Consider the following 55,067-nt stretch of genomic DNA (forward strand, 5'->3'; position numbering starts at 1 on the left):
GGATATGGTCTCCTCTCGTTCGGTTGTTGTCCGCAACTTCAACTATAACCGATGAGGCCCTGTCCTTCATCCTTTTTTATTCAGATGTCCAATATGTATTGTAGTCCTACACCTTTTGTTGTACGTCCTGGGGTCTCCACTTGCAATTTTTTTCCGATTGTGATATAATTTTTTGCCATCATCGGTACCAATTATGACGCTGGGAGGGTCTATCCCATGTAAAAAAGACAAAAACGCCGGACCCGGAGGGACGGGCCGGACTCCCCATCATGGATCTTTTGGAGGGAATACCTTTGTCTAAATACGAAAGTGAGATCGCCCGGCGCCGCACCTTTGCCATCATTTCACACCCTGACGCCGGCAAGACGACGCTGACCGAAAAATTCCTGCTCTACGGCGGAGCCATCGCCCAGGCCGGCGTGGTCAAGGGCAAGAAGAACAGCCGTGCCGCCACCTCCGACTGGATGGAGATCGAGAAGCAGCGCGGCATTTCCGTCACCTCCTCGGTTATGCAGTTCCAGTACGAGGGCTACTGCATCAACATCCTGGACACCCCGGGCCACCAGGACTTCTCCGAGGACACCTACCGCACCCTGATGGCGGCGGACAGCGCCGTCATGGTCATCGACGCGGCCAAGGGCGTGGAGGCCCAGACCCGGAAGCTCTTCAAGGTCTGCGCCATGCGGGACATCCCCATCTTCACCTTCATCAACAAGATGGACCGGGAGGCCCGGGACTCCTTTGAGCTCCTGGAGGAGCTGGAGAAGGAGCTGGGCATCGAGACCTACCCGGTGAACTGGCCCATCGGCTGCGGCAAGGACTTTAAAGGCGTCTACGACCGGGGCAGCAAGAAGATCATCCACTTCACCAGCAACGGCGGGTCCAAGGCGGCCACCGCCACCGAGGTGGAGCTGGGCGACCCCAACCTGGACGACCTCATCGGCGCCGCGCTCCACCGGCAGCTCAGCGATGAGATCGAGCTCCTGGACGGCGCCGCCGCCGAGTTCGACCTGGACCGGGTCCGCCACGGCAAGCTCTCCCCGGTGTTCTTCGGCTCCGCCCTCACCAACTTCGGCGTGGAGCCCTTCCTGGAGCACTTCCTCCGTATGACCACGCCCCCCCTGCCCCGGAAGGCCGGGGAGGAGATCATCGACTCCATGGACGACGACTTCTCCGGCTTCGTCTTTAAGATCCAGGCCAACATGAATAAGGCCCACCGGGACCGCATCGCCTTCCTGCGGGTGGTCTCCGGCCGGTTTGACGCCGACAAGGAGGTCTACCACGTCCAGGGCGGCAAAAAAATTAAACTCTCCCGGCCCCAGCAGCTCATGGCCGCCGAGCGGGAGATTATCGAGGAGGCCTACGCCGGCGACATCATCGGTGTCTTCGACCCGGGCATCTTCTCCATCGGTGACACCCTGTGCGCCCCGGGGAAGAAGTTCAAGTTCGACCCCATCCCCACCTTCGCCCCCGAGCACTTCCGCCGGGTGCGGCCCCTGGACACCATGAAGCGCAAGCAGTTTTTAAAGGGCATGGAGCAGATCGCCCAGGAGGGCGCCATCCAGATCTTCAAGACCCCCTATACCGGCATGGAGGAGGTCATCGTGGGCGTGGTGGGCACCCTCCAGTTCGACGTGCTGGAGTACCGCCTCAAAAACGAGTACAACGTGGACCTCTACATGGAGGGCCTGCCCTACGAGTACCTGCGGTGGATCGAAAACGACACCGGCGAGCCCTTCAAGGAGGACGACCTCATCCTGGGCACCGACGTGAAGCTGGTGGAGGACTACAAGGGCCATCAGCTCCTGCTGTTCGCCTCCCAGTGGTCCATCAACTGGGTCCAGGAGAAGAACAAGAACCTCATCATGAGCGAGTTTGGCGGAGCCAGAGACTGATTTCAGAGTGCAAAAAACGGCGCGGACCATATGGTCCGCGCCGTTTTTTCTGTTTTCAGCCGTTGTCAGGAGACGGCATCCTCACCCTTGTATTTCCGCCGGGTGGCAATGCCGCCCCGGATGTGCCGCTGGGCCTTGTTTTCGTCCAGCACCGCCTTTACCTGGAGGTAGAGGGGGCGGTTGAAGGCGCTTAGACGGTCCTGGATGTCCTTGTGGACGGTGGATTTGCTGATGCCGAAGCGCTGGGCGGCAGCCCGTACCGTCGCCTTGTTCTCGATGATGTAAAGGGCCAGCCGGCAGGCCCGCTCCTCGATGTTCCCTTTCACACATACAACACTCCCCATCGTGGTTTCCACTGTGGGATGTATATGCGCAGAGAAAGGGGAACAGAACGGCCCTAGGCTCCCAGCAGGGGGGCCAGGCGCCGGGCCATAGCGGGGGCGTCGATGGAGGTGCCGGTGAAGTGCTCCAGGGCGAAGATGGCCTGGTAGAGAAGCATGCTCAGGCCGTTGAGGGTGGGGTGGCCCAGCTCCCGGGCCCGGGCCAGGAGGGCGGTCTCCAGGGGGGCATAGATGAGGTCGCACACCGGCACGCCGGCGGGCAGGGCCTCCAGGAAGGAGAGGTCCTCAAACTGACCCTTTGCCCCCGTCATACCCAGGGAGGTGCAGTTCACCAGCAGGTCGGCGTTGGCAGCCTGGGCCCGGAGGGTCTTTGGGTCAAAGCCGGCGGGGGAGAGGATCTTTGGCGCTTTGTCACAGAGGGCCTGTGCCTTCTCTACGGTCCGGTTACAGATGGTCACCGAGGACGCCCCCTGCTGGGCCAGCTTGAGCGACACCGCCTTGGCGGCGCCGCCTGCTCCCAGCAGCACCACCCGGCGGCCCCGGGGATCGAACCCGGCGTCCAGCAGGGCCTGGAAAAAGCCCCGCCCATCCGTGTTGAATCCGTATATTTTGTCCTCTTTGATACAGACCGTATTCACGGAGCCGTAGAGCTTGGCATCCTCGTCCAGCTCATCCATGAGGGGGAGGAGGTCCTCCTTGTGAGGCATGGTGGCGTTGAAGCCGGCGTAGCCGGCAAATCTGGCGCACTCCAGCCACCGAGCGGCCTCCCCGGCTCTGACGGGCTGGCAGAGGTAGATATAGTCCAGCCCCAGGGTCTGAATCATGGTGTTCTGGATCAGGGGGGACTTGGAGTGGAGCACCGGGTCCCCGATGACGCACAGCTTTTTGGTGGTGTTGTTCAGCTCGACCTGCATGGCGGCTCTCCTTTGGTTTTACACAGTTTGGGCGGCTGGTGTGGAAAATTCAGCGGCACGAAAGCAGTTTCCACGGCTGAAAGGATGCTGATCCCGTCCATTTTTCCACCGCCTGCACATGTCTATGGGGATGCACGACTTTTCAGTTCTTTTAAACGTATCCCCGCAGGGTAGTTTAAAGCTCTCTTTGGTTACTTTCTCTCTCCGAGAGAAAGTAACCAAGGGCGGCCTCGTAGCCGTAGAGGCCCAGGCCGCAGATCTGGCCCACGCAGGCGGGGGCGGTGACGCTCTTGTGGCGGAACTCCTCCCGCTGGTGGATGTTGGAGATGTGGACCTCCACGCAGGGCACGGAGATGGCCTTGAGGGCGTCCAGAATGGCCACGGAGTAGTGGGTGTAGGCCCCGGGATTCATGACGATGGCGTCGTAGACCCCGTTGGCGGCCTGGATAGTGTCCACAATGGCCCCCTCATGGTTGGACTGGAAGCAGTCCACCGTGGAGTCGTGGGTGGCGGCAAACTCTTTCAAATGGGCGCACAGGCTCTCGTAGTTCTCCGAGCCGTAGATGCCCGGCTCCCGCTGGCCCAGCAGATTGAGATTGGGCCCGTTGATGACCAGAAATTTCATGCTCTGAGCACCTCCAGAATGGCGTTGAGACCGGCCTCCGGGGAGGCCAGGTCGGTGATGATGTGGTCGGCCCATTCGCGGTAGACGGGCTCCCGCTGGGCAAAGCGGTCCAGGAAGGCCGCCCGGCCGTCCTGGGCCAGGGGCCGGTCCCCCAGGACCCCGGAATCGTAGGTTTCCCCCGGGTCCCGGCAGAGCCAGAAGACCAGCCCCGTCTCCTTCAGGGGGGCCATGGCGTCGGGCCGCAGGGGGAGGCCGCCGCCGCAGGCGATGACCAGACCGGTTTTGTGGGAGAGGTCCTCCGCCGTCTCCCGCTCCCGGTCCCGGAAGTAGCCCTCCCCGTCGGAGGCAAAGATGGCGGGGATGGTCCGGCCCTCCTTTTCCTCAATGAGGGCGTCGGTGTCCACCAGAGGACGGCACAGGGCGGCGGCCAGGAGGCCGCCCACCGTGGTCTTGCCCGAGGCCATCATGCCGATGAGGACGATGTTGCGCTCATCCATGGCTCAGCCCTCCTTGGCGGCGGGGTAGTTCCCCAGCACCCGGAAGCCCTCGGCGGTCTGGGTGAGCTCCAGGAGCACCCCGTCCATGCCGGGGGCGGCGAGGTCGGCGATGAAGTCGGCGAAGAAGAGGTACTCCCAGCTCCGGCCCACAATGGGGCGGGACTCCAGCTTCATGAGGTTGAGGCCGTTGACGGCGAAGATGGTCATGAGCTGATGGAGGGAGCCGGTGCGGTGGGGGAGGGTGAAGAGGGCGCTCACCTTATTGCTGCCCGGCCGGTGCTCCGGCACCGGGGAGACGATGACGAAGCGGGTGTAGTTGTGGTCGTTGGCGTTGATGTGCTCGGCCAGGATTTCCAAACCGTAGAGCCGGGCGGCGTGGGGGGAGCAGATGGCCGCCTGGTCGGGCTGGCCGCTTCTGGACACATACTGGGCGCTCTCGGCGGTGTTGAGCCGGGGCACCCGGGCCCAGTTCCGGCCCTTGAGGAAGTCGGCGCACTGGAGGAGGCCCTGCTCGTGGGAGTAGACGGCGGTGATGGTGTCCAGGGTGGCCCCGGCGGGGGCGGCAAGACAGTGGTCCACCTTCACGGTTTGCTCCCCCACGATGTAGGCGCCGTACTGGGCCAGCAGGTCGTAGACCTGGCTGATGGAGCCGGTGGAGCTGTTCTCGATGGGCAGCACGCCGTAGTCGGCCCGGCCCTCCTTCAGGGCCAGAAAGACCTCCTCCCAGGTGGCCACGTGGGAACGAGCGACGATCTCCCCAAAGAAACGCCCGGCGGCCTCGTCGGAGTAGGCCCCCGGCTCCCCCTGGTAGAGGACCCTGGGGTCGGCGAGGGGGTCCCGGACGGCCCGGAGGGCGGACTGGATGCGGACATAGTCCTCGTTGCCCGCCTCAGTGAGAAGCTTGCGCTGCTGCCGGCGGGAGATGCCCATGATGGCCTCATAGAGGGCGGTGACGTCGTCCTTCCGGGCGGGGTCGTTGGTGAGGGCGGCCTTCTTGGCCAGCACCTCGTGCTCCCGGGCGGTGTCCAGCACGGGGATGCCGTTGGCCTGCTTCCAGCGGCCCACCTGCTCCGTCACCTCCATGCGCCGGAGGAAGAGGGAGGTGAGCTGGGCATCGATATCGTCGATCTGCCCCCGAAGCTCATCCAGTTGACTCATAGGAATACACCTCTTTGTGTAGACTCAGATGCCCAGCAGCTGGCAGGCGGCCAGGGCGGCGGCGGACTCGATGACGGGCACCGCCCGGGGCACGATGCAGGGGTCGTGGCGGCCGGTGATGGCCAGCTTGGCGTCAGTACGGCTGGAGAGGTCCACCGTGTCCTGCTCCTGAGCGATGGAGGGGGTGGGCCGGATGGTGACCTCGAAGGTCACCGGCATGCCGTTGGTGATGCCGCCGTTGACGCCGCCGGTGTGGTTGGTGCGGGTTTTGACGGTGTCGCCGTCCATGTAGAAGGGGTCGTTGGCCTGGCTGCCCCGGAGGTCGGCGAAGCCGGTCCCCAGGCCGAAGCCCACCGCCTTCACGGCGGGGACGGCGAAGAGGTACTGGGAGAAAATGCCCTCTACGTTGCAGCCAAAGTCAGGGGCCCCCAGCCCGGCGGGGAGGCCGGTGACGGCGCAGGCGATGCGCCCGCCCACCGAGTCCAGGTCGGCCTTGGCGGCCAGGATAGCCGCCTCCATCTCCTCGGGGGTGGGGTCGGCGATGCTGGCCACATTGGTGATGCGGGCGGAGACGGTGACGCCCTTCTCCTTCAGGACGAGCTTGGCCACCGCCCCGGCAAAGACCAGGGGGGCGGTGAGGCGGCCGGAGAAGTGGCCGCCGCCCCGGTAGTCGTTGCAGCCGTGGTAGCGAACGAAGCCGGCGTAGTCGGCATGGCCGGGCCGGGGCAGGTTTTTGAGCTTGGCGTAGTCCTTGGAGCGGGTGTCGGTGTTGAAGATGACGGCGCACAAGGGGGTGCCGGTGGTCTTGCCCTCAAAGACGCCGGAGAGAATTTCAGGCTCGTCCTTCTCCTTGCGGGCGGTGGTCATGGCGTTCTGTCCGGGGGCCCGGCGGGCCATCTCGCTGCGGATGAAGTCCATGTCCAGCTCCAGACCGGCGGGGACCCCCTCCAGGGTCACCCCGATGGCGGGTCCATGGGACTCACCGAAAATGATGTATTTCATGGGGACGCCTCCTTAAACCTGGGCCCGAGCGATGACGCCGCCCAGGGCCTCGTAGTCCTCCCAGAAGTTGGGGTAGGACTTTTTGACGCACTCCGCCCCGGTGATGGTGACGGGGGCGTCACAGTTGGTGGCGGCAATGGCGGCCATCATGGCAATGCGGTGGTCGTTGTGGCCGGAGACGGTGACGCCGCCGGGAAGGGTGTCCTTCCCGTGGATGACCAGGTAGTCGTCGTGCTCCTCCACCTCCGCCCCTAGGGCGTTGAGAACCTCGGTCACCGTGGAGAGCCGGTCGCTTTCCTTTATCCGCAGCCGGGCGGCGTTGACCAGCCGGGTGGTGAGCTCCTCTCCCCGGAGGGCGGCCATGGCGGCCAGGGGGGGCACCAGGTCGGGACAGCCGGACACGTCGATCTCGGCGTCGGCGGGCCGGGCCAGGGTCCAGTAGTGGCTGGCGATGGCGGCGTCCCCCTGGGTGGAGTGGGTATCCAGGCCCCGGATGTCCACGTTGCTCTCCAGCAGCGCAGCGGCGTACCAGAAGGCGGCGTTGGACCAGTCGGCCTCCACGGTGAGGTCACGGGCCCGGAAGGCCTGATTGCCGGGGATCCGGAAGGAGGTGTAGTCCCGGTTCTCCACCCGGACGCCGAACTTGTCCAGCACGTCCAGTGTCATGTCCACATAACCCCGGCTCTCCAGGGAGGTGGTGAGGAGGATCTTGCTGTCCCCGGACAGCAGGGGGAGGGCGTAGAGGAGGCCGGTGATGAACTGGCTGGACACGTTGCCGGGGAGGGAGAATGTTCCCGGCTCCAGCCGGCCGTGGACGGTGAGCACGCCGTCCTTCTGCTCATAAAAGATGCCCTTTTCACGGAAAAGGTCGAAGTAGGGCCCCTGAGGCCGCTCCATGAGCCGGCCGTGGCCGGTGAAGCGGCCGCCGCCGAGGACGGCCAGGGCGATGGGGATGAGGAAGCGCAGGGTGGAGCCTGACTCGCCGCAGTCCAGCAGGGGGAGTTCCCCCTGGGGTGCCGGCTTTCCGGCCAGACCGGTGACTGCCAGGGTATCGCCCTCCCACCGGAAGGAGGCGCCCAGGGCCTCCAGACAGCGGATGGTGGCCTGGATGTCCTGGGAGAGAGCCACATTTTTGAGCATGCTCACGCCCTCCGCCAGGGCGGCGGCGATGAGGGCCCGGTGGGCCTGGCTTTTGGAGGGGGGTGGCGTAATGGAGCCGCTGAGCAGACCCGGAGTGATGGTGACATTCATAAAGTGTGTCTCCTTTCGGCCTCCAAAAGCCAGAGGATGGCGGTTCGGCTCCCGCCTGCGGCGGAACCGCCGAACATGCCGTCCGTGGGCCGAAGGCCCCCGATGGAGGGGGGCGGCGTAATGGACCCGCTGAGCAGGCCCGGGGTGATGGTGATGTCCATGGTCAAATCCTCCCGTAGAGGGCGGAGAGCTGGGAGAGCACTTCGGTCTTTTTCAGCTTCACGGCCTTGGCCTTACCCATCTCCTCCAGGAGAATAAGGCTGATGCTGTCCCCGGCGCCCTTCTTGTCCAGACCGATGGTCTCTGCCATAACGGGCCAGTCGGTGTCAGAGCAGGGGATGTGGACGGGCAGGTCAAAGGCCTGGAGCAGCTTGGTGAGGGCCTGAAGGTCATCCTCCGTGCCGCCGGTGCCCAAGGCCAGACCCAGCTGGGCGGCGACGCACATGCCGGCGGCCACCGCCTGGCCGTGGGTCCAGGTCTCGTAGTTTCCCATCTTCTCAAAGGCGTGGCCCACGGTGTGGCCGAAGTTGAGGAGCATCCGGCGGCCGGTGTCCCGCTCGTCCTCCTCCACTACCATCCGTTTTAAATCGCAGCAGGTATACAAGACGTGTTCAATCTCCTCCATGATCTCGTCCCGGCTGGGCCGGAGGGCGAGGAAGTCAAAGAAGGCCTTGTCCAGGATGCAGCCGTACTTGATGACCTCGGCCATGCCGTCGGCAAAGATGAGGTCATCCAGGGTGTCCAGGGTGTCGGGGTCCATGAGGACCACCTTGGGCTGCCAGAAGGCCCCGGCCAGGTTCTTGCCGTGCTGGAGGTCGATGGCCACCTTGCCGCCCACGGAGGAGTCCACCTGGGAGAGGAGGGTGGTGGGGATCTGGATAAAATCCACCCCCCGGAGGATGGTGGCGGCGGCGAAGCCGGCCAGGTCCCCCACCACGCCGCCGCCCAGGGCCACCACGGCGTCGGTGCGGGTGAGGCCGAAGTCCATCATGTCCTCCCAGAGGGCGCTGAGCATGGCGGCGGATTTGGAGCCCTCCCCGGCGGGGATCTCCCGGCAGGCGGTCTCAAAGCCGGCACGCTCCAGCCCGGGGATGAGGGCGGAGAGGTAGATGGGGGCCACGTTGGAGTCGGTGACCACAAAGAGCTTTTTGGCCCGGGGGAGCACCCGGTGCAGGTGCTCAGCCGCCTGGGAGAGGAGGCCGGAGCCGATGAGAATCTCGTAGCTGCGGCCGGGGAGGGATACGGTAAGGGTCCTCATGGGTTCACTTCCTTCCGTGTCAGGGCATCAGGGTTTTGCCCATCATGGGAGCCAGGACCTTCACCTTCTTCATAAGCTCGTCGAACTTCTTGGGGGTGAGGGACTGCTGGCCGTCGCACTTGGCGTGGGGGGGATCGTTGTGGACCTCGATAATGAGGCCGTCGGCGCCGGCGGCAATGGCCGCCATGGCCAGGGGCTCCACCATCCAGTACATGCCGGCGGCGTGGGAGGGGTCCACGATGACGGGCAGGTGGCTCATCTGCTTGATGGCGGGGATGGCGGACACGTCCAGAGTGTTGCGGGTATAGGTCTCAAAGGTACGGATGCCCCGCTCGCAGAGAATGACGTTCTCATTGCCGGCGGCCATGATGTACTCGGCCGACATGATCCACTCCTCGTAGGTGTTGGAGAGGCCCCGCTTGAGGAGGATGGGCTTGCTCATCTTGCCCACCTCCTTCAGAAGCTCGAAGTTCTGCATGTTCCGAGCGCCCACCTGGACCACATCCACATGTTCCTCAAAGAGCTCGGCCATCCGGGGGTCCATGATCTCGGTGACGATGGGCAGACCGGTCTGGGCACGGGCCTCCACCAGCAGGTCAAGGCCGGGAGTACCCATGCCCTGGAAGGAGTAGGGGGAGGTACGGGGCTTGAAGGCGCCGCCCCGGAGCATGGCCGCCCCGGAGAGCTTCACATCCTGGGCCACGGCGCAGATCTGCTCCTCGCTCTCCACCGAGCAGGGGCCGGCGATGACGGAGAAGTTGCCGCCGCCGATTCGGGCCTTGCCCACGGTGACCACGGTGTCCTCGGGGTGGAACTTCCGGTTGGCCTTCTTGTAGGGCTCCTGGACCCGCATGACTCGCTCCACGTTGTCCTCCATGGAGATCTTGTCCATGTCCAGCTCGGTGGTGTCGCCCACCAGACCCAGAATGGTGCAGCCGATGCCGTGGGTGATGCCCACGTCCAGGCCCTGGGCTCGGAAGGTGTCGGCCAGGGCTTCGATATCCTCATTTTTCGTGCCGGGTTTCATAATGATTACCATAGTGATCTTCTCCTTCTTCCGCCAAGGGCGCGGCAATAAAAAAGGCGCCCATTGACGATAAAATCAATGAGCGCACGGTTCAACGATACAACGACCCTATCAAAAGGGCCGGCCCATTCACTTTATCCCGCTATTTTACCCATGCCAAAAAAGCCGGTGCCCGTAAATCGAGCCCAGCCAAAATAGGTAAAGGAGCGGGATTCAGTTGTGAGGCGGCGATGGTCCATGAAAAGATACCTCACTTGCAATGGTTGGAGGTATTTTACACCCGCCGGCGAAAAAATGCAAGAGTAATTTGGCACGGTAAAGTAAAAAATACAACAAGGAATGCCAAAATTTTTTGGAAGAATGTGCCCTGTGTCCCGGTGAAAGCCGGACAACAGGGCACATTCTTTCACGTATGCCGTCCCTCGGCCCTGGTGTAGAGGAGGACGCCAGCCAGGACGGCGATGGCGCCGATGCCTTGGAGGGGGCTGATGCCCTCGCCGAAGAGGAGGAGCCCAAGGACGGAGGCAAAGACGGGTTCGCACAGTTTGGCGGCGGAGACATAGGCGGGAGTGAGCCACTTCAGGCTCCAGGAGAAGAGAGAGTGGCCCAGCAGGGTGCAGAAGACGGCCAGCAGCAGGCCCACGCCCGCCTCCCGGAGGCCCCAGCCCAACACCGGGGTGCCGGTGGCGGCGTCCAGCACCAGCAGGACGATGAGGCAGGAGGCGTAGGTGAGGAAGGTGTAGACGGTGGTGGACTGCCGGGCCCGCTGGACCTGTCCGATGAGGGTATAGGCGGCCACGGCCACGGCGGCCAGCACCGCCAGCAGGTCACCGGTCAGGGCGCCGCGGGAGCCCCCGGCATCAGAGAGGGCCAGCACCACGCTGCCGGCGAAGGCCACGGCGATGGCGGTGGCGCCCAGCTTGGGGATGCGGCCGTGGAGAAAGAGGGCGAAGCCCAGGGCGGAGAAGATGACCTCGGTGGATACCAGCACGGTGGAGGAGGCAATGGAGGTCCACTTGAGGGACTCAAACCAGGTGGAAAAGTGGAGGGCCAGACAGGCGCCGCTGAGGGCGCACATCAGAAGGTCCCGCTTTGTGGCGGCCAGGAGCTCGGCCCGGTGGGACCGGAGCACAACCGGTAGCAGCAGGAGGACGGTCTAGCCCAGCCGGCCGGTGGCTGTCACCAGAGAGGGGGCCGCCGACCAGCGCACGAAGATGGAGGAGAAGGAGGCCCCTAGCACCCCCAGGAAGAGGACCAGCCGGGGGTCCGCCGTGAGGCGGCTCAACGGGGGAGACCCCGCCGCCGGGCGGCGTCGTCCAGGCGCTCCAGGGCCTTTTCCAGGTGGTGGCGGGGGCAGGCCAGGACGAAGCGCTCAAAGCCGGTCCCCTCGGGCCCGAACATGGTGCCCTCGTCCAGCCACAGCCCGGCCTCGTCCCGCATGAAACGCATTTGGGCCTCGGGGTCCAGGCCCAGGGAGGAGAAGTCGGCCCACAGCAGGTAGGTGCCCTCCCAGGGGGCCGTCCACACCGAGGGGAAGCGGTCAGCCAGGAAAGCCTTACACAGCTCGAAATTGCCCTTCAGGTGCTCCATGAGGGCGCTCAGCCAGGGCTCGCCCTGCTCATAGGCCACCCGGGTGGCGGTGAGGCCGAAGTAGCCGTTGAAGCCGCCGGTGTAGCCGTCGGTCTTGGTCCGGAACTGCCGGCGCAGGTCCTGGTCGGGGATGATGGTGGTGGAGGTGGCCAGCCCGGCCAGGTTGAAGGTCTTGCTGGCCGAGGTACCCATGATGCAGCGGTGGGCGGTCTCCTCGTCCAGGGTGGCCAGGACGGTGTGGGTGTGGCCGGGGGCGATGAAGTCGCAGTGGATCTCGTCGGAGAAGATGAGCACGTCGTGGCGGCGGCAGATGTCGGCGATGGACTTCAGCTCCTCCCGGGTCCATACCCGGCCGGTGGGGTTGTGGGGGGAGCAGAGGAGCAGGAGCTTGGTCTCGGGGCGGCGACACAGGTCCTCCAGGTGATTGAGGTCCAGCTCGTAGCCGTGGTCGGTGCGGCGGAGGGGATCTGCATAGAAGAGACGGCCGGTGGCCTCGGCGATGCGCTTGAAGGGGGGATAGGCGGGGGTCTGGGTGACGATGGCCTCGCCGGGCTTGGTAAAGGCCTGGACGGCCTGGCCGGCGGCGTGGACCACGCCGAAGTTGCTCACCAGCCAGCCGGGGTCTACGGTCCAGCCGTGGCGGCGCTCCATCCAGCCGATGAGGGCGGCGCGGAAGGCCTCGTCCATGCCGGTGTAGCCGTAGACGCCGAAGGCGGCGGCCTCCTGGAGGGCGGAGACGATCTCAGGGGCCACCAGCAGGTCCATGTCGGCCACGGAGAAGGGGATCACGTCGGGATCGGTGACGCCGGCCTTCTCCATGGGGATCCATTTGGAAGCCCCCATATGGAGCCGGGAGCGAAGGGTGGTAAAGTCATAGGTGGACATGGGAAACAAACCTCCTGTTCTCTCTTTCTGAAAGGGAAAAGGGCGGCCGTTCCGGCCGCCCTTGACACGTTATTATGGAGCGGGGATCATTCCGCGGAGATGAGGTAGTAGTAGACGGGCTGCCCGCCGGAGAGAAGGGTGATCTCGGCGCTGGGGCAGGCGGCGGTGAAGATCTCCAGAGCGCCCTGGGCCTGCTCTTCGGTGACGTCCTCGCCGTAGTAGATGGTGATGAACTCGGCGTTCTGCTGGGGCTCGGCCTCGGCCAGACGCTTGAGCAGGGCGAAGAGGTCCCGGTCGGTACCGAAGAGCTGGTTCTCGGCCAGGGCCAGGTAGTCACCCTCCTTGATGTCGAAGCCGTCAAAATCGGAGTTCCGGGCGGCGTAGGTGATCTGGGCGGTGTGGACGTTCTGGATGGCCTGGGTCATGGCGTCGGTGTTGTCCTCCTGAATGGCGTCGGGGTCAAAGGAGAGCATGGCGGAGACGCCCTGGGGGATGGTCTTGGTGGGCAGGACCACCACCGTCTTGCCCTGGGCCAGGGGGATGCACTGCTCGGCGGCCATGATGATGTTCTTGTTGTTGGGGAGGACGTAGACCACCTCGGCGGGGGTGGCCTCGATCTCCTTGAGGATGTCCTGGGTGGAGGGGTTCATGGTCTGGCCTCCGGAGACCACCCGGTCCACGCCCAGGTCCCGGAAGACGTCGGCGATGCCGTCGCCGGCGCAGACGGAGACAAAGCCGTACTTCTTCTCCGGGGCGGCGGAGGCGGGGGCGGCACAGTGGCCGTGGTCGTCCTCCTCCAGGTCGTCGGTGCTCTGGATGTGGCGGCCGGCGGCCAGGTCGTCGGCCTGGGTGCGCATGTTCTCGATCTTGGCCAGCTCCAGGGTGCCGTACTTCTGGGCCTCGCTGAGGACGGCGCCTGGGATGTCGGTGTGGACGTGGACCTTGAAGGCGTCGTCGCTCTCACCGATGACCAGGCTGTCGCCCACACTGTTGAGGTAGGCCTGGAAGGCCTCCAGACCGTTGTAATGCTCGTCCTTACGGACGATAAAGACGGTGTCGAAGGTGAAGGTGATCTCCTCGGCGGCGATGGCGGCGTAGTCGGTTTTCTGCTCGCCGGCAGAGCCCTCCTCGGTGTCCTCGGGCATGGGCTCGCCCCGGAGCTCGTCCAGCATGCCCTGGAGGATGACCAAAAAGCCCTTGCCGCCGGCGTCCACCACACCGGCCTTCTTGAGGACGGGGTTCTGATTCACCGTGTCGTCCAGGGCAATGAGGCCCTCCTTGATGGCCTCGTCCAGCACGAACTCCAGGGAGCGGTCCTCACGGGCGGCCTCGGCGGCCCGGCGGGCGGCCAGACGGGAGACGGTGAGGATGGTGCCCTCGGCGGGCTTCATGACCGCCTTGTAGGCGGTGGCCACGCCGTAGTCCAGGGCGATGGCGAAATCGGCGCCGTCGGCGGTATCCTTGTCCTTCAGGGCCTTGGCAAAGCCCCGAAAGAGAAGGGAGAGAATGACGCCGGAGTTGCCACGGGCGCCCCGAAGGAGGGCGTTGGCGTTGACCTGGGCCACGGCGCCCACGTTGCCGGGAGCCTTCTTCTTCAGTTCGGCGGCGGCGGTGGCGATGGTCATACCCATGTTGGTGCCGGTGTCGCCGTCAGGCACGGGGAAGACGTTGAGCTCATTGATCTGCTGCTTCTGGGAATTGATGGAGGCCGCTGCGTGGATGACCATCCGCGCCAGCAGCGCCCCGTCAATGGTTCCTCTCATGTCAAATGTTCCTTTCTATGACGGAATGGGCCGCCGGACTTCAGCCGATGACCATGGAATCCACGCACACGTCCACGTTTTTGACCTTGACGCCGGTGACCTTCTCTACGATATAGCGCACCTCGCTCATGATAGAGTGGCTGACGGCGTTAAGATTGACGCCGTTGTCCACAATGATGTGGAGCTCGATGGAGACGGTATCATCGTCATTGAACCGGACCTTGACTCCCTTGGCCATGGACTCCCGGCGCAGGAGATGGACCAGCCCGTCGGTCTTGGAGCGCACCGCCATGCCCTTGACGCCGTAGCAGTTGGTGGCGGCGGCGCCGGTGATGTTGGTAAAGACATCGGGGCTGATGGTGATGGCGCCCCTCTCTGTTTCCAGTCTCATATGGTACCTCCTTTGGAGCACTAGGACAGAATACACCAATTATGGTCTATTTATTGTATTCTATTTTTCCCATAAATACAAGGGAAAAAGTTGCGGTGAATGATTGTAATTTCCACGAAAATCGTGTAGACTAAGGATAACACTCAGATGTGGAGGTGTGATGGGATGAAAGTCGCCCGTTTTGTACTGAAGATCGTAGGCTGGTCCCTGGCGCTGGCCGCTGCCATTTGCTGCGTCGTGGCCTACTGGGATAAGATTACCAGCGCTGTGTGCGGCCTGAAGGACATGGTCGCGGAGAAGGGAGCCTGCTGCTGCCACCCCTCCGAGTTTGACGACTACGCCGACTGGGACGAGTAAGGCGTACACAGAAATGACGATGCGCTCTCTGTGCAGAGTGCGGCATACGCAGGAAAATGGCCGCCCATACGGGCGGCCATTTTTGCGTTTTGGTCAGGACTCCGCCGGCTGGGAGGACTTGTCCTTCATAGGGTGGTCCAAGAGATAGAAGGTGAAGTTGCCGTTGGCCACCTCTACGCCGTTGTCATCGGTGATGGTCTGGCGGTAGACGCACAGACGGTGTCCCAGCTTCTCAGGTACGGCTCGGCAGTAGAGCTTCTTGTTGGTGCCCAGAGCGGGGCGGAGAAAGCTGAAGGCGTAGTTCACCGTGACGCAGGGCTTGCCGGTGGCGGCAAAGACGCCAGAGCCGCCCACCGTATCGGCCAGGGTAGCCAGACAGCCCCCGTGGACGATGCCGTAGGGGTTGAGACTGTCCGGATGGATGGTAAGTTCCCCCTCGGAGATGCTATCCTCAAAGAGACCGGTAATCTTGATGTGGTTGTAAATGGAAAAGGCGTCCTGGAACAGGAAATAGTCCTCCGGAATAGGGACAGGTTTACTGCAGGAATCCATTGAGAATCCGCTCCTCTGCTTCTTCCTCGGTGAGCCCCAGGGTCATGAGCTTCAGGATTTGATCGCCGGCGATGCGCCCGATGGCGGCCTCATGGATGAGCTGGGCGTCGGGGTGCTCGGCGGCGATGGCGGGGATGGACTTGATCTTGGCCTGGCCCATGATGATGGAGTCGCACTGGACGTGGCCGAAGCACTTGGCCTCGCCGGTCATGCGGGGGTAGAAGACCTGCTGGGACTGGTCCTGGGCCACGGAGCGGGAGATGACCCGGCCGGTGGCGTCCTCGCCGGCCAGGACGATGTCCATCTCGGACTCAGCGGTCTGCTTGCCGTGGGTGAGGAGCTTTTCGGTGATGACGGCCTCGCCGCCGGCACCCACTACGATCTTGGTGTAGCGCTTGGTGGAGTCCACACCCCGGATCTGGGTGGTCTCCATGTTAATAGAGGCGCCCTCCTCCAGGTAGACGATGGTCTGAGGGTTGAAGATGCGCTCGCCGGTGCCCTCGCCCTCGCCATAGTGCTTCTCATAGTAGCGGACCTTGGAGTTCTTGCCTACGTAGAAGGTGTGGATGCCGTCGTGCTGTGTGGTGTCGCAGCCGGAGTTGTGGATGCCGCAGCCGGCGATGATGTCCACGTCGCAGTCCTCACCGATGAAGAAGTCGTTGTAGACGGTCTCGGTGAGGCCGGTCTCGGTGAGGACCACGGGAATGTGGACCGACTCCTTCTTAGTGCCGGGGGCGATGTGGATGTCGATGCCCGACTTGTCGGTCTTGGTATCGATGACAATGTGAGCGGTGTTGACGCGGCCGTCAGACTGTCCGTTCTTGCGGATATTGTAGGCTCCTACCGGGAGACCGTCCAGATCGGCGATCTCTTTGAGGAGCTTGGCTTCCAGTTTGTCCATGGCTCAAATGCTTCCTTTCTCGGCCGCGGGGATGTGGTGTGGAGCGGCCGTCTGTGAAAACGGGGCGAACATTCAGGCCCCGTGCATATAGCTGCAGCCCGACACGGTGTTGGCCAGGATCTTGGGAAAGATCTCATCCTTGGCGCCGTGCTGAGTGATGACGCCGTGGTCCACCATGACGATCTCGTCGGCCAGGTCGATGATGCGCTCCTGGTGGGAGATGACGATCAGGGTGGCCTTCTGCTCGTCGTGGAGCTGGCGGAAGGTGTCGGTGAGCCGGGCGAAGGACCACAGGTCGATGCCGGCCTCGGGCTCGTCAAAGATCATAAGGCCGGAGTTGCGGGCCAGGATGGTGGCGATCTCGATGCGCTTGACCTCGCCGCCGGAGAGGGAGGTGTCCACCTCGCGGTCGATATAGTCGGCGGCGCACAGGCCAACGCGAGTGAGGTACTGGCACTCCTCGTCGTGGGTGAGACCCTCCCGGCCGGAGGAGAGCTCCAGCAGGTCCCGGACCCTCAGGCCCTTGAAGCGGGGGGGCTGCTGAAAGCCGTAGCTGATGCCCTTCTGGGCCCGCTGGGTGATGTTGAGGGAAGTGATGTCCTCACCGTTCCACAGGATCTGCCCGCCGGTGGGGGTGACCAGGCCCATGATGGCCTTGGCCAGGGTGGTCTTGCCGCCGCCGTTGGGGCCGGTGATGACCACGAACTTGTGCTCGCCGATGGTGAGGGAGACATCGTTGAGGATGCCCAGCTCCTCGCCGGACTCGTCGGACACCTGATAAGATAAATGCCTGATCTCCAGCATGTGAAGGACTCCTTTGTGTTTCTCTGTAAACCGCCGGCGGCGGTTTTGGGGCACTTGCCGCCGATACGGCAGTATTTTACCATAATTCCGATTGATTTACAAGTATTTCTTTTATTGACCTAAACTTCGAGGAAACGCCGTAGGGGCACAGGCATAGTATGGACCGAAAGACCGGAATTTAGGAGGCGTGATCCATGGAAGAGATGCAGAAGCCCCAGGGCGGTGCGGCGCCGGAGGAGCGGGAGCTCTTTCGGCAGGTATGGCAGCGGGTGACCGAGAGCGGCGGGGGGGAGAGCCCCATCGAGGTGCTGCCGGCACAGGCACCGGAGCGGGCGCTGGCGGCGCCGGACGCGGGTGAGCGGATGGAGCGCCGGTGCGGGGAACTGCGGGCGGCGCTGGGGGAGGCTCTGGCGGGGGCGGCGGCCTACGAGGCCCTGGCCCGGCGGCTGGGGAACCGGCCGGCGGGACGGCAGCTCCGGGGTCTGGCGGCCTCCGCCCGGCGGAGGAGCAAACGGCTGGCGGTGGCCTGCTTCCTGCTGGACGGGGTGTGGTATCTGCCCCAGAACCCAGGCGGAGAGCACCGGGAGAGCACGGTGATGGGGGGGCTCCGGGAGCGGTATCTGGCCGAGCGGCGGGGCGAGGAGGGCTGCCGCTCCGCCGCCGCACGGGCGGAGGACGGCGACCTGGCCAACCTGTGGCTGGACCTGGCGGCAGAGAGCCGGGAGAGCGCCCAGACGGTCCGGCGTCTGCTGGAGGAGCTCTGAGGGTGGAAAGCCGTTGCCCCGGTCCCTTTGCCGTGATAGAATGGAGGCACAAAAGAGGGAGAGGGGCGAGAAAACATGCGGGCAATGTGGAAGGAGCCCTCCCGGATGGGAGATGCGTGTCTGCTCCTGCTGATATTTGAGGTCATCGGGTATTTGTATACATGGGACACCAAGACGCCGCCCCAGCGGACGGGGGGCGTGTGCCTGATCGCCGTGCTGCTGCTCCTCTTCGTGGTGGCCTGCCTGGCCGCCCGGCAGTGCCGAAGGTGGAAGGGAATCGTCGCCGCAGGGTGTGCGGCGGCGCTAGTCATTTTCCTGGGCTTCGACTTCCGCACCCTGCGGGTGGAGCAGCTGCCCGGCTGGGACCCGGCGGCGTCGGTTTACGGCGTCTCCCTCTGGGTGGAGGGGGAGAACGGCATCACGGACCTCCGGTGGGACCCCGACGGTGACTGGCAGGTGAAGGAGGAGGGGGAACCCGTCACGGTTTATGATGGCGGGGCGGAGGACTTTTTGGAAAAGCTGAGCGCCGTGGAGCTGCGGAACTACTGGTGGTTCGACGGGAAGCCGGCGGAGGACATCACCACTCTCCATGTAAGCTTCTCTGACGGACGGGATGTGGATTTCTACCTGAGTCGGAACAGCTGGAGCATCTCCACGCCAGACGGGGACTGGCTGCGGGGGCAGTGGTATGTGGACCGGCCCTTCGCCGACCTGCTGGACGAACCGCTTCGGGCAGTTATCGACGAAAAAACGGTCTGACGGAACAGGAGAAAGAAGTGCCTAACTGTAAAACGTACATTTTCTGCTGTCTGATCTGGTACAAGAGGGAAACGGATCGACACAGATGGACCCGTGCCGATCTACCGGAGGAATAAAAAGCGCCGCAGACCATGCCCAGTGTGGCATGGTCTGCGGCGCTTGTACGCGGCGGCGGAGGAAACTCAGCCGTCCACCTTTTTCTGAATGGTGGTGTTTTCAAAGGAGCCGATGGCCTCACAGACGGGGCACACGTCGGGGCGCTCCTCAAAGGTAGCGCCGCAGAACATGCAGCGGTAACCGGCCACGGTGACCATCTTGGTGGGTGCTGGAGCGGCAGGGGCAGCAGGGGCGGTGGTTTTGGAGCCGGAGGCGCTCAGCTTGGCCAGAGCGGCGAGGAAGCGGAACTCGTGGTCTTTTTCGATCTTGGAAATCTGATCAAAGAGGGTGCCGATGGCCTCAAAGCCCTCCTCCCGGGCGGTGTCAGCAAAGGAGGGGTACATGCTGCTCCACTCACCGTATTCGCCCTGGATGGCCTCCTGGAGATTGGCGGCGCTGGAGCCAACTCCCTTGAGTTTCTGGTAGAGGAGCTTGCCGTGGATGCCCTCGTTCTGAGCCATCTGCTCAAAGAGCTCCCCCACCTCCGGGTGGCCCTCCTGCCGGGCCTTGTCGGCAAAGAAGAGATACTTGTTCCGGGCCATGGACTCGCCGCTGAAGGCGGCCATCAGATTTTGTTCGGTACGAGATCCTTTCAGTTCCATATGTAAGCCTCCATTTATTAACAATAATAAGAATCGTTATTGCTATGATAGTACAAGTTTTTGAAATAGTCAATAGGGAGAAGAAAAATTTGTAACCGCGGCAGGACAAGGGAAATGGTGAGAGGGTGGCTATTGTGAAAAAACCGGCGCTGTGGTATAATATATCACGCTTTTTTGGGCGGAAGGGTGCTTCCGCCATGACGAGGAAGATCATCCAGGATGAGGAGATGCAAAGATAGATGAAATTAGGTATTGTCGGCCTTCCTAACGTGGGCAAGTCCACCCTGTTCAACGCCATCACCAACGCCGGCGCCGAGAGCGCCAACTACCCCTTCTGCACCATCGACCCCAACGTGGGCATGGTGGCCGTGCCGGACAGCCGTCTGGACTGGCTCTCCGAGCTCTACCACCCCAAGAAGACCACCCCCGCCGTCATCGAGTTTGTGGACATCGCAGGACTGGTGAAGGGCGCCTCCAAGGGCGAGGGCCTGGGCAACAAGTTCCTGTCCAACATACGGGCCACCGATGCCATCGTCCACGTGGTCCGCTGCTTTGACGACCCCAACGTCATTCACGTGGAGGGTTCCACCGATCCCCTCCGTGACATCGAGATCATCGACATCGAGCTCATCATGGCCGACATGGAGATGGTCCAGCGGCGCATGGACAAGTGTGCCAAGATGGGCAAGACCGGTGACAAGAAGGCTGCCCACGAGGCTCAGGTGCTCCAGGGGCTCATGGACTGGCTCAACGAGGGCAAGTCGGCCCGCTCCTACCAGTGTGATGAGGACGACGCCGCTCTCATCGCCCAGTCGGAGCTGCTCTCCCTGAAGCCGGTGATCTATGCCGCCAACCTGGACGAGGCGGGCTTCTCCGACTATGAGAACGTGGACTACTACCAGCAGGTGGCCAAGGTGGCCGCCGACGAGGGCGCCCAGGTGATCCCGGTGTGTGCCCAGCTGGAAGCTGAGATCGCCCAGCTGGAGCCGGACGAAAAGGCCATGTTCCTGGAGGACCTGGGCATCGCCGAGTCCGGCCTGGACCGGCTCATCAAGGCCAGCTACGCCCTGCTGGGCCTCATCTCTTACCTGACCTCCGGCGAGGACGAGTGCCGGGCCTGGACCATCAGGAAGGGCACCAAGGCCCCCCAGGCTGCCGGCAAGATCCACTCCGACTTCGAGCGGGGCTTCATCCGTGCCGAGGTGGTTTCCTTCGAGGACCTGAAGGCCAACGGCTCCATGAACGCCGCCAAGGAAAAGGGCTTGGTGCGGTCCGAGGGCAAGGAGTACGTGGTTCAGGACGGCGATATCATCCTGTTCCGGTTCAACGTGTAATCAGCAGAGAAAAATGGAATCCGCCCACGCCGCGGTCGAGCGGCGTGGGCGGATTTTTCATTTTGTATCCTTAGCGGGCAGCTGCGCCGGTTGGGCAGGGCGTGCAGAGCGCTGTCCAAGTTCTTTTTGGCCCTTTTTCTTACAAGAAAAAGGGCTAATCGGGGATGTAGGCGCGGACACGGAGATGGGCGCCCAGGCTCTCGCAGAGGGCACGGCACTGATCGATCTCATCCGGGGTCTTGTCCTTGTCCACCACGGTCATCATCACCGTGGGCACATACTTTGCCGCCTCCCGGGTGAAATCCAGCATGGACTTCCAGGCCAGAATGCCATCCCGGGGCTGGGTGACGGCCAGGTACTCCTCCGGAGTGGACCCGTTGAGGGAGATGGAGAGCACGTCAATGCGCCCTTTGAGGTCGGGACATACGTCCCGGCCGTGGAGGAGGTTGGCATGTCCGTTGGTGTTGATGCGCACCGGCGGCAGGCCGGGCACCGTCCGCTTGAGCTCGTCCACCAGCCACAGGATGTCGTCGATGCGGTAGGTAGGCTCCCCAAAGCCGCAGAAGACCAGCTCCCGGTAGCTGGGCAGGTCCCGGTCCAGCAGGTCCCGGAGAGCCTCCTCGCGGGTAGGCTCGTGGTCCAGCCACAGGTCGTCGGCGTAGATGGAACCCTTGTGGCCGTTGTGCCGCAGGCAGAAGACGCAGGAGCAGTCACAGCGGTTGGTCAGGTTGACGTATAGGGCATTTTCATACTCGTAGGTGATGGTCTCCATATCGCTCCCTCCTCAGGTAATATCGAAAAACCGTTTTCCATTGTCCAGAGTGATGGCAAGGACCTCCTCCACTGTGAGGCCCTTGAGCTGGGCGATGGTGGCGGCAGTGATGGGAATGAGGCTGGAGTCACAGCGCTCCCCCCGGTGGGGGACCGGCGCCATGTAGGGTGCATCGGTCTCCAGCATGATGCGGTCCATGGGGGCGCAGCGGATGACCTCCGGCGCCCGGCGGGCGTTGGCAAAGGTGATATTGCCGGTGAAGGAGAGCATCCAGCCCCGGTCCAGTACCACTTTGGCATCCTCGGCGCTGAGGGCGCAGCAGTGAAAGACACCCCGGGCGTTGGGATGGGCCCTGACGATATCCAGACAGTCCTTGTGGGCGTCCCGGTCGTGGACGATGACGGGCAGGTCCAGCTCCTCGGCCAGGGAGAGCTGGGCATCGAAAAAGTCCCGGGAGAAGGTCCGGTCCTCCGGGCTTTTGACCCAGTAGTAGTCCAGCCCCACCTCGCCGATGGCCTTCACCTTTGGGTGTCCGGCCAGGTCCCGAATGGCGTCCAGGTCGGTAAGGGCGGCCCCCTCCAGGTTCTCCGGGTGGAAGCCCACGGCGGCATAGATGTAGTCGTATTTCTCCGCCAGGTCCACACACTGCCTGGAGCTCTCCAGGTCGCAGCCGGGGCAGACCACCAGGGCCACCCCCTTGCCCGGCAGAGCGGAGAGCAGGGCGTCCCGGTCGGCGTCAAAGGCGTCGTCATAGTAGTGGGCGTGGGTGTCAAAGATCATGGTTCGGTCCTCGCTTTTTCATTTTATCACCTTAATCTTACCCGTTTTGCTTCTTTTTTTCAAGTGCGCTTTAATGCAAAAAAGCGGACGCCGGAGGCGTCCGCTTTTCGTGTATTTAGAGGACCTTGGACAAAAACTCGATGGTCCGGGGCTCCTTGGGGTTGGCAAAGAAGGCGTGGGGCTCGTTCTGCTCCAGGATGTGGCCGCCGTCCATGAAGAGGACTCGGCTGCCCACCTCCCGGGCAAAGCCCATCTCGTGGGTGACCACCACCATGGTCATACCCTCGTCGGCCAGCTGCTTCATGACGTCCAGCACCTCGCCCACCATCTCGGGGTCCAGGGCGGAGGTGGGCTCGTCAAAGAGCATGACCTTGGGCTTCATGGCCAGGGCCCGGACGATGGCGATGCGCTGCTTCTGGCCGCCGGAGAGCTGAGCGGGGTAGGCGTCCGCCTTCTCCTCCAGGCCCACCCGCTTGAGAAGGGCGGTGGCGGTGTCGTCGGCCTCGGCCTGGCCCATGAGCTTGGTGCGCACCGGCGCCAGGGTGATGTTTTTCCGGATGGTCATGTTGGGGAAGAGATTGAAGTGCTGAAAGACCATACCCATCTGACGGCGGACGGCGTCAATATCCACCTTGGGATCGGTGATCTCGGTGCCGTCAAAGGTGATGGTGCCCTTGGTGGGCTCCTCCAGCAGGTTGAGGCAGCGCAGGAAGGTGGACTTGCCGGAGCCGGAGGGCCCGATGATGACTACCTTCTCCCCCTCCTGGATGCTCTCGCTGATGTCGTCCAGGACCAGGTGGTTGCCGAAGGATTTGCTCAGGTGTTTAACGTCGATCACTTTGGCGCAGCCTCCTTTCCAGCTTGCTCTGGAGCCAGGTGAAGATCAGGACCATGATAAGGTACATGACAGCGGTGATGAGGTAGGGGTACATGGTCTCATAGGTCCGGGTGATGATGGCCTGGGCAAAGTAGACGATCTCCTTGCCGCCGACGACGCTGATGAGAGAGGTGTCCTTGAGCAGGGTAATGAACTCGTTCCCAAGGGATGGGAGGATGGCCTTGAAGGCCTGCGGAATAACGATGAAGCGCATGGTGTCCATGTAGCCCAGGCCCAGGGAGCGACCAGCCTCCATCTGGCCGGGGTCCAGGGACATGAGACCGCCCCGGATGATCTCGGCCACATAGGCCCCCGAGTTGATGCCCAGGGATAGGGCGCCGATCATGGTCTTGTTCCGGTTGCTGGCGAAGATGACCAGACCCATGATCAGCAGCTGCACCATCATGGGGGTGCCACGGATCACGGTGACATAGATCTTGCAGACCAGGTTCACCAATCCCAGCAGGGGGTTGTGGACGCCCAGGCGCTGCTGGTCGTGGGCCGTGCGGATCATGGCCACCACCACGCCCAGCACCACGCCGATCAGCAGGGCGATCACCGTCACCTGGATGGTGGTGCCCAGACCCTTGAAGTACTGCTGCCAGCGGTCGGCCTCGAACCAGGCCTTATAGAACTTCATGTAGGCATCCTGCCAAAAGTTCGGGTCCTCCAGGCCATTGAAGGTCTCATACAGCTGCGTGAAGCCCATGGCTCGCTCCTCTCTCTTACTCTCTGAATGAACAGGCCAAAAGGAGCGGCCGGAGGGCCGCTCCTTTCAGCGGAAATGTTGTACGCCTGCGATTAATCTGCGGTGATGTACTTGTCGATAATGGTCTGCACAGTGCCGTCGTTGATGAGCTCGTTGAGGGCGTTGTTCAGGGCGTCCAGCAGGACGGTGTTGCCCTCGTCCACGGCCACGCAGTACTGCTCCTCCACCCAGGCGCCGTCCAGGATGGTGAGGCCGGCGTCGGCGTTGGCAGCCACATACTCCTCAGCGGGAGCCTGGTCAATGATGACGGCGTCGATGGTGCCGTTGATCAGCTCCTGCACAGCGGTGGCGCCGTTGTCGTAGGCAATGACGTGGTCCTCGCCGTAGCCGCCGTTCTCAGGAGTGTCGGAGGCATAGATGTAGCCGGTGGTGCCGCGCTGGGTGCCGATCATGTAATCGCCCAGGTTGTCCATGGTCACGTCGGAGCCGTCCTTCACGATGACCACCTGCACGCCGGTGGCGTAGGAGTCGGTGAAGTCCATGACCTCGTCACGGTCCTCGGAGTAGCTCAGGCCAGCCAGCATCATGTCGGCGGCGTTGTTCTGGACGGCCAGCAGGGCGGAGTCAAACTCCATGTCGTCGATGACCAGCTCCAGGCCCAGCTTGTCGGCCAGGGCGGAGGCGATCTCAATGTCGATGCCTTCGAAGCCGGTGCCGTTGAAGCCCTCGCCGTCGGCCACCATCTCATAGGGGGGGAACTGGGCGTTGGTGGACATGATGAGCTTGCCGTCCTCAATCAGAGCGGAGGACAGATCGCCGGCAGCCGCAGTCTCGGCGGGGGTGGTCTCAGCGGGAGTGGTCTCGGCAGGGGTAGTGGTCTCGGGGGCGGGGGTGGAGCTGGAGCCGCCGGAGCAGGAGGCCAGCAGACTGACGCTCAGGGCGGCGCCCAGAGCCACACAGAGCAGTTTCTTCATGTTCTTCATGTTCATTCTCTCCTCTTGACCTGTATAGGTCATTCATTGCGTATGATTATACAACAGTTGTCCCGCCAATTCAAGAGCGATTTTCGGATTTTTTGCGAATTTATGCAAGATGAATAGAATACCGATGAATAAATGAATAGGCTGGTCAGGTTGGATAAAAGGGGCGGCAAAAAAGGACCGGGCCGCCAGTCGGCGGCCCGGTTCCGGTCAGCTGAGAAACTCAGCCCTGGGTGCAGTGGTCGAAGAAGAAGTAGCCCAGGGGGGTGTAGTACATGCCCTGGATGCCGTCGGCCAGCATGTACTTCTGGGTGTAGAAGTACAGGGGGTTGACGACCCAGTCCTGACCGACCAGCATATCCTCAGCCTGGTGCATGAGTTCCATGCGCTGGGCGGGATCGGTGGCGGCCTTGGCCTGCTGGATCAGAGCATCATAGTCGGGGTTGGAGTACTGGGCATCGTTGTTGCCGCCGCCGGTGAGCCACATATCCAGGAAGGACATGGGATCGTTGTAGTCGGCGATCCAGCCGTTGCGGGCGATGGAGTAGTCGCCGTCCTTACGGTTCTGCAGGAAGGTGGCCCACTCCTGGTTGTCCAGCTGTACAGTCACGCCCAGCTGGGTCTGCCACATGCTCTGCAGGGCCTCGGCCACGGCCTTGTGGCTGTCGTCGGTGTTGTAGAGGTAAGTGACAACGGGGAAACCCTCGCCGTTGGGGTAACCGGCCTCAGCCAGCAGCTCACGGGCCTTCTCGCAGTTGGCCTCGTAGTCGGCGTCGGTGGGAGCGTAGTAGTCGCCGCCCACGGTGCGGAAGTCGTCGCCAGTGGCGCCGGCAGCGTCATAGATACCGGCGGGGACGTAGCCGCCAGCCTCGACCTGACCGGTCTGGGTGATCTGCTCCACGATATAGGTGCGGTCAACGGCCAGAGTGAAGGCCTGACGGACGCGAGGATCGTCGAAGGGGGCCTTCTGGGTCTGGTAGCAGACATAGTAGGTGCCGATGTAGTCCACGATCTTCAGATCGCCGGAGGCCAGCAGGCCGGCCACCTCGTCGGTGGGCATGCTCTCGATGAAGTCCAGCTCGCCGGAGTTAAAGCCGGACAGCATGGCGTTGGCGTCGTCCATCAGCTTGAAGGTGATCTTGTCGGGACCCAGGGAGTCAACGCCGTAGTAGTACTCGTTGGGCTCCATGACGATCTCGGAGTTGGTCACACGGCTGGTCAACTTGTAGGCGCCGTTGGAGATGTAGGTGTCGGGGCTGTAGGTCCACTGGCTGTCGCTCACGATGTCCTCGCGCACGGGGAAGGTGGCGGGGAAGGCGCAGATCTCAGTGAAGTAGGGCAGATCGGAGGTGATGGTGACCACGAAGGTCTTGTCGTCGGGAGCGGACACGGCCAGCTCGCTGGGCTCCATCTCGCCGTTCATGATGGCGTTGGCGTTGACCACGCAGTCGATCATGTAGGAGTAGTCAGCGGCGGTGGCGGGGTCCACCAGGCGCTGCCAGGAGAACACGAAGTCGTTGGCGGTCACGTCCTGACCGTCGGACCACTTGATGCCGTCGCGGAGGTGGAAGGTGTAGGTGACGGTGCCGTCCTCGTTGGACACCTTGTCGTAGCTCTCGGCCTGGCCGTAGCCCAGCTGGGCGTTGGTGCAGGTGCCGTCGGAGCCCACAGTCTCAGCGCCGGAATCCTCCCAGCGCATCAGGCCTTCGAACATGTGGTTGATCATGATGGCGCCGTCCACAGTGGAGTTCAGGGCGGGATCGATGGTCTGGGGCTCGGAAGCGATGTTGAGGGTCAGCTCAAAGGCTTCGCCGGAGGCATCCGTGCTGGGCGCACCGCTCTCAGTGGGAGCGGGGGTGCTGGTGGTGCCGCCGCCGCAGCCGGCCAGCAGGCCGAACGCGAGGGCTCCGGACAGAAGCAGAGACAGTTGCTTCGTCTTCTTCATGATTGGACCTCCATCTTTTCATTTTTTGTATCGTTTCGCCCGGTGGCGAGATACACAATACATACCGGGCCATGCCTGCCGGCGTCCGCACAGCGGACGCCAAAAGACCATGGTCTTTTGGGGGATACAACGCCATTATAACACGTCTGTAACAATTCTGTAAAGAAAGAAAACAGTGGGAAGACGCGCTTTGTCTGGTGAAACAGGACAGGACAATCCGGGAATATGCGCAGCGCCTTAGCCCAGCAGATGACACGCAGCCCAGTGGCCGGGGGCGTGTTCTTTGAGCTGGGGGACGGCCTCCTTGCACTTCTCGGTGGCATAGGGGCAGCGGGTGTGGAACCGGCAGCCGGAGGGGGGATTCATGGGGGAGGGGATGTCGCCCTGGAGCACGATGCGCTGACGGGTGCGGCTCACCTCGGGGTCGGGCACCGGCACGGCGGACAGCAGGGTTTTGGTGTAGGGGTGGATGGGGTGGCGGTTGAGTTCATAGCTCTCGGCCAGCTCCACCAGGGTGCCCAGGTACATGACGCCGATGCGGTTGGAGATGTGGCGCACCACAGAGAGGTCATGGGCGATGAACAGATAGGTGAGGCCCAGATCCTTCTGCATATCCTCCAGCATGTTGACCACCTGGGACTGGATGGACACGTCCAGGGCGGAGATGGGCTCATCGCAGACGATGAACTCGGGCTTCACGGCCAGGGCGCGGGCAATGCCCACACGCTGCTGCTGACCGCCGGAGAACTCGTGGGGATAGCGGTTGGCGTGCTCGGTGTTCAGACCCACCATGCTGAGGAGCTCTTTGATACGCTCGGTACGCTCGGCCTTGCTGGCGCACAGCTTGTGGATGTCCAGGGCCTCGCCGATGATCTCGCCCACCGTCATACGGGGGTCCAGAGAGGCGGAGGGGTCCTGGAAGATGATCTGCATCTTCCGCCGGTAGGGGAGCATGTCCACGGCCTTCTCACGGGGGACCGCCTTCTTCACCAGCACGGAGCGCTGATGCTCGGTGCCATCCTTCTCCTTGACGGAGATCGTCTGGCGCTCAAAGGGGTACTCGTGCTCGTAGATGGGCACGCCGTCGTAGATGATGGAGCCGGAGGTGGGCTCATGGAGCCGCAGGATGGTGCGGCCCAGGGTGGTCTTGCCACAGCCGGACTCGCCCACCAGGCCCAGGGTCTCGCCCCGCTTGATGAAGAGGGAGACGTCCTCCACGGCCTGGACGCCGGGGCCCTTCATGCCCTTGACAGGAAAGTACTTGGTCAGGTGGTCCACCTGTACCAGGATGTCCCGGTTCTCAGCCATTGTCGCCCACCTCCTTGTTCTCAGTCTTGCCGGCTTTTTCCTTTTCGATCTGATCCTGCACCCGCAGCCAGCAGGCAGCGCGGTGGTTGTCGCCCAGTTCCACGTAGGGGGGCATCTTTTGCAGGCAGATCTTCATGGCGTGCTCACACCGGGGGGCGAAGGGGCAGCCCTCGGGGGGATTGAGCATGTCCACGGGAGAGCCCTCAATAGGGATGAGGCGCTCATAGCTCTCGGCGTCCACACGGGGCATGGAGCGCAGCAGACCCATGGTGTAGGGGTGGCCGGGCTTGTAGAAGATGTCGTCCACGGGGCCCTGCTCCACCATCTTGCCGGCGTACATGACGGAGACCTTGTCGCAGATCTCGGCCACCACGCCCAGGTTGTGGGTGATGAAGATGATGCCCATGTGGGTCTTTTTCTGCAGGTCCTTCATGAGCTCCAGGATCTGGGCCTGGATGGTCACATCCAGGGCGGTGGTGGGCTCATCGGCGATGAGCAGCTGGGGGTGGCAGATGAGGCCCATGGCGATCATGACGCGCTGACGCATGCCGCCGGAGAGCTCGTGGGGGTACTGCTTCATCCGCTTTTCCACGTTGTTGATGCCCACCAGCTCCAGCATCTCCATGGCCCGCTTGGCGGCCTCCTCTTTGGAGACGTGCTTGTCGTGGGCCTTCAGGGCCTCGATGAGCTGATTGCCGATGGTGTAGACGGGGTTGAGGCAGGTCATGGGGTTCTGGAAGATCATGGCTACCTTAGAGCCACGCAGAGCCACCATTTCGTCTTTGGTTTTGGCCAGCACGTCCTCACCCTCCAGGGTGATGGAGCCGCCGATGACCTTGCCGGGGGACTGGAGGAGGCCGATGATGGAGTAGGCCTCCACGCTCTTGCCGGAGCCGGATTCGCCCACGATACCCATGACCTCGTCGTAGTTGAGGTCATAGCTGATACCGCCCACGGCCTTTACCTCGCCGGCGGGGGTGAAAAAGGAGACGTGGAGATCCTTTACTTCCAGCAGCTTGCCGGTCTTCTGATTGTTTTCCATTGAGTCTCCTCCTCTCTTATTTCTTCAGCCGGGGATCCAGAGCGTCCCGGAGACCGTCACCAAAGAGGTTCAGGCACAGGATCATGAGGCTCAGGATGGCGGCGGGGATAAACAGGCGGTAGGGATAGGTGCTCAGGCCGCCCAGGGCGTCGGAGCACATGGATCCCAGACTGGTCATAGGGGCGGTAACACCCATACCCAGGAAGGAGAGGAAGGACTCGGTAAAGATAGCCGAGGGGATCTGCAGGAAGGTAGTGGTCACGATCTGGCCAATGCAGTTGGGGAGCAGGTGGCGCTTGATGATGCGCCCGCCGGAGGCGCCCAGGGCCCGGGCGGCGGTGACGTACTCCTGCTGCTTGAGCTGGAGGATCTGGCCGCGGATGAGACGGGACATGGTCACCCAATAAAGGAGACCGAAGGTGATGAAGATGGAGATGAGGTTGGCGCCCAGCAGGGTCACCATCTGCTGTAAAAAGCCATCGCCGGAGTTCTGGAACTCCTCAAAGATGGGCTTCAGGGTGGAGCCCAGCAGCAGGATGACGAGGACCTCGGGGATGGTGTAGATGATCTCTACGATGCGCTGCATGACGGCGTCCACCTTGCCACCGCAGTAGCCGGAGATGGAGCCGTAGAGGGCGCCGATCACCAGCACAATGATGGCGCAGCAGATGCCGACGATCATGGAAACACGGGCACCGATCATGGTACGCACCATGATGTCACGGCCCTGGTTGTCGCAGCCGAAGACGTGGGGGAAGACGGACTCGCCGGCGGCCATGCGCTCCAGCTCGGCCTGGGTGTAGCCGAAGGGCTTGACTTTGATGCCCAGGGCCTTGGCGGCGTCCTTCTCGGTGACGTTCTCCTCGCCCTTGCCCTGGTTGGCCTTAGCAGTGGCGCGGATCTTGGCGGCCTCTACGGGAGAGAGGGTCTCACCACGGGCCTCGGCCTCGGCCTCGGCCTGGGCCACCGCCTCATCGGGAGAGAGGTTGGCGGTGCCGGTGTGCTCCTCGATATAGGCGCTGATGGCGGCCTGGTCCTCCAGGGAATAATGCCAGGGGTGGATGTTATTGGCGCCGGAAATGACCTGGTCGTAGGTGTAGGGGACGAACAGGGGCCCCACAAAGGCGAAGAGGCCGATGAGGATGACGATGACCATGGCCACCATGGCCACCCTGTTACGGCGCAGGCGGCGCCAGGCGTCTTTCCAGTAGGAGACGCTCTCCCGGTCCTGGATAAAACTCTCCTTCTCGGTGCTGCTGGCCGGCTCAAAGGCGTCCTGGGGCAGGTTGTTCCAGTCCAGGATGTCGTCCACGTCGGGACGGAGGGAGCCGAAGGGCTGCTTTTTCTTCTTTTCTGCCATGGATCAGTTCCCTCCCTTTGCAAGATTGATGCGGGGATCCACCAGCTTGTAAAGGAGGTCCACGATCAGGTTCATCACGATGATAAAGGCGGCCAGGAAGATGGTGGTGCCCATGATAAGGGGGTAGTCACGGTTCTGGATGGAGGAGATAAAGTAGCGGCCCAGGCCGGGGATGGAGAAGACCTTCTCCACCACGAAGCCGCCGCACAGGGTAAAGGCGATCTGGGGGCCAAGATAGGTGATGACCGGGATAAGGGCGTTGCGCAGGGCGTGCTTGAAGATGATCTTCTTGTTCTTCAGGCCCTTGGCCCGGGCGGTCTTGATATACTCCTGGTTGATGGCGTCCAGCATGGCGGTCCGGGTCTGGCGGGACAGGTAGCACATGGGGTAGAAGCCCAGGGCCAGACAGGGCAACACATAGCTCTTTGCCGTGCCGTCGAACATGGTGGGGAAGAGCTTGAGCCCCTCAATGCCGCCGGTCAGGATGTGGAGCAGTATGGTGGCGATGACGAAACCGGGCATGGAAATACCCAGCGTACAGATCACCCGCAGCAGGCTGTCCACCCAGGTGCCGCGCTTGTAGGCCGCCAGACACCCCAATGGGACGCCTACCAATATGGCCCACGAGATGGCGATGGCGCCAATGCCCGCCGAGATGGGGAACATGGTGGTGATGATGTCCAGCACCGGCCGGTCCTTCTGCATTTTGATGGAGGTGCCGAAGTCCAGATGGGCCAGGTTCTCCAGGTACTTGCCAAGCTGTACGATCACCGGCTGATCCAGGCCGTACTTTGCATTCAGGGCATCGATGGTGGCCTGAGTCGGGGTCTTCTCAGACAGCCAGGGATTGCCCGGAACGGCATTCATCAGGAAAAAAGTGAGGCAGATCACGATAAACAGCGTGATCACGGCCATCAGCACTCTTTTCAAAATGTATTTTGCCATTTCTTCACTTCCCACTTTTCTGTATTCTGTATATTTTTTATTTCACAATGAGGAAAATACCCCATGCGCAGTTCTATATATTCTATACCATAAACTTTTGTCCGTCAAGGGAAATACGCCTTCAAATTGATGGAATCTTTTTGGAATCCTGCAAATGTGCTCCAGAGGAGAACAAAAACGCTATGTTTTGTACTTCGATTTTTCCTTTTCTGTAGCGATTTAAAAAAGTAATGCAGTAAAGCGTGAATAAAGATGCAAAATGCCGGCGGTCGGGTAAAACCCGGCCGCCGGCAGAGGCGGAAAAAGGTCAGTCAAAGCCCAGGCCCATGTAGCCCCGGCGGTATTCCCGCCAGGCCTTGGCCAGCTCAGGGCGATACCACTTGATCATGGCGAAGGACTGGAGATAGCTGCCGGTGAGGCCGTCCCAGAATGGGGGGGTGCGCAGGTGGTAGCGGCGGGCAGGCATCCGGGAGGCCAGGAGGGCGGCGCCGCCGGCCTGGGCGGAGGGGGGAAGGAGGAGCTCCTTGACCAGCACCGTGTCCTCATCCAGATACTCGGCGGCGGCCAGGCCCTCCTTGCCGGAGACAGTGAGATGGAAGAGGTCGCCGTGCTCCATGCGGGAGAGGCCCTGCTGGTAGGCGATCAGGGCGTCTCGGTAGGTGACCCGCAGACTGCCGTCCAGGAGCTGCTCCCGGAGGGCGTTGTACTGGGCGGGGGTGACGGAGGCAATGGCGTCCCCTTGGGCGGGCTGGGCCACCATCTCCCGGAGCAGCTCCACCTTCCGGGTGGAGAAGGTGGGTTCAAAGCCGGTGGTGGCGAAGTATTTGTAGAGGGAGGGCTCGGCGGGCACGATGGTGACGCAGTCCTTCCCGGACTCCTGGAGGTAGTAGTCCACGTAGTTGAGGATGAACCGGCCGAAGCCCTTTTTCCGGGCGTCGGGGTGGGTGGCCAGGGCGTAGATGTAGGCCGAAGAGAGGGCCTCCCCCTGGGGGAGGGTCACCGTCACCGGGAAGAGGGCCACCATGGTCCACACCACGCCGTCCTCCAGCAGGAGGAGCACCTGGCTCTCCTCGCCGTGGGCGTAGAAGTAGTCGATGTAGGCGTCGTCATCGCCGAAGGCCAGCTTCCAGAGCTCCTTCTGGCGAGGGATCTCCTCCGGACGGGCGGGACGGATCTCGATCATGGGATATTCGCTCCTTTCTGACGGTATCCGGCTGGCTCACGCCGGGGAGGCGGAGTATTTCTCCACCATGAGGTCGGGGTAATAGGACTCCTTGGCCTTGCGGAGCCCCTCCACCCCCATGTCGTCCTCACGGTTGAGGTAGCGTACCTGGGGGTGGCGCTGCCGGACCCGCCGGGCGAACTCCCGGTTGATCATGGCGTAGGCGCCCTGGAGCTCGCCGTAGGCCTTTTCAAAGTGGACGTCGTAGGTGTCGGAGGAGAGGAGGTCTCCCATGGTGAAGGCCACCACCTCGCCGTAGACCCGGATGAGTCCGCCCTCCAGGCCAAGGGAATGGTAGTGCTCCATGGCCAGGCGGAGGGCGCGGCCCTCGTCGCCCAGGTCCCGCTCCTCGGCCAGACCCTCCCGGATCATGCTGAGGCGGTACCATTCCTTATCCATCTCCAGGCACTCGGGCAGCGTCTCGGGGGTGATGTCCTCGTAGACCCAGGAGGGGTTGTTCTCGATGAAGCGATTGATGTGGTTGCGCTTGGCGTGGAGCTTTTTGCCGCCCAGGTCGGCCAGGCGGTCGATGTCGTAGAGGTAGTCAAAGCCGTCCCGGTCGGCCTCAAAGGTGAAGCGGCCGGGGAAGAGGCCGTCCAGCTCCTGAATCTGGGGCTGGGTGAGGCAGACCAGACGGAAGGGGACGCCCCGCTCCGCGGCATCCTGTTCCAGGGCGGTGAGGACGGGAGCGATGTCGCCGGAACCGGCGGGGTAGATGTAAGAGCAACCCAGCGCGCCACACAGATGGGTCACCAGAAAGTCTCCTACCCGGGCGATGCGCTGGTCGTAGGCGTCGCTCCAGACGAAGAGGTTGGTAAAGTTGTACTCGCAGCCCCGGTGGTCCGCCCTGCGCAGCAGCTCGTCCACCCAGGGCTTGTCGGTGAGCTGGGGTTTCTGAAATTCGATCATGATAAATGACAATCTCCTTGGGTATTCTTTGAAAGCAGTGTATCACGGCGGGAAAGATCGCGCAAGGGTTTGTTTCTGGGCCTGTTTTCCAGTATGGCACAAAAGGTCCCGGTCTAAACCACAAAAACAGAAAAGGCCGCGCTACACAAGGGAGCGCGGCCGGCGGACTGCGACCCGTCAATAGCCGGGATAGACCTGGCTCTTCCTGGGCAGGACGATGGCGGCGATGATATAGAGCAGGATGCCGGTGCCGCCCATGATCACCAGGGCTGCCCACAGCAGACGGACAATGCTGGGATCGATGTTGAAGTATTCGGCGATGCCGCCGCACACGCCGCAGAGCATAGCGGCGCCGTGTTCCGTACGGTAGAGTTTCTTCGGTTCATCCATATTGGGCCCCTCCTTATCTGTCCCTAGTATGCCAGATTCACATGAAAAAATCTTTGGGGAAAGCTTAAAAATACATGAAAACCGGACCGCCCCTTACTTCTGCTCCTCCTCCAGGTCCAGGAGGGTGCCATTTTCGTACTTGAGGCGGTGGATGTCGCTTTTGGTGATCTTCTGGATGTCGTCCAGGCGCATGGCCTCGGTGATGGTGGACACCAGGGTGTAGGCCACGCCGTGGCGCTTGGCCCGGCCGGTGCGGCCAATGCGGTGGACGTAGTACTCCGTCTCGTCGGGGACGTCGTAGTTAAAGACCACGTCCACGTCGTCGATGTCCAGGCCCCGGGCGGCCACGTCGGTGGCCACCAGCACCCGGAGCTCGCCCCGGCGGAACTTGCCCAAGGTCTTCTCCCGCACCGACTGCTGGATGTCGCCGTGGATGGCCTCGCAGGTAATGCCCCGCATCCGCAGCAGGCCGGTGAGCCGGTCGGTCATGTTCTTGGTGTTGCAGAAGGCGATGGCCCGCTCATAGCCGGCGGCGTCCAGAATCCGGGCGGTGATCTCCGCCTTTTCATTCCGGTCTACGTCGATGCGGTACTGCTGGATGTCGGGCTTGTTCTGCTCGTCGGGCCGGACGATGATCTCCACCGGGTCCCGCTGGTACACCCACGAGATGTCCATGACCTCCCGGGAGATGGTGGCGGAGAACATGCCCATGTTCCGGCGGTGTTTGATCTGGTCCAGGATGCGGGTGACGTCGTGGATGAAGCCCATGTCCAGCATCCGGTCGGCCTCATCCAGCACCACGGTCTGGACCTGGTCCAGCCGGACGGTGCGCCGCTTCATGTGGTCCATGAGCCGGCCAGGGGTGGCCACCACGATCTGGGGCCGCTTCTTGAGCTGGTTGATCTGCCGATCGATGGGCTGCCCGCCGTAGAGGACCACGGCCCGGACCCCCTCCTTGAACTCACAGAGGTCCCGCAGCTCGTTCATGATCTGGATGGCTAGCTCCCGGGTGGGGGCCAGCACCAGGCCCTGGACGGCGTCGTTTTCCGGGTCGATGTGCTCCACCATGGGGATGCCGAAGGCAAAGGTCTTGCCGGTGCCGGTGGGGGCTTTGGCGATGACGTCCTGCCATTTCATGAAATAGGGGATGGCGCCGCCCTGGACGGGGGTGGCCTGGACATAGCCCTTTTTGTCCAATGCCCGCATGATCTCCGGGGAGAGCCCCAGTTGGTCGTAGCGGACGATTTCATTTACCTGCTCGCCGTTGATTTCCATGGGTGATGTTCCTTTCTTTCTCACTTGCCTGATTCAAGGTCTCCCACAGGCAAGCGAAACCCAGTTCCGCACCCAAACGCCCTTTTTCCAAGGCGCGACCTCAAATCGTTCTTGACGCTGGTCAATATATCACGAAAAGGGGGAAATTGCAACCGATCACGCCATTTCCCGACGGAAAACGTGGACCCGGAAGGCGGCGGTCACACGCAGATGGTCCAGCTCCTCCAGCCGGGCGGCGCCGGCCTTGGGGGTCTTCCACCGGTAGGGGGTCATGGAAAAGAGGTCCCGGATGGTGTCCCGGTCGGGGAGGTCAAGCACCGTCTCCACCGGCACCACCTCCAGGTAGGAGAAACCGTCGTAGGGGATGTCCTCCTCTTTGTTAAGGTAGGGCCTGTCATAGAGGACCTCCTTGAGCTCCCACAGGTGCCGTGCCGCCGGCACCACGTAGAGGTAGACCCCGCCGGGGCGCAGGACCCGGCGGAACTCGTCCAGGGCCAGGGGGGAGAAGCAGTTGAGGAGCAGATCCACCGAGGCGTCCGCCACCGGCAGGTGGTAGACCGAGGCCACGGCAAACTCCACATTTTTCTCCCGACGGGCCGCCCACCGCAGGGAGGGCTTCGATAGGTCCACCCCGGCCATCTGGCCCACCTGACCGGTTTCGGAGAGGGCGGCGTAGACGCCGGCGGTGTAGTACCCCTCGCCGCAGCCGGCGTCCAGCACCGCCGCTCCGGTGGGGGCGTAGGTGAGGGAGAGCCGGCACAGGGCCTCCCGCAGGGGGGCGTACCACCCGCCGGAGAGGAAGCGGTTCCGGGCGGCGGCCATCTCTTTGTCGTCGCCGGGGTCCTTGGCGTGCTTCTGATTGGCGGGGAGGAGGTGGACATAGCCCTCCCTGGAACGGTCGAAGCTGTGGCCCTTGGGGCAGGTGTAGGTTCTGTCCGTCCGGGTCAGGGGGGAGGCGCACAGGGGGCAGCGGAAGAGGCTCATGGGCGCCTCCTAGCCGATGCCGCCGTAGACGATGCCCAGCACCAGCACGGCGGCGGAGAGAAAGACGTAGACATACTTGGCCAGGAAATCGAAGGCCCGACCCAGGGGGCGAGTGCGGCCCTCCATGAGCTCAGCCCGGATGGCCTTGAGGCCCAGGACCCAGTAGATCATGACGGCGGCCAGCACGGCGCCGAAGGGGGCGATATAGATGGTGACAGCGTCCAGCCAGGAGCCCATGGCGGGGAGGGATTCCAGGAAGAGGGAGACGCCGAAGGTGACGCAGCCCACCACGATCATGGCGGCCTTCCGGGGGAGCTTGACGCCCTTGCTCAGGGACTCGCCCACCGCCTCCAGCATATTGATGAGGGAGGTGATGCCGGCGAAGAGGACGGAGACAAAGAAGAAGAGGGCGAGGATGCGGCCGCCGGGCATCTGCTGAAAGACCCGGGGGATGGTGATGAACATGAGGGAGGGGCCGCTGTTGGGGGCGATGCCGAAGGCAAAGACGGCGGGGAGGATGGCGAAGCCGGAGAGCAGGGCGGCCATGGTGTCCAGGATGGCGGTCATCACCGACTGGCGGATGATGTTCTCCGACTTTTTCATATAGCTTCCGTAGATGAGCATGCCGGCGCCGTTGATGGACAGGGAGAAGAAGGCCTGGCCCATGGCCATGACCCAGGTCTCGAATTTGAGGAGATAGGACCAGTCGGGCTCCAGCAGGTAGCGGTAGCCCTCCACCGCCCCGGGGAGGAAGGCTACCCGGATGGCGATGATGAGGAAGAACACATAGAAGGCGGGCATCATGAATTTGCTGATCTTTTCAATGCCGGCGGTCACGCCCAGCACCAGGATGACCACGGTGGCGGCGATGACGATAAAGTGCCAGGGGATGGAGCCGAAGGAGACGGCCAGCTGTTCAAAATAGGCGTCGGGCTGACTCGCCAGCAGAGAGCCGGTGAGGGAGCCGGCGGCGTACCGCAGCACCCAGCCCACCACCACGGAGTAGCCGATAGCGATGCCCAGCACACCCAGCAGGGGAAGAATGCCTAGAATGCTGCCCCCCTTCCAGCCCCGGGAGCGCATGGCGTAGTCAAAGGAGCCCCGGGCGCCGGTGCCGGTGAGGCGGCCGAAGGCGAACTCGCCGGAGAGGCCCACGTAGGAGAAGAGGGCCACGAAGAGGAAGTAGGGGATGAGGAAGGCGCCGCCGCCGTACTGACCCACCCGGTAGGGGAAGAGCCAGATATTGCCCATGCCGACGGCGGAGCCCACCGCCGCCAGCACGGCGCCGGCGGAGGAGGTGAATTTGTGTTCGTGGTGGGACATGAGGTCCTCCTTGTGTGTTGTGATCGGGCCATCCTTGGCCCGGAGGGGTCAGCCCCGCTGGTCCAGGGGGACGAAGGGCTGCATGGGGGCCACGGCCTTGTAGGCCGGGCGGATGATCTTGTTGCCGGGATTGAAGACCTCCTCCAGCCGGTGGGCGCACCAGCCCACCATGCGGGCCATGGCGAAGAGGGGGGTGTAGAGCTCCTCAGGGATGCCCAGCATCTTGTAGACCAGGCCGGAGTAGAGGTCCAGGTTGGCGCAGATGGGCTTGTTCTGGCCCCGGACGCCGTTGATGATCTCGGGGGCCAGCCGCTCCACCGACTCCACCAGCTGGAATTCCTCCACCATGTTGGCCTCCTCGGCCAGGCCCCGGGCGAACTGCTTGAGGAGCTTGGCACGGGGATCGGAGAGGGTGTAGATGGCGTGGCCCATGCCGTAGATGAGGCCGCTGCGGTCGCCGGCCTCCCGCTGGAGGAGGCGCAGGAGGAAGTCCTTCACCTGGCCGTCGTCGGTCCAGTCGGAGACCCCCTCCTGGATGTAGCGGAACATCTCCATGACCTTCTTGTTGGCGCCGCCGTGGCGGGGACCCTTCAGGGAGCCCACCGCCGCCGAGACGGCGGCGTAGATGTCGGTGCCGGAGGAGGAGAGGACCCGGCAGGAGAAGGCGGAGTTGTTGCCGCCGCCGTGCTCGGCGTGGAGGACCATGCACAGGTCCAGCACCTTGGCCTCCTGCTCGGTGAAGCGGTTGTCGTGGCGGATGGCGTAGAGGAAGTTCTCGGCGAAGGAGAGCCCCTCCTGGGGGCGGTGGAGGTAGAGGGAGTCGTTGTCGAAGTAGTGGCGCTTGGCGGCGTAGGAGTGGGCCACGATCATGGGGCACCGGGCCACCAGCGCCAGGGCCTGGCGGAGCTCGTTCTCCAGGGAATGGTCCTCGGGGGCGTCGTCATAGCAGTAGAGGGCCAGGATGCACCGGCCCAGCCGGTTCATGATGTCCCGGCCCGGCGCCTTGAGGATCATGTCCTCGGTGAAGTTCACCGGCAGGGGCCGGAGCTGGGAGAGGACGGTGTTGAAATCGGAGAGCTGCTGCCGGGTGGGCAGGGCGCCGAAGAGAAGCAGATAGGCGGTCTCCTCGAAGCCGAAGCGGCCCTCGGAAGTGAAGCCGTGGATCAGGTCCTCCACGTTGATGCCCCGGTAGATGAGCCGGCCCTCCATGGGGACGCGCTCACCGTCCTGGATGTAGTAGCCCTGGACGTTGCCGATCTGGGTGATGCCCGCCATGACGCCGGTCCCGTCGGCGTTCCGGAGCCCCCGCTTCACGTCGATGTGTTCATAGTGGCTAGGATCGATGTAGTTATGCTTCTGGAATTCTCCGCATAGACTTTGGATAAAGTCACGGGACTGTGTCGCTCCGGACATGGGTGGTTCCCCTCTCAAAAATAGTACCCTACATTTTACGCCCTGGGTGCCGCCCCGTCAAGCGAGAATTCAGCCCTTTACACCATGAAAGGCCCTTTTTGGCCGTGGAGGTTTGAGATGATGCGGACGTTACGCCCTGTGGCGGCCACTGCCCTGCTGCTGCTCCTGGCTGTCTTCTTGCTCCCCATGCTCCTGCTGGGGGCCGAGGTGAAGGAGGAAGCGCCGGAGGAGACCGGGCCGCTTCCCACCGCTACCCTGCCCATTCAGAAGCCCACCGCCCAGAGCGGCGCCGGGGGAGACGGAGCCACCCTGATCCGGGTGGCCATGCCCGACGGGACGGTGGCCTCCCTCACCATGGCGGAGTACTTATGGCGGGTGGTGGCGGCGGAGATGCCGGCCTCCTTTGAGGAAGAGGCCCTCCGGGCCCAGGCGGTGACTGCCCGGACCTACACTCTTTATCAGATGAGCATTGGTCAGAATCCCAACCACCCCGACGCCGATATGTGTACCGACATCTCCTGCTGTCAGGCCTATATCTCCCCGGAGGACGCCGCCGCCAACTGGGGAGAGCAGGCGGAGCTGTGGGGAGAAAAGATCGCCCGGGCGGTATCGGATACCGACGGACAGGCTATCCTTTATGAGGGGCAGCCCATCGACGCCGTCTTTTTCTCCTCGGCGGCGGGGCGGACCCTGGATTCGGTGGAGGTGTGGGGGGGCAGCGTGCCCTATCTCACCAGCGTGGAGAGCCCGGAGGGGGAGGAGGTCCCCAACTACCATACCACCGTCACCGTGCCGGTGGAGGAGTTCAAAACTGTCTTTCTCACCCAGCACCCCGACGCCGATCTGTCGGGGGCGCCGGAGACCTGGTTCCAGAACGCCGTGCCCACCTCCTCCGGCGGGGTGGACACCGTGGAGGTGGGGGGCGTCACCGTGAAGGGCACCGCCCTGCGGACCCTGTTCGACCTGCGTTCGGCCAGCTTTTCCGTCACGGCGGACGATACGGCCGTCACCTTCTCCGTCACCGGCTACGGACACGGGGTGGGGATGAGCCAGTATGGCGCCAACGCCATGGCCAAGGCCGGAAGTACCTGGCAGGAGATTCTCACCCACTATTATACCGGGGTCACCATCGGGCCGTGGAGTGGGGAATAAAAAATTTTTTAAAATTCTCCCTCTGAGCTGTCACAAAACGGAGTCCCCCATCGATATAGAGAGTGAGAAGAAAGGAAGAGACTCCAAGATTTGCCGCAGTATCAAAATGTATAAACCCGGCCGGGAAAGCTTAAGAAATTCTTCAGAAAATTTCTATGGATTTACAGGCCGAACCAGAGTAAAATCTTTTTGCAAAAGAAATGCCGCCATAGATAGAATCGAAAGAAAGGGGGGCCGCCAAGTATGGAACAGTATTGGCACGACGAGCGGACACGCCGCCGAATGCTGGCAGTGCCCATCATTTATTTCATTTTTTATGTGATCTGCTTTGCACTGCTGGAGGAATATGTGCGGCCCAAATTCTGGATTGCCAGCGAGCTGGACGCCTATATCCCCTTCTGCGCAGCCTTTCTGATCCCTTATGTGGCCTGGTTCCCCCTGGTGCCAGGGATGTTCTGGTACTTCTATAAGCGGGAGCCGGAGAGCTTTCTCCACCTGAGCCGGATGACCATCATCGGCCTGACCATCTGCCTGGCCATTTATGCCCTCTTCCCCAACGGGCAGCTCCTGCGCCGTCCCATCATCGGCGATGATATCCTCAGCCAACTGGTCATCCTGCTGCGCAAGACCGATACGCCCACCAACGTCTGTCCCTCCATCCACGTGTTCATGACGGTAAATGTGGCTCTGTCCGGTGCCCGGTCCCGGGCGCTGAGTATGGAGCGCCGGCGGCAGGTGTCCCTGATGGTGCTGTCGGTGCTCATCTGCCTGTCCACTGTCTTCCTCAAGCAGCACTCGGTGGTGGATGTGGTGTGCGGCGCCGCCCTGGCCGTGGGCCTGGACGCGGTGCTCCGCCGGAGCAGTGTGGGCATGGGGATCTTCCACGTCCTTGTCCCCCGTAAAAATACAGCCATGGAATCCTGAACACGGCCGGGGGCCGAGGACGGGCATGGACCCGGACCGGTCGCCGCGCTCTTTTGAGGTTTGCAAAAGTCTGACAGCATGCGGTATAGTTGTTCCGACTATGCCGCATGCTGTTTTTGCGCATCGGAAAAAGGCCGCCCCGGCGGGCGGACATGTCAAATGGAACTGGAGTGTGTACACCATGAAAATCATATTGAGCGACCGTCCCCTGTCCCTGGATCTGGGGAACAGAACGGACGTGGTCTGCTTCGACCTCTCCCACATGAAGATCGCCCCCTGTGTGGGCTGCTTCGGCTGCTGGACCAAGACGCCGGGCAAGTGTGTCATCCGGGACGACGCGGTGCAGGTCTATCCCCGCCTGGCCGAGAGCGACACCGCCCTCTATGTGAGCCGGGTGCGGTACGGCGGGTATGATACAGTGATGAAAACCATGCTGGAGCGGGCCATCCCCGTCCAGCAGGCCTTCATTCGCCTTCTGGACGGGGAGACTCACCATGTCCAGCGGGCGGTGGTGCCCAAGAAGGCCACCATCGTGGCCTACGGCGCCCGGGACCGGGAGGAAGAGGACCTCTTCCGGCGGCTGGTGGCCCGAAATGCCAAGAATATGTCCTTTCAGAGTTATGAGATCCGCTTCACCAATGAGGAACAGGTGGAGGCGGCGGTCCGTCAGGAGGTGGAGACATGGGTGTGAAAAAGGTTTTGATTCTCAACGGCAGCCCCCGGGCGCCCCGGTCCAACTCCCGGCGCTACGCGGCACTGTTCACCCAATTCTGCGGCCTGGAGACCGAGAGCATGGACCTGCTCCGGGCCGATCCCAAGGCGGTGGCCGAGCGGCTCGAGGCGGTCAGCGACGTGCTGCTTGTCTTTCCCCTCTACGCCGACGCCATCCCGGTGCCGGTGCTCCGCACCTTCAAGGCCATGGAGGAAGCGCCGTCCAAAAATCGCCCCACCCTGTCGGTGCTGGTGAACTGCGGTTTTCTGGAGCCGGAGCAGAGCGACGTGGCCGTGGCCATGGTGGAGCTCTTCTGTAAGCGGATGGGCTGGCCCGTGGGCTCGGTGCTGGAGATCGGCAGCGGAGAGGCCATCCTGGACCAGCCCTTCCGGGTCTTTGCCCGGTGGAAGATCAGGACGCTGGCCCGGGCGGTAACGGCGGGAAGGCACCGCCGGCTCAAGGTCACCATGCCCATCAGCAAAAAATTCTTCCTGAAAGCCTCCACCAAATATTGGACGGACTACGGTGCCCGGAACGGGGTCACCCCGGAGCAGATGGCAACCATGGAGATCGAGGGACAGCGTCCCTCCTGAACAGGGAAAAAGCCGGCTTCTCGGACGAGAAGCCGGCTTTTTGCTGCCGATATGCGGTTAATCCATCTGGAGGCTGGCCAGGAACTGGCGGGCGCCCCGGGGGGTGCGGCTGGGGAAGCGCATGTCCCACTGGATGGCCCGGCGGCGAAGCTCCTCCGGGTCCATAGGAAGGCCCCGCTGGGCGGCCAGGGACTGGACCAGGTCCAGGAACTCGCCCTTGGAGAGGGCCAGATAGGGGATGCGCAGGCCGAAGCGGTCGGAGAGGGCGGTCTTTTCCTGGATGGTCTCCTGACGGTCCACCTCGTCCCCCTGGCGGTCAGAGAAGGTCTGGCGCACCAGCAGGCGGCGATTGGAGGTGGCATAGATGGCCACGTTGGCCGGCCGCCGCTCCAGACCGCCCTCCAGGATGGTCTTGACCACGGAGTAGGTGTGGTCGTCCTGGTCGAAGGCCAGGTCGTCGATGAAGAGGATGAAGCGCTGCTTGCGGCCGGAGAGGCTGCGGATGAGCTCGGGCATGCCCCGGAGACCGTCCTTCTGGATCTCGATGAGCCGCAGGGCCTCGAAGCCGGGAATGGAGAGAAGGGTCTTTACCGTGGCTGACTTGCCGGTGCCGCTGTCGCCGTAGAGAAGGACGTCGTTGACCCGTTTTCCGGCCAGGAAGGCCCGGGTGTTGGCAATGACCTGTTCCCGCTGGAGGCCATAGCCCATCATCTCCTCCTCCTGGGGAGTGTCGGGCTCGGCCACAGGGATGAGGGTGCCCTCCGACCACAGGAAGGCCCGGTAGCGGGCGAAGAGCCCGGCGCCGTGGACCCGGTAGAAGCCGGTGAGGTCCTCAAAGGTAAAGGGGACGGTGTTGTCCCACCGGGGCAGGGCGGTTAGAACCGGCCCGAATTCCTCCGGCAGCAGGGCGGTCATCTCGGCGATGAGGGCGTCGCAGTCCAGCCCGGCCAGCCGGGAGAGAGTATCGACATCACGGCGGGCGGCCCCCTCCAGGGCAAGGTCGGAGCCGCCCCGGTCCAGCAGGGCGGGGTAGGGGGACTCGGTGTAGCGCAGACGGTCCCACAGCCAGTCCCCAAGGCCGGCCTTGCCCGCCTGGCGCAGGCCGTAGAAGATCTCGGTGTAGGCGTCCAGAGCCCCTTCGCCGTCTCCGGCGTCCAGGGCATCCAGCAGGGCCCGGACCCTGACCATCAGCGGCTCCCGCAGCAGGTCCCGGCAGGTGGTGAGCCCCAGCAGAGCGGGGCGAATGGTCTTTGTCATAGTCGTGCTCATGGGTATCAGATCCTCTCTCTGACGTGTCAGTCTTTTTCCCACTTCAGGATCTCACCGGTGAAGGCGTCCAGATCAGCCTCGTATTCTGCACCGGCGATATCCCGGAATTTTACTTCATAGATCATTTTTCCGTCGTCCTCGTCCAGCTTGACCTCCTCAAAGGAGGCACCGGGCAGGCGGTCGGTGACGATGGCCTGGATCTCATCGCGGGTAAGCATCTCCCCGGAAGAGGGAGCGGTAGAGACCGTGGGAGCATGGGATGCAGGCGCTTCGGACACAGGGGGAGTGGACACGGGGGCGTTTCCGGTGTCTGTGGGGGAAAGCGCCGTGCCGCCGGAGAGCTCCTCCAGCTTTTCAGCGATGATCTCATCCACCTCCTCCCGGAGGTCCCGGCCGTGGTCGGCGCTCTTGCTGTTCACCGCCACATCCACCTGGGCGCCGTCGCCCAGGTAGCCGCCGGCCCACAGGTCGTCCAGCAGGGCCTCCACCGTGGTCTCCAGGTCCCAGCCCTGATAGGAGCGGCCTTCCAGGATGGGCCGGGCGTCCTCGGAGAGGGCGTTGACGGACTTTACCTGATCCCGGCGGTCCAGCTCAATGGCGAAGGCGGGGTTCACCCGCAGGTCCACCACGGAGTAGACCTGGAAGAACTGGAAGTAGGCCCACAGTCCGGCACAGATCACCAGGGCGCAGATCACCAGGGCCGCGGCGGCCAGGGGAAACCGCCGCCTGGGGGGCAGAAATTCCTGTCGGGTCACGTAGTCGTGGACCTCCAGGGGCTGTACCGGGATGTCGGCCATGGCCTGGAAGTCGGGCTGGGGCAGCTGCTCCGCCGCCCGGCGGAGGGAGGTTTCGATCTTGTCGTTCACAGGCGCACCCCCTCTTCGGTGAGATAGCGTTTGAGTTTCTTCAGAGCCCGGTTGTAGCGGGAGAGCACCGTGGACAGGGGCAGGCCCAGGTCCTGGGCGATCTCCCGGTGCTTGAGGCCGGAGACGGCGTGGAGAAGGACCACCTGCCGCTCCTCATCCCCCAGGGCCTTGAGGGCGGCGGCCAGCACCAGCCGGTCGGTGGGGTCGGAGATGTAGGAGAAGCGGGCGTCGTTCTCCAGGTCCTCGGGGGACTGGCCGTCCCGGGACTGGTTTCTCTGCAGGTCCCGGCACAGGTTCCGGGTGATGGTGAAGAGCCAGGCCAGGGGCTTGCCCTGGGGCACATACAGGTGGGCGGCGGCCCGGACCTTCAGATAGACCTCCTGGGTCACGTCCCGGGCATCCTCCGGGTCCCGGAGGATGGAGAGGGCCAGGGCGTACACCGCCTTCTCGGTCTGGACGTAAAGGGCCTCCAGGGCGGCCCGGTCCCCCTGCCCCACCCGGGGCAGCAGGCCCTCATCCAAAGGCTGATCGGAGCGGCTGCGCTTGGCCAGGCCCTCCATAGTCATGTAAAGGAACACGGGCGTCCCTCCTTCCTCAATGGCCGCCGGTACCGGGAAAAGGGCGGCACGTAAAATTATCATACCACAGAAGGGGAAAAATGGGAAGGGCGACTCCGCCCGCATCCCTATAACGGAGCAGGACCGCATTTTATCGCAGAGCAAAAAAAGACCGCCTGAGGGCGGTCTTTTTTCGTGTCACGTGAGAAAAACGGCAATGAGGGGTTCCTCCGGCGCAGGGCAGGGGTCCGCTGGAAGGACGGTGATCTCCCCCTCTGACAGGGTCTCCTCCTCCGCGGGCGGCGTCACGGTGATGATCTCCCCCTCACGCTCCTCCGGCAGGACAGAGGGACGGGTGAGAGAGAAGCCGGGGTCCCGGGCCAGCCACTCCTCCGGCACCGGCAGGGCAAAGCCGCACAGGGCTCCCAGGGCCAGGCAGACGCAGGCCACGGCACCCACCCTCCAAAGTTTCCGCAGAACCATCCAAAGACCTCCTTTTTCAGTTTCTTTATGCTTTTAGACGTAAATGGGAGGGAAAGGTTCCGGGGAAGTCAGCTTTTCCGGGCCTCCTCTCCAAGCTGGGCGGCCTTGAGCTCCCGGAGGACGCCGATGCCCATGGGCAGGGCCACCAGAAAGGAGCACAGGTCGGAGAAGGGCTGGCTGAGCTGGATGCCGGTGATGCCCAGGACGTTGGGCAGGATGAGGATGGCGGGGAGGAAGAAGAGCCCCTGGCGGCACATGGCCAGCACGGTGGCCCGGAAGGACTGGCCGATGGTCTGGAGGGTCATGCTGGAGGGGAAGAACCAGGCCAGGAGGGGGAAGGTAACGCACTGCATCCGCAGGGCGGCGGTGCCGATGGCGATGACCTCCCGGTCGTCGGCCCGGAAGATGGCCATGAGCTGGGGGGCAAATACGTAGCCCAGTACGGCCAGGGCCACGCCGCCCACGGCGGCCGCCTTGAAGAAGAAAAAGAAGGCCTCCCGTACCCGGCCGTAGAGCTTGGCGCCGTAGTTGAAGCCGCATACCGGCTGATAGCCCTGGCCCAGGCCCAGGAGGGCGGAGCTTGCGAACATGGTGATGCGGGAGACGATGCTCATGGCGGCGATGGCGGCGTCGCCGTACTCCCGGGCGGCCACGTTGAGGAGGACGGTGGCCACGCTGGCCAGGGCCTGCCGCCAGAAGGAGGGCAGGCCGCCGGTGAGGATGCGGCGGTAGCGGTCAAGGGTGGGGCGGAAGGCGGCGGGGCTCAGCCGCAGGTTGCCGCCCCGGAAGGTGCCGCCCACCAGCAGGCAGAAGCCCACGAACTGGCTGAGGATGGTGGCCAGGGCGGCGCCGCCGGTGCCCATGCCCAGGAGGAAGATGAAGATGGGGTCCAGGGCGATGTTCAGCACGGCGCCGGAGAAGATGCCGATCATGCCGAAGACGGCGCTGCCCTGGAAGCGGAACTGGTTGTTGAGGACCAGGGAGGCCACCATAAAGGGGGCGCCGATGAGGATGTAGAAGACGTAGTCCTTGGTGTACTGGGCGCTGGTGGCGGTGGCGCCCAGAAGGTTTACCAACGGGTCAAGGAAGAGGAGCCCCAGCACTCCTAATACGACCCCCAGAAAAAAGGCGGAGTAGAAGGCCACCGCCGTCATGCGCTGGGCCTCCTCCCGCTTCTGCTGGCCCAGGAGGCGGGAGACGTGGTTGCCGGAGCCCTGGCCAAAGGTGAAACCGATGGCCTGGATGACGGCCATGAGGGGGAGAGCCACCCCCACCGCCGCCGTGGCGCTGGTACCGATCCGGCCCACGAAGAAGGTGTCGGCCATGTTGTAGAGGGAGGTGATGAGCATGCTGATAATGGTGGGCACCGCCATGGTGGACACCAGCCGGGGGATGGGGGTCTGGGTCATCTGGGTAAATTTATCCGCCGTGGGCCGAAACAGGGACACGTCCGCTCACTCCTTGCTTTTCACGGTATCGTGCTCAGTATAGCATGCAAATAATTGCAGACGCAACTATTTTGACGATTTTCGGCGAAAAAGGAAAAAAGGTCCGCTCCGCCCGAATAGGGCGGGAGCGGACCGGTTTTTGTCCTCACATGATGTCGCTGTCCACGGTGATGTTGTCGGTGCCGTGCTCCTCGAACTCGGCGATATAGGCGTCGATGCGGGAGGCCAGCTCCTCGTAGTTGCTGTCGTCGATGGGCACGTCGTCCATATCCCGGCGGGCCAGGTCCTCGGCCAGAATGTCGAAGAAGACGTTGTCCTCGTAGTCCATGATGGCCTCATGGATGCCGCCCTCGGCAAAGGCCCGGGATGGGATGACCTCTCCGTTGTAGACCTCAGCCAGGATGGGCATGCCCTCCTCCTTGGCCTTTGAGAAGAGAAGGCTCTCCACCTCGTCATAGTCCGGGATTCGGTCGTCGCCGCGGGTGGAGTTGAGGATCCAGTTCCCGATATACACCATATCCAGCAGCCGCCGGTATTGTTTTCGTGTCAATTCCAGCTTCATGGTTGAGACCCTCCTTTACAGGCAGCGTACAGGCTCTGTGACGGATGGACCGGGCCGGACAAGGTCCGGCGGGGTCATGGGGCCGGAGTGTCCTCCGGCAGATAACATTATAGTATATTTTCTCCACTTGTCAAAGGGTACTCCCGGGAAGGGCCGTGGAAAATCACACTTGTTTTTCCCCGGGGTTTCGCATATGATAGTTTCTACTGGACCGCCGGAGAACGGCGGGGAATGTTTGCTGCGGCGGGAGGTCTTTTTGTGGATAATCGGCCCATTGGCGTCTTTGATTCTGGTCTGGGCGGTCTGACGGCGGTGCGGGAGCTCCAGCACCTGCTGCCGGGGGAGGACATCATCTATTTCGGTGACACCGGGCGGGTGCCCTACGGCGGCCGCTCCAAGGACACCATCATCCGCTACGCACGGCAGGACGTGGCCTTTCTGCGGACCTTTGACCTGAAGGCCATCGTCATCGCCTGCGGCACCGTGTCCACCACGGCGCTGGACGTGCTCACGGCGGAGAACGACATCCCGGTGTGGGGCGTGGTGGAGCCCGCCGCCCGGGCGGCGGCTCAGGCCACCCGGAACGGCAAGGTGGGGCTCATCGGTACCCAGGCCACCATCCGCAGCGGCGCCTACGAGCGGCGCATTGCCCAGGGTGCCCCCCAGATCCGGGTCATGGCGGCGGCCTGTCCCCTCTTTGTGCCCCTGGTGGAGAACGGCCGGTTCCGGCGGGGGGACATCGTGGCCGAGACGGTGGTGGGGGAGTACCTGGAGCCCTTCCGGACGGCGGGGGTGGATACCCTGGTGCTGGGCTGTACCCACTACCCCTTGCTCACCGAGATCATCGGCGACTATATGGGGCCGGAGGTGACGCTCATCGACGTGGGCCGGACCTGCGCCGACGCCGTGGCCCGGCACCTGACCGATATGGACGCCCTGAGCCGCCCCGGCCGGACCGGGGAGAGCCGCTACTACGTCAGTGACAGCGCGGAGGACTTCTCCCGCCTGGCCTCGGTCTTTCTGCGGCGGGACGTGGAGGAGTCGGTGACCCAGGTGGATATCTGGAAGTATTGACCGGAAAAAGGGGGGTAAAACCCGCTGGAAGTGCAAAATTGTGGAAGGAGCCTCTTTACATCGGGATACACTTATTATATAATAGCCGCCGTCCCCCGCGGCGGTACCGCGGGGTCGAATTCTGCGTAGATACCGAGGTAATTTCCCAATGGATAAAAGCGTGATCATTTCCATCAAAGGGGTCCAGAGCACCGACGGGGAGCAGCCGGAGGTCATCGAGCTGGTCACCGAGGGCAAGCTCCTGGACTGCGGCGACGCCGGTTATACTCTGACCTATCAGGAGAGCCAGCTCACCGGGCTGGAGGGCACCCTCACCACCTTCCAGGTGGAGCCCGACTGCATCACCCTGATGCGGGTGGGGGAGGTCAACTCCCAGATGGTCTTTCAGCCCGGACGGCGGCACTTCTCCATGTACGAGACCCCCTACGGTGCCTTGTCCGTGGGCATCAACACCAAGAAGATGCACGCTGCCCTGAACGAGCGGGGCGGCGAGATCGAGATCGACTACGCCATCGAAATTGACCATGCCGTAGCCGGTGAGAATATGTTCCATATCGACGTGAGAGAGAAGGAACCTATCCTGGCCCAGTGAAGGTCGATCTCGATGGGCACGGCGCTTGCCCCGATTGATAAAGAGAAAGGTGAAGGTGAAGGAAGAATATGGCGAATCTCATCCAGGCCGCCAAGGATCAGGTGGCGGCCCTTACCCAGCAGGCTTACGAAAAGGCGGCTCAGGCGGGGCAGCTCCCCGGCGGGCTGGAGGTCAAGGGCTCCGTGGAGATCCCCAAGGACGTCTCCCACGGCGACTACGCCTCCTCCTTCGCCATGGCGGGGGCCAAGGCCATGCGCATGGCGCCCCGGGCCATCGCCCAGATCATCTGCGACAACCTGGCCCTGGAGGGCAGCTTCTTCCAAAAGGTGGAGATCGCCGGCCCCGGCTTTCTGAACTTCACCCTGGGCCCCAAATGGTACGGCCAGATCATGGCCGACGTGGAGGCCGAGGGGGAGCGCTACGGCCAGAGCGACATCGGCCACGGCGAGAAGGTCATGGTGGAGTTCGTCTCCGCCAACCCCACAGGTCCCATGCACATGGGCAACGCCCGGGGCGGCGTGCTGGGCGACACCCTGGCCAACGTCCTCTCCCTGGCCGGTTATGACGTGTGGAAGGAGTTCTACGTCAACGACGCCGGCAACCAGATCCACAAGTTCGCCGTCTCCATCGACGCCCGCTACCACCAGCTCATCCTGGGGGAGGAGAACTTCCCCTTCCCCGAGGACGGCTACCACGGCGATGACATCAAGGAGCTGGCCCAGGCCTTCCGGGACAAGGAGGGCGAGGGCTGGCTGGACAAGCCCGAGGCCCAGCGCCAGGAGGCCATGGCCCAGTTCGGCCTGTCTGTGAACATCCCCAAGATGAAGAGCGACCTGCTCCGCTATAAGATCGAGTACGACCAGTGGTTCCTGGAGTCCGACCTCCACAACAGCGGCTATGTGGCCGAGACGGTGGGCATGCTCACCGAGAAGGGCTGGACCTACGAGAAGGACGGCGCCCTGTGGCTCAACACCACCGAGCTGCTCAAGCAGAAGTATATGGCCGAGGGCAAGACCCGGGAGCAGGTGGACAAGCTGGATCTGAAGGACGACGTGCTCCGCCGGGCCAACGGCTTCTACACCTACTTCGCCGCCGACATCGCCTACCACCGCAACAAGCTGGAGAAGCGGGGCTTCCAGAAGGCCATCAACATCTGGGGCGCCGACCACCACGGCCACGTGGCCCGGCTCCAGGCTGCCCTGGACGGCCTGGGTCTGGACGGCTCCCACCGGCTGGTGGTGGTGCTCATGCAGCTGGTCAACCTGCTCCAGGACGGCCAGCCCGTCCGCATGTCCAAGCGCTCCGGCAAGGCCATCGCCCTCCACGACCTGCTGGACGAGATCAGCGTGGACGCCGCCCGGTACTTCTTCAACTCCCGGTCCTCCACCTCCCCCCTGGACTTCGACCTGGATCTGGCCGTCCGGGAGGACTCGGACAACCCGGTCTACTACGTCCAGTACGCCCACGCCCGCATCTGCTCCATGGTGCGAAAGATGGCCGAGGAGGGGATCGCTGTCCCCGCCGCCGCCGCTGTGGACGCCACCCTCCTCACCGAGCCCGAGGAGAAGGCCCTGCTGAAGGCCCTCTCCGAGCTGCCCGAGGAGATCCGTCTGGCTGCACGGGACTATGATCCCTCCCGGATTAACCGGTACCTGGTGGAGCTGGCGGGCAGCTTCCACCGGTTCTACAACACCTGCCGGTGCATGGTGGATAACGCCGCCCTCCGGGACGCCCGGCTGAAGCTGGCAGATACCACCCGGGCCGTCATTGCCGATGGTCTCAAGCTGCTGGGCGTGTCGGCACCTGAGAAAATGTAATGCGATATGAGCACGCCAAAGGGGCTCCGGACTTGTCCGGAGCCCCTTTTTGAGCATGCTCGCCATAAAATGTCGGAAATAACAGAGATGATATTGTAAAAAGTGCACAATTTCGTAGGCGAAAAACTAGAGTGTTCGGAGAAAAGAAACGGGGGCGTTGCAAATAAAAACGTGCTCATGTTATCATCGAATTGCCTTTACCAGGAAGGAGGAATGCCGGGATCAAAAAAGCCCCCGCAGGCGTCTGAGGGCGCCGGACTCAAATGAGACTATTTTTTTGAGTAACAGGAGGAAGGAAATATATGAAAAACCGCAAGAGCAGCAAATTGCTTGCCCTGGGCCTGGTGTTCGCGCTGGGGCTGGGTATGTCCACCGCGCTGGCCGCCGTCTCCGTCGCACCTGCCACCACCAAGGTGACCGTGGACGGACAGGCTGCGTCCGTGGAGGCGTATAACATCGACAACGGCAGCAACTACTTCAAGCTCCGTGACTTCGCGTCCAATCTGGACTTCGGTCTTACCTGGGACGCTGCCACCGATACCGCTGCCATCGATACCACCGCCCACTATAAGCCCGATCCCACTCAGCTCATCACCGGCAACTGGGCGCCCGCCACCCGTGCCCGCATCCAGTCCGTTATCGACGAGAATGCCGGCAAGGGCCGCTATGTGGTCTTCGATTTCGACAACACCTCCGTGATCTTTGACGTGGAAGAGGCCCTGCTCATCTACCAGATCGAGAACCTGGCCTTCAAGATTGCCCCCGCCGACCTGGAGGGCGTGCTGGAGACCCAGATCCCCGACCTGAACACCCCCGTGGGCAAGACCGTGGACGACAAGGATGTTACTGTGGCCCAGTTGGTGGCCGACATCACCAGCGACTACAAGTGGCTCTATGAGAATTACGAGGGCTTCGGCACCGGCGGCAAGTATGACCTGAACTACATCCACGCCACCAACCAGTATCAGGATTTCGCCGCCAAGCTGCGTTACATGTATACCTCCGTGGGCGACACCTTTGACGCCTCCGTGTCCTATCCCTGGGTTACCTACCTCTTCACCGGCATGACCCCCGACGAGGTCTATGACCTGGCCGCCGCCTCCCACAAGTACTGGGCCGACTACGGCCGCTACGCCACCGAGACCTGGACCTCCCCCGTGGAGCTGCCCGGTGAGGCCGGCGTGGTGTCCATCAGCTTCACCACCGGCCTGACATTCACCGATGAGCTGAAGGATCTGTACGCCACCCTGATGGCCAACGACATCGACGTGTACATCGTCTCCGCCTCCTTCATCGATGTCATCCGCGCCGCCAATGAGACCATGGGCTACAACGTCCCCGAGGATCACGTCTTTGCCATGCGCAACGTGCTGGTGGACGGAAAGTATACCAACGAGTATGACTACAACTGGGGCGGCGAGGGCAAGTATGCCCAGACCCAGGCTGCCGGCAAGAGTACCATCATCACCAACTTCATCGCCCCCAAGTATGACGGCGTTGGTCCCCTGATGGTCTTCGGCGACAGCGCCGGCGACTGGAACATGATGACCGATTGGATGGAGAAGGGCGACACCGTCCTGGGCGTCATCTTCAACCGTTACCGCAAGCCCAGCAGCGATCCCATCTGGGAGGGCTCCAACGAGGCCGCCCAGAGCATCGGCAGCGCTGATGCCCGCTTCGTGCTCCAGGGCCGCAACGAGAACACCGGTGAGCTCCGTCCCAGCGAGAAGTCCATCCTCCTGGGCACCACCGAGGAGGTCCTGGTCCGTCCCGCCCAGTAAGGCGCCGGACCGGCCCCTGAAAAAGGAAAGACAGGAACGCAAGCGCCCCGGCCAACGGCCGGGGCGCTTGTTTTTAAGGAGCGGTTATGGTATACTGTGAGCCAACCAAGGCCGCTCCGGCGGCCAATACTGAGGAGGAACTGCAATTTATGGAGCCCATACCCTTGTCCCTGCCCTTCCTGATGGACGGCGCCACCGGCACCGAGCTGCAAAAGCGGGGCATGCCCGTGGGGGCCTGCACGGAGCAGTGGGCCCTGGAGCACCCGGAGGCCCTGCTGGAGCTCCAGCGGGCCTATGTACACGCCGGCGCCACGGTGCTGGTCGCCCCCACCCTGGGCTGCAATGAGGGCACCCTGGAGGCCTTCGGGCTGGCCGGTCAGATGGAGGAGTATAACCGCCGCCTGGTGGCCCTCACCCGTCAGGCAGCGGAGGGGAAGGCCCTGGTGGCCGGCGACCTGGGCCCCACGGGCAAGGCCATCCCGCCCTATGGGGAGACCCCCTTTGAGGAGCTGGTGGACCTGTACGCCCGGCAGGCGGCGGTGCTGCTGTCGGCGGGGGTGGACCTCTTCCTGGTGGAGAGCGTCATGGCCATGGCGGAGGCCCGAGCGGCGGTGCTGGGCATCCGGAAGGCCGGCGGCGGGGACAGGCCCATCCTGGTGACCTGCTACTGCGACGACGAGGGGCGCACCCCCACCGGCACCGACGTGCTGGCCTGCGCCATCGTCATGCAGGGCATGGGGGTGACCGCCTTCGGCCTCAACTGCGTGGACCCGGCGGTGGCCGAGGAGCAGCTCACCCGGCTCCATCTCTATACGGATATGCCCCTCATCGCCGAGCCCTGCGCCGGGGAACCGACAGAGGGTCCGGACGGGCAGTTCATCTACCCGGACAATGTGGAGGAATTCGCCCAGCGTGTGCCCAGCTGGGCGGCGGCGGGGGTGCGGATCTTCGGCGGCTGCTGCGGCACTCACCCCGGCCACATCGCGGCCATCCACAGGGCCATGGACGGCATCGACTTTGCCGCCTTCCCCCCGGTGGTGAAGGACCCCGACGTCATCCCCTGCGCCAGCGAGAAGGAGGCCCGCTTCATTACCCCCGATGTGGACGTGGGGGAGACCATCGAGTGTGGGCCCGGCCTGATGGAGGAGATACTGGAGGCCGAGGAGGTGCGTCCGGTGGGCGCCCTGCGCATCGCCATTCTGGAGGAGGACGACGTGTCCATCTTTGCCGAGGAGCAGTACGCCATCAAGGACGCCCTTTGCCTTTGGTCCGACGTGCCGGAGCTTATGGAGGCGGCCCTTCGGGTCTACCAGGGTCGGGCCTTCTACGACGGCACCGCTGACCTGGAGCCCGAAGTGCTGGAGCGGCTGAGCCGGGAGTACGGCCTTATCTTGCTGTGACCGAAGCCCCGCCGGGCGGGGAGGAGGAGGGTGTGTAAATGGATCACCTGGAGCAGATCAGCGCCATCGTCCAGGCCTGTGAGGACACCGACGGCGTCCTCATCGCCGATCGGGCGGGTATTATTCGGTACCACCGCATTGCCATGAACTACTACTGGAAGGCCGACGAGACCGTGGGGCGCCACATCCTGGAGCTTTACCCGGAGCTGGACGAGGAGAGCAGCACCATCCTGCGGGTCCTGCGGACCGGCCAGGCCATCTATGACCAGCGCCAGGAGATCGTGAACAGCCGGGGGGAGCGGGTGGTGCTGGACGCCACTACGCTCCCCATCTTTGACGGCGGAGCGGTGGTTGGAGCGGTGGACTGTGCCAAGTTCTATGTGGTGGGCCAGCGTATCGTCCGGGGCGGGCGGCGGAACGGCCTCTCCACGCTGGACCGCATCGTGGCCCGGTCCCCGGCCATGGAGACCCTAAAGCACCGGGTGCGGAACGTGGCTCTGCTGGATTCCCCGGTACTCATCTACGGCGAGACCGGCACCGGCAAGGAGCTGGTGGCCGAGTCCCTCCACAGCGAGGGAAAGCGGGGCAACGGCCCCTTTGTCTCCCAGAACTGCGCCGCCATCCCCGCCAATCTGCTGGAGGGGCTGTTCTTCGGCACCGAGCGGGGCAGCTATACGGGGGCGGTGACCCGCAAGGGCCTCTTTGAGGAGGCGGACGGCGGTACCCTCTTCCTGGATGAGATCAACTCCATGCATCCGGGGCTCCAGGCCAAGCTGC

General features: G+C 63.2%; 57 protein-coding genes (1 of these 57 running past the window's edge). 15 read left to right on the forward strand and 42 right to left on the reverse strand.

The window, feature by feature from the left end; genetic code table 11:
* The first annotated feature begins 293 nt into the window (after positions 1-293).
* Positions 294-1,895, forward strand: a complete 1,602-nt coding sequence (locus tag ACTNBK_RS00005; protein WP_441142519.1) for a peptide chain release factor 3 — start codon at positions 294-296, stop codon at positions 1,893-1,895.
* A 65-nt stretch (positions 1,896-1,960) separates the two neighbouring features.
* Here the strand turns inward: ACTNBK_RS00005 and ACTNBK_RS00010 are convergent, their stop codons facing one another.
* The 15 genes from ACTNBK_RS00010 to ACTNBK_RS00080 all read right to left on the reverse strand — a co-directional run bounded on the left by ACTNBK_RS00010 (position 1,961) and on the right by ACTNBK_RS00080 (position 14,597).
* Positions 1,961-2,221, reverse strand: a complete 261-nt coding sequence (locus ACTNBK_RS00010; RefSeq protein ID WP_130848219.1) for a sporulation transcriptional regulator SpoIIID — start codon at positions 2,219-2,221, stop codon at positions 1,961-1,963.
* Positions 2,222-2,292: 71 nt separating this feature from the next.
* A complete protein-coding gene (aroE, locus tag ACTNBK_RS00015; RefSeq protein WP_441142521.1) occupies positions 2,293-3,150 on the reverse strand; it encodes a shikimate dehydrogenase in 858 nt (285 codons plus the stop codon).
* 175 nt (positions 3,151-3,325) lie between these two features.
* Positions 3,326-3,775, reverse strand: coding sequence for a type II 3-dehydroquinate dehydratase (aroQ, locus tag ACTNBK_RS00020; protein WP_441142523.1), 450 nt, complete (start codon positions 3,773-3,775; stop codon positions 3,326-3,328).
* A complete protein-coding gene (locus tag ACTNBK_RS00025) occupies positions 3,772-4,272 on the reverse strand; it encodes a shikimate kinase (protein ID WP_441142525.1) in 501 nt (166 codons plus the stop codon). Before ACTNBK_RS00025 ends, aroQ begins: the two co-directional genes overlap by 4 nt.
* Positions 4,273-4,275: 3 nt before the next feature.
* Complete coding sequence (locus tag ACTNBK_RS00030) at positions 4,276-5,430, reverse strand: bifunctional chorismate mutase/prephenate dehydratase (RefSeq protein ID WP_441142527.1); 1,155 nt, start codon at positions 5,428-5,430, stop codon at positions 4,276-4,278.
* Between the two features lie 24 nt (positions 5,431-5,454).
* Positions 5,455-6,432, reverse strand: coding sequence for a chorismate synthase (locus ACTNBK_RS00035; RefSeq protein ID WP_441142529.1), 978 nt, complete (start codon positions 6,430-6,432; stop codon positions 5,455-5,457).
* A 12-nt stretch (positions 6,433-6,444) separates the two neighbouring features.
* On the reverse strand, positions 6,445-7,683 hold the full coding sequence (gene aroA, locus ACTNBK_RS00040; RefSeq protein WP_441142531.1) for a 3-phosphoshikimate 1-carboxyvinyltransferase: 1,239 nt from the start codon (positions 7,681-7,683) through the stop codon (positions 6,445-6,447).
* Positions 7,680-7,844 (reverse strand): hypothetical protein, encoded by a 165-nt coding sequence (locus ACTNBK_RS00045; RefSeq protein ID WP_441142533.1) that lies wholly within the window; start codon positions 7,842-7,844, stop codon positions 7,680-7,682. Before ACTNBK_RS00045 ends, aroA begins: the two co-directional genes overlap by 4 nt.
* Positions 7,845-7,846: 2 nt before the next feature.
* Positions 7,847-8,941: a 3-dehydroquinate synthase gene (gene aroB / locus ACTNBK_RS00050; protein WP_441142535.1), complete on the reverse strand. Its 1,095-nt coding sequence runs from the start codon at positions 8,939-8,941 to the stop codon at positions 7,847-7,849.
* A 19-nt stretch (positions 8,942-8,960) separates the two neighbouring features.
* Positions 8,961-9,980 carry a 3-deoxy-7-phosphoheptulonate synthase gene (aroF, locus tag ACTNBK_RS00055; RefSeq protein WP_441142537.1) on the reverse strand — a complete coding sequence of 340 codons (1,020 nt, stop codon included), beginning with the start codon at positions 9,978-9,980 and terminating at the stop codon, positions 8,961-8,963.
* 394 nt (positions 9,981-10,374) lie between these two features.
* Positions 10,375-11,100 carry a DMT family transporter gene (locus ACTNBK_RS00060; RefSeq protein WP_441142539.1) on the reverse strand — a complete coding sequence of 242 codons (726 nt, stop codon included), beginning with the start codon at positions 11,098-11,100 and terminating at the stop codon, positions 10,375-10,377.
* A gap of 24 nt (positions 11,101-11,124) precedes the next feature.
* On the reverse strand, positions 11,125-11,253 hold the full coding sequence (locus tag ACTNBK_RS00065) for a hypothetical protein (RefSeq protein ID WP_441142540.1): 129 nt from the start codon (positions 11,251-11,253) through the stop codon (positions 11,125-11,127).
* Positions 11,250-12,443 (reverse strand): MalY/PatB family protein, encoded by a 1,194-nt coding sequence (locus ACTNBK_RS00070; protein WP_441142542.1) that lies wholly within the window; start codon positions 12,441-12,443, stop codon positions 11,250-11,252. The genes ACTNBK_RS00065 and ACTNBK_RS00070 overlap by 4 nt, the downstream gene beginning before the upstream one ends.
* Positions 12,444-12,529: 86 nt before the next feature.
* Positions 12,530-14,206 (reverse strand): DAK2 domain-containing protein, encoded by a 1,677-nt coding sequence (locus tag ACTNBK_RS00075; RefSeq protein WP_441142544.1) that lies wholly within the window; start codon positions 14,204-14,206, stop codon positions 12,530-12,532.
* 40 nt (positions 14,207-14,246) lie between these two features.
* Positions 14,247-14,597, reverse strand: coding sequence for an Asp23/Gls24 family envelope stress response protein (locus ACTNBK_RS00080; protein ID WP_294511863.1), 351 nt, complete (start codon positions 14,595-14,597; stop codon positions 14,247-14,249).
* A gap of 165 nt (positions 14,598-14,762) precedes the next feature.
* Here ACTNBK_RS00080 and ACTNBK_RS00085 point away from each other — a divergent pair, with 165 nt between their 5' ends.
* Entirely contained in the window at positions 14,763-14,954 is a 192-nt protein-coding gene (locus tag ACTNBK_RS00085) for a hypothetical protein (RefSeq protein ID WP_441142546.1), read from the forward strand.
* Between the two features lie 93 nt (positions 14,955-15,047).
* On the opposite strand, the gene ACTNBK_RS00090 is transcribed toward ACTNBK_RS00085, so the two are convergent.
* The 3 genes from ACTNBK_RS00090 to ACTNBK_RS00100 all read right to left on the reverse strand — a co-directional run bounded on the left by ACTNBK_RS00090 (position 15,048) and on the right by ACTNBK_RS00100 (position 17,211).
* Positions 15,048-15,506, reverse strand: a complete 459-nt coding sequence (locus tag ACTNBK_RS00090) for a PaaI family thioesterase (RefSeq protein ID WP_441142548.1) — start codon at positions 15,504-15,506, stop codon at positions 15,048-15,050.
* On the reverse strand, positions 15,490-16,407 hold the full coding sequence (locus tag ACTNBK_RS00095) for a SufB/SufD family protein (protein WP_441142550.1): 918 nt from the start codon (positions 16,405-16,407) through the stop codon (positions 15,490-15,492). The genes ACTNBK_RS00090 and ACTNBK_RS00095 overlap by 17 nt, the downstream gene beginning before the upstream one ends.
* Positions 16,408-16,479: 72 nt before the next feature.
* Entirely contained in the window at positions 16,480-17,211 is a 732-nt protein-coding gene (locus ACTNBK_RS00100; protein WP_441142552.1) for an ABC transporter ATP-binding protein, read from the reverse strand.
* Between the two features lie 194 nt (positions 17,212-17,405).
* Between ACTNBK_RS00100 and ACTNBK_RS00105 the strand changes: the two genes are divergently transcribed.
* Together ACTNBK_RS00105 and ACTNBK_RS00110 are read left to right on the forward strand one after the other, a co-directional pair.
* Positions 17,406-17,975, forward strand: a complete 570-nt coding sequence (locus ACTNBK_RS00105; protein ID WP_441142554.1) for a hypothetical protein — start codon at positions 17,406-17,408, stop codon at positions 17,973-17,975.
* Between the two features lie 75 nt (positions 17,976-18,050).
* Entirely contained in the window at positions 18,051-18,734 is a 684-nt protein-coding gene (locus ACTNBK_RS00110) for a hypothetical protein (RefSeq protein WP_441142556.1), read from the forward strand.
* Positions 18,735-18,916: 182 nt separating this feature from the next.
* On the opposite strand, the gene ACTNBK_RS00115 is transcribed toward ACTNBK_RS00110, so the two are convergent.
* The gene (locus tag ACTNBK_RS00115) at positions 18,917-19,492 is read right to left on the reverse strand and encodes a rubrerythrin family protein (RefSeq protein WP_441142558.1); all 576 of its coding nucleotides are present in this window, start codon (positions 19,490-19,492) and stop codon (positions 18,917-18,919) included.
* A gap of 239 nt (positions 19,493-19,731) precedes the next feature.
* On the opposite strand from ACTNBK_RS00115, the gene ychF reads away from it, so the two are divergent.
* The gene (gene ychF, locus ACTNBK_RS00120) at positions 19,732-20,826 is read left to right on the forward strand and encodes a redox-regulated ATPase YchF (protein ID WP_441142560.1); all 1,095 of its coding nucleotides are present in this window, start codon (positions 19,732-19,734) and stop codon (positions 20,824-20,826) included.
* Between the two features lie 154 nt (positions 20,827-20,980).
* On the opposite strand, the gene ACTNBK_RS00125 is transcribed toward ychF, so the two are convergent.
* The 17 genes from ACTNBK_RS00125 to ACTNBK_RS00205 all read right to left on the reverse strand — a co-directional run bounded on the left by ACTNBK_RS00125 (position 20,981) and on the right by ACTNBK_RS00205 (position 39,060).
* Positions 20,981-21,598 carry a TatD family nuclease-associated radical SAM protein gene (locus ACTNBK_RS00125; protein WP_441142562.1) on the reverse strand — a complete coding sequence of 206 codons (618 nt, stop codon included), beginning with the start codon at positions 21,596-21,598 and terminating at the stop codon, positions 20,981-20,983.
* Between the two features lie 12 nt (positions 21,599-21,610).
* On the reverse strand, positions 21,611-22,378 hold the full coding sequence (locus tag ACTNBK_RS00130) for a TatD family hydrolase (protein ID WP_441142564.1): 768 nt from the start codon (positions 22,376-22,378) through the stop codon (positions 21,611-21,613).
* A 115-nt stretch (positions 22,379-22,493) separates the two neighbouring features.
* Positions 22,494-23,216 carry an amino acid ABC transporter ATP-binding protein gene (locus ACTNBK_RS00135; protein WP_441142566.1) on the reverse strand — a complete coding sequence of 241 codons (723 nt, stop codon included), beginning with the start codon at positions 23,214-23,216 and terminating at the stop codon, positions 22,494-22,496.
* Positions 23,203-23,964 carry an amino acid ABC transporter permease gene (locus ACTNBK_RS00140; protein WP_441142568.1) on the reverse strand — a complete coding sequence of 254 codons (762 nt, stop codon included), beginning with the start codon at positions 23,962-23,964 and terminating at the stop codon, positions 23,203-23,205. Before ACTNBK_RS00140 ends, ACTNBK_RS00135 begins: the two co-directional genes overlap by 14 nt.
* A 92-nt stretch (positions 23,965-24,056) precedes the next feature.
* Positions 24,057-24,947 carry an ABC transporter substrate-binding protein gene (locus tag ACTNBK_RS00145; protein ID WP_441142570.1) on the reverse strand — a complete coding sequence of 297 codons (891 nt, stop codon included), beginning with the start codon at positions 24,945-24,947 and terminating at the stop codon, positions 24,057-24,059.
* 220 nt (positions 24,948-25,167) lie between these two features.
* Complete coding sequence (locus ACTNBK_RS00150; RefSeq protein WP_441142572.1) at positions 25,168-26,889, reverse strand: peptide ABC transporter substrate-binding protein; 1,722 nt, start codon at positions 26,887-26,889, stop codon at positions 25,168-25,170.
* Between the two features lie 237 nt (positions 26,890-27,126).
* A complete protein-coding gene (locus ACTNBK_RS00155; RefSeq protein ID WP_441142574.1) occupies positions 27,127-28,197 on the reverse strand; it encodes an ABC transporter ATP-binding protein in 1,071 nt (356 codons plus the stop codon).
* Positions 28,190-29,239 carry an ABC transporter ATP-binding protein gene (locus ACTNBK_RS00160; RefSeq protein ID WP_441142575.1) on the reverse strand — a complete coding sequence of 350 codons (1,050 nt, stop codon included), beginning with the start codon at positions 29,237-29,239 and terminating at the stop codon, positions 28,190-28,192. The genes ACTNBK_RS00155 and ACTNBK_RS00160 overlap by 8 nt, the downstream gene beginning before the upstream one ends.
* Positions 29,240-29,255: 16 nt before the next feature.
* Positions 29,256-30,599 carry an ABC transporter permease gene (locus ACTNBK_RS00165; protein WP_441142577.1) on the reverse strand — a complete coding sequence of 448 codons (1,344 nt, stop codon included), beginning with the start codon at positions 30,597-30,599 and terminating at the stop codon, positions 29,256-29,258.
* 3 nt (positions 30,600-30,602) lie between these two features.
* On the reverse strand, positions 30,603-31,544 hold the full coding sequence (locus ACTNBK_RS00170) for an ABC transporter permease (protein ID WP_441142579.1): 942 nt from the start codon (positions 31,542-31,544) through the stop codon (positions 30,603-30,605).
* Positions 31,545-31,851: 307 nt separating this feature from the next.
* The gene (locus ACTNBK_RS00175; RefSeq protein ID WP_441142581.1) at positions 31,852-32,727 is read right to left on the reverse strand and encodes a GNAT family N-acetyltransferase; all 876 of its coding nucleotides are present in this window, start codon (positions 32,725-32,727) and stop codon (positions 31,852-31,854) included.
* 36 nt (positions 32,728-32,763) lie between these two features.
* On the reverse strand, positions 32,764-33,675 hold the full coding sequence (locus ACTNBK_RS00180) for a DUF2156 domain-containing protein (RefSeq protein WP_441142583.1): 912 nt from the start codon (positions 33,673-33,675) through the stop codon (positions 32,764-32,766).
* 177 nt (positions 33,676-33,852) lie between these two features.
* The gene (locus ACTNBK_RS00185; protein ID WP_294515498.1) at positions 33,853-34,065 is read right to left on the reverse strand and encodes a PspC domain-containing protein; all 213 of its coding nucleotides are present in this window, start codon (positions 34,063-34,065) and stop codon (positions 33,853-33,855) included.
* A 93-nt stretch (positions 34,066-34,158) separates the two neighbouring features.
* Entirely contained in the window at positions 34,159-35,340 is a 1,182-nt protein-coding gene (locus tag ACTNBK_RS00190) for a DEAD/DEAH box helicase (RefSeq protein ID WP_441142585.1), read from the reverse strand.
* Positions 35,341-35,496: 156 nt separating this feature from the next.
* Positions 35,497-36,324 (reverse strand): putative RNA methyltransferase, encoded by an 828-nt coding sequence (locus ACTNBK_RS00195; RefSeq protein ID WP_441142587.1) that lies wholly within the window; start codon positions 36,322-36,324, stop codon positions 35,497-35,499.
* Positions 36,325-36,333: 9 nt separating this feature from the next.
* On the reverse strand, positions 36,334-37,647 hold the full coding sequence (locus ACTNBK_RS00200) for a sodium-dependent transporter (RefSeq protein ID WP_441142589.1): 1,314 nt from the start codon (positions 37,645-37,647) through the stop codon (positions 36,334-36,336).
* A 48-nt stretch (positions 37,648-37,695) separates the two neighbouring features.
* Entirely contained in the window at positions 37,696-39,060 is a 1,365-nt protein-coding gene (locus ACTNBK_RS00205) for a citrate/2-methylcitrate synthase (protein ID WP_441142591.1), read from the reverse strand.
* A gap of 117 nt (positions 39,061-39,177) precedes the next feature.
* Here ACTNBK_RS00205 and spoIID point away from each other — a divergent pair, with 117 nt between their 5' ends.
* From spoIID to ACTNBK_RS00225, 4 genes are all read left to right on the forward strand, one after another.
* A complete protein-coding gene (gene spoIID / locus ACTNBK_RS00210) occupies positions 39,178-40,212 on the forward strand; it encodes a stage II sporulation protein D (protein WP_441142593.1) in 1,035 nt (344 codons plus the stop codon).
* 243 nt (positions 40,213-40,455) lie between these two features.
* Positions 40,456-41,136 carry a phosphatase PAP2 family protein gene (locus tag ACTNBK_RS00215; RefSeq protein ID WP_441142595.1) on the forward strand — a complete coding sequence of 227 codons (681 nt, stop codon included), beginning with the start codon at positions 40,456-40,458 and terminating at the stop codon, positions 41,134-41,136.
* A gap of 181 nt (positions 41,137-41,317) precedes the next feature.
* Entirely contained in the window at positions 41,318-41,827 is a 510-nt protein-coding gene (locus tag ACTNBK_RS00220) for a flavodoxin family protein (protein ID WP_441142597.1), read from the forward strand.
* Positions 41,818-42,441, forward strand: coding sequence for a hypothetical protein (locus ACTNBK_RS00225; protein WP_441142599.1), 624 nt, complete (start codon positions 41,818-41,820; stop codon positions 42,439-42,441). The genes ACTNBK_RS00220 and ACTNBK_RS00225 overlap by 10 nt, the downstream gene beginning before the upstream one ends.
* 57 nt (positions 42,442-42,498) lie before the next feature.
* On the opposite strand, the gene ACTNBK_RS00230 is transcribed toward ACTNBK_RS00225, so the two are convergent.
* The 6 genes from ACTNBK_RS00230 to ACTNBK_RS00255 form a co-directional block, all read right to left on the reverse strand.
* Entirely contained in the window at positions 42,499-43,698 is a 1,200-nt protein-coding gene (locus ACTNBK_RS00230; RefSeq protein WP_441142601.1) for an ATP-binding protein, read from the reverse strand.
* Positions 43,699-43,736: 38 nt separating this feature from the next.
* Positions 43,737-44,576, reverse strand: coding sequence for a PepSY domain-containing protein (locus tag ACTNBK_RS00235; RefSeq protein ID WP_441142603.1), 840 nt, complete (start codon positions 44,574-44,576; stop codon positions 43,737-43,739).
* Positions 44,573-45,154 (reverse strand): RNA polymerase sigma factor, encoded by a 582-nt coding sequence (locus ACTNBK_RS00240; protein ID WP_441142604.1) that lies wholly within the window; start codon positions 45,152-45,154, stop codon positions 44,573-44,575. Before ACTNBK_RS00240 ends, ACTNBK_RS00235 begins: the two co-directional genes overlap by 4 nt.
* 177 nt (positions 45,155-45,331) lie before the next feature.
* Positions 45,332-45,616 carry a hypothetical protein gene (locus ACTNBK_RS00245; RefSeq protein WP_441142606.1) on the reverse strand — a complete coding sequence of 95 codons (285 nt, stop codon included), beginning with the start codon at positions 45,614-45,616 and terminating at the stop codon, positions 45,332-45,334.
* A gap of 68 nt (positions 45,617-45,684) precedes the next feature.
* The gene (locus ACTNBK_RS00250) at positions 45,685-47,064 is read right to left on the reverse strand and encodes an MATE family efflux transporter (RefSeq protein ID WP_441142608.1); all 1,380 of its coding nucleotides are present in this window, start codon (positions 47,062-47,064) and stop codon (positions 45,685-45,687) included.
* A gap of 145 nt (positions 47,065-47,209) precedes the next feature.
* Positions 47,210-47,626 carry a hypothetical protein gene (locus tag ACTNBK_RS00255; protein WP_294515668.1) on the reverse strand — a complete coding sequence of 139 codons (417 nt, stop codon included), beginning with the start codon at positions 47,624-47,626 and terminating at the stop codon, positions 47,210-47,212.
* A gap of 258 nt (positions 47,627-47,884) precedes the next feature.
* Between ACTNBK_RS00255 and murI the strand changes: the two genes are divergently transcribed.
* From murI to ACTNBK_RS00285, 6 genes are all read left to right on the forward strand, one after another.
* A complete protein-coding gene (gene murI, locus ACTNBK_RS00260) occupies positions 47,885-48,700 on the forward strand; it encodes a glutamate racemase (RefSeq protein ID WP_441142610.1) in 816 nt (271 codons plus the stop codon).
* 148 nt (positions 48,701-48,848) lie between these two features.
* Positions 48,849-49,292, forward strand: a complete 444-nt coding sequence (locus tag ACTNBK_RS00265; protein WP_441142612.1) for a DUF1934 domain-containing protein — start codon at positions 48,849-48,851, stop codon at positions 49,290-49,292.
* 68 nt (positions 49,293-49,360) lie between these two features.
* Positions 49,361-51,109 (forward strand): arginine--tRNA ligase, encoded by a 1,749-nt coding sequence (gene argS, locus ACTNBK_RS00270; protein ID WP_441142614.1) that lies wholly within the window; start codon positions 49,361-49,363, stop codon positions 51,107-51,109.
* A gap of 302 nt (positions 51,110-51,411) precedes the next feature.
* Entirely contained in the window at positions 51,412-52,890 is a 1,479-nt protein-coding gene (locus tag ACTNBK_RS00275) for a haloacid dehalogenase-like hydrolase (protein WP_441142616.1), read from the forward strand.
* 86 nt (positions 52,891-52,976) lie between these two features.
* Positions 52,977-54,290, forward strand: coding sequence for a homocysteine S-methyltransferase family protein (locus ACTNBK_RS00280; protein WP_441142617.1), 1,314 nt, complete (start codon positions 52,977-52,979; stop codon positions 54,288-54,290).
* Positions 54,291-54,328: 38 nt separating this feature from the next.
* Positions 54,329-55,067: the 5' portion of a sigma-54 interaction domain-containing protein gene (locus ACTNBK_RS00285; RefSeq protein WP_441142619.1), read on the forward strand. It continues 611 nt past the right edge of the window; the window shows 739 of its 1,350 coding nt (coding positions 1-739); it begins with the start codon at positions 54,329-54,331; its stop codon lies beyond the right edge, outside the window.

The organism is Intestinimonas sp. HCP28S3_D6 (assembly GCF_052065695.1).
Classification (GTDB): Bacteria; Bacillota; Clostridia; order Oscillospirales; family Oscillospiraceae; genus Intestinimonas.

Excerpts from the sequence above, each read along its gene's own strand:
- aroE (WP_441142521.1), bottom strand. The coding sequence starts at position 3,150 with ATGCAGGTCGAGCTGAACAACACCACCAAAAAGCTGTGCGTCATCGGG.
- aroQ (WP_441142523.1), bottom strand. The coding sequence starts at position 3,775 with ATGAAATTTCTGGTCATCAACGGGCCCAATCTCAATCTGCTGGGCCAG.
- ACTNBK_RS00025 (WP_441142525.1), bottom strand. The coding sequence starts at position 4,272 with ATGGATGAGCGCAACATCGTCCTCATCGGCATGATGGCCTCGGGCAAG.
- ACTNBK_RS00030 (WP_441142527.1), bottom strand. The coding sequence starts at position 5,430 with ATGAGTCAACTGGATGAGCTTCGGGGGCAGATCGACGATATCGATGCC.
- ACTNBK_RS00035 (WP_441142529.1), bottom strand. The coding sequence starts at position 6,432 with ATGAAATACATCATTTTCGGTGAGTCCCATGGACCCGCCATCGGGGTG.
- aroA (WP_441142531.1), bottom strand. The coding sequence starts at position 7,683 with ATGAATGTCACCATCACTCCGGGTCTGCTCAGCGGCTCCATTACGCCA.
- ACTNBK_RS00045 (WP_441142533.1), bottom strand. The coding sequence starts at position 7,844 with ATGGACATCACCATCACCCCGGGCCTGCTCAGCGGGTCCATTACGCCG.
- aroB (WP_441142535.1), bottom strand. The coding sequence starts at position 8,941 with ATGAGGACCCTTACCGTATCCCTCCCCGGCCGCAGCTACGAGATTCTC.
- aroF (WP_441142537.1), bottom strand. The coding sequence starts at position 9,980 with ATGGTAATCATTATGAAACCCGGCACGAAAAATGAGGATATCGAAGCC.
- ACTNBK_RS00070 (WP_441142542.1), bottom strand. The coding sequence starts at position 12,443 with ATGTCCACCTATGACTTTACCACCCTTCGCTCCCGGCTCCATATGGGG.
- ACTNBK_RS00075 (WP_441142544.1), bottom strand. The coding sequence starts at position 14,206 with ATGAGAGGAACCATTGACGGGGCGCTGCTGGCGCGGATGGTCATCCAC.
- ACTNBK_RS00080 (WP_294511863.1), bottom strand. The coding sequence starts at position 14,597 with ATGAGACTGGAAACAGAGAGGGGCGCCATCACCATCAGCCCCGATGTC.
- ACTNBK_RS00085 (WP_441142546.1), top strand. The coding sequence starts at position 14,763 with ATGAAAGTCGCCCGTTTTGTACTGAAGATCGTAGGCTGGTCCCTGGCG.
- ACTNBK_RS00090 (WP_441142548.1), bottom strand. The coding sequence starts at position 15,506 with ATGGATTCCTGCAGTAAACCTGTCCCTATTCCGGAGGACTATTTCCTG.
- ACTNBK_RS00095 (WP_441142550.1), bottom strand. The coding sequence starts at position 16,407 with ATGGACAAACTGGAAGCCAAGCTCCTCAAAGAGATCGCCGATCTGGAC.
- ACTNBK_RS00100 (WP_441142552.1), bottom strand. The coding sequence starts at position 17,211 with ATGCTGGAGATCAGGCATTTATCTTATCAGGTGTCCGACGAGTCCGGC.
- ACTNBK_RS00105 (WP_441142554.1), top strand. The coding sequence starts at position 17,406 with ATGGAAGAGATGCAGAAGCCCCAGGGCGGTGCGGCGCCGGAGGAGCGG.
- ACTNBK_RS00110 (WP_441142556.1), top strand. The coding sequence starts at position 18,051 with ATGCGGGCAATGTGGAAGGAGCCCTCCCGGATGGGAGATGCGTGTCTG.
- ACTNBK_RS00115 (WP_441142558.1), bottom strand. The coding sequence starts at position 19,492 with ATGGAACTGAAAGGATCTCGTACCGAACAAAATCTGATGGCCGCCTTC.
- ychF (WP_441142560.1), top strand. The coding sequence starts at position 19,732 with ATGAAATTAGGTATTGTCGGCCTTCCTAACGTGGGCAAGTCCACCCTG.
- ACTNBK_RS00125 (WP_441142562.1), bottom strand. The coding sequence starts at position 21,598 with ATGGAGACCATCACCTACGAGTATGAAAATGCCCTATACGTCAACCTG.
- ACTNBK_RS00130 (WP_441142564.1), bottom strand. The coding sequence starts at position 22,378 with ATGATCTTTGACACCCACGCCCACTACTATGACGACGCCTTTGACGCC.
- ACTNBK_RS00140 (WP_441142568.1), bottom strand. The coding sequence starts at position 23,964 with ATGGGCTTCACGCAGCTGTATGAGACCTTCAATGGCCTGGAGGACCCG.
- ACTNBK_RS00145 (WP_441142570.1), bottom strand. The coding sequence starts at position 24,947 with ATGAAGAACATGAAGAAACTGCTCTGTGTGGCTCTGGGCGCCGCCCTG.
- ACTNBK_RS00150 (WP_441142572.1), bottom strand. The coding sequence starts at position 26,889 with ATGAAGAAGACGAAGCAACTGTCTCTGCTTCTGTCCGGAGCCCTCGCG.
- ACTNBK_RS00155 (WP_441142574.1), bottom strand. The coding sequence starts at position 28,197 with ATGGCTGAGAACCGGGACATCCTGGTACAGGTGGACCACCTGACCAAG.
- ACTNBK_RS00160 (WP_441142575.1), bottom strand. The coding sequence starts at position 29,239 with ATGGAAAACAATCAGAAGACCGGCAAGCTGCTGGAAGTAAAGGATCTC.
- ACTNBK_RS00165 (WP_441142577.1), bottom strand. The coding sequence starts at position 30,599 with ATGGCAGAAAAGAAGAAAAAGCAGCCCTTCGGCTCCCTCCGTCCCGAC.
- ACTNBK_RS00170 (WP_441142579.1), bottom strand. The coding sequence starts at position 31,544 with ATGGCAAAATACATTTTGAAAAGAGTGCTGATGGCCGTGATCACGCTG.
- ACTNBK_RS00175 (WP_441142581.1), bottom strand. The coding sequence starts at position 32,727 with ATGATCGAGATCCGTCCCGCCCGTCCGGAGGAGATCCCTCGCCAGAAG.
- ACTNBK_RS00180 (WP_441142583.1), bottom strand. The coding sequence starts at position 33,675 with ATGATCGAATTTCAGAAACCCCAGCTCACCGACAAGCCCTGGGTGGAC.
- ACTNBK_RS00185 (WP_294515498.1), bottom strand. The coding sequence starts at position 34,065 with ATGGATGAACCGAAGAAACTCTACCGTACGGAACACGGCGCCGCTATG.
- ACTNBK_RS00190 (WP_441142585.1), bottom strand. The coding sequence starts at position 35,340 with ATGGAAATCAACGGCGAGCAGGTAAATGAAATCGTCCGCTACGACCAA.
- ACTNBK_RS00195 (WP_441142587.1), bottom strand. The coding sequence starts at position 36,324 with ATGAGCCTCTTCCGCTGCCCCCTGTGCGCCTCCCCCCTGACCCGGACG.
- ACTNBK_RS00200 (WP_441142589.1), bottom strand. The coding sequence starts at position 37,647 with ATGTCCCACCACGAACACAAATTCACCTCCTCCGCCGGCGCCGTGCTG.
- ACTNBK_RS00205 (WP_441142591.1), bottom strand. The coding sequence starts at position 39,060 with ATGTCCGGAGCGACACAGTCCCGTGACTTTATCCAAAGTCTATGCGGA.
- spoIID (WP_441142593.1), top strand. The coding sequence starts at position 39,178 with ATGATGCGGACGTTACGCCCTGTGGCGGCCACTGCCCTGCTGCTGCTC.
- ACTNBK_RS00215 (WP_441142595.1), top strand. The coding sequence starts at position 40,456 with ATGGAACAGTATTGGCACGACGAGCGGACACGCCGCCGAATGCTGGCA.
- ACTNBK_RS00220 (WP_441142597.1), top strand. The coding sequence starts at position 41,318 with ATGAAAATCATATTGAGCGACCGTCCCCTGTCCCTGGATCTGGGGAAC.
- ACTNBK_RS00225 (WP_441142599.1), top strand. The coding sequence starts at position 41,818 with ATGGGTGTGAAAAAGGTTTTGATTCTCAACGGCAGCCCCCGGGCGCCC.
- ACTNBK_RS00230 (WP_441142601.1), bottom strand. The coding sequence starts at position 43,698 with ATGACAAAGACCATTCGCCCCGCTCTGCTGGGGCTCACCACCTGCCGG.
- ACTNBK_RS00245 (WP_441142606.1), bottom strand. The coding sequence starts at position 45,616 with ATGGTTCTGCGGAAACTTTGGAGGGTGGGTGCCGTGGCCTGCGTCTGC.
- ACTNBK_RS00255 (WP_294515668.1), bottom strand. The coding sequence starts at position 47,626 with ATGAAGCTGGAATTGACACGAAAACAATACCGGCGGCTGCTGGATATG.
- ACTNBK_RS00265 (WP_441142612.1), top strand. The coding sequence starts at position 48,849 with ATGGATAAAAGCGTGATCATTTCCATCAAAGGGGTCCAGAGCACCGAC.
- argS (WP_441142614.1), top strand. The coding sequence starts at position 49,361 with ATGGCGAATCTCATCCAGGCCGCCAAGGATCAGGTGGCGGCCCTTACC.
- ACTNBK_RS00275 (WP_441142616.1), top strand. The coding sequence starts at position 51,412 with ATGAAAAACCGCAAGAGCAGCAAATTGCTTGCCCTGGGCCTGGTGTTC.
- ACTNBK_RS00280 (WP_441142617.1), top strand. The coding sequence starts at position 52,977 with ATGGTATACTGTGAGCCAACCAAGGCCGCTCCGGCGGCCAATACTGAG.